Origin of the sequence: Bacillus sp. ok061, from assembly GCF_900108285.1 — a bacterium.
GTDB lineage: Bacteria > Bacillota > Bacilli > Bacillales > Bacillaceae_G > Bacillus_A > Bacillus_A thuringiensis_S.
In genome coordinates, this window is record NZ_FNUW01000037.1 from 1 (window position 1) to 47,401 (window position 47,401).

The following is a 47,401-nucleotide window of genomic DNA, read 5'->3' on the forward strand; positions in this document are numbered from 1 at the left end:
AAGCATGAAGCCCCCCTCAAGATGAGATTTCCCATAGCGTAAGCTAGTAAGATCCCTGAAAGATGATCAGGTTGATAGGTTCGAGGTGGAAGCATGGTGACATGTGGAGCTGACGAATACTAATAGATCGAGGACTTAACCATATAATATGTAGCAAATGTTATCTAGTTTTGAAGGAATATGCCTTCATAGTTTGGTGATGATGGCAGAGAGGTCACACCCGTTCCCATACCGAACACGGAAGTTAAGCTCTCTAGCGCCGATGGTAGTTGGGACCTTGTCCCTGTGAGAGTAGGACGTCGCCAAGCAACTAAAACACGAGTCATTTGACTCGTGTTTTTTCGTGTTTTCTTTTATAATCTATAGTAATTAAAAAATATGTTTAAATAATTACTATTTTGATTAAATGCAGGGGAATGTGGCTAGGATAGTGAATAAGCAAAAGTGTTGCAAATTTTATTAATACGTATATAATTAAAGTCAAAGATAGTCAAAGTCAATAAAGGTGGCGGATAAATGAGAAATATATCTGATATCATTGAGCAATATCTAAAGCAAGTTATTGACTTAAGCAATAATAATGTGATTGAAATCAAGAGAAATGAGATTGCGGATCGATTCGAGTGCGTACCATCTCAAATCAATTATGTAATCAATACCCGTTTTACGTTAGAAAGAGGATTTGTAGTAGAAAGTAAACGTGGTGGAGGAGGTTACATTCGCATTATAAAAGTCAAACTGCATGACGATATAGATATTATTGATCAAATGCTTCATATGATTGATCATAGCGTTGCGCAAGGGAATGCAGAAAGTATGATTATACGTTTAATAGAAGAGGGAATCATAACAAATCGTGAAGCGAAACTGATGCTAAGCGTAATAGATCGTTCTGTATTATCAATGGATGTTCCTTCTCGAGATGAACTTAGGGCTCGAATATTATGCGCAATGTTAAGAACACTGAAATATAAATAAATATAACTTTTGTAAAAGAACGATAACTAAGATAAAGCAGTTAAATATTGTAGAAGTTTTGAAAAAGAACATGCACTTTTATTTAAACGGATTCAGGAAAGCGAACAATCTAGTAATGTATGAAAAGTACCATGAGATAGAGCGTTCCTGTTGTAAAGGTGGGGATAGTGATGACTTGTCAAAACTGTAATATAAGACCAGCAACTTTACATTATACAAAAGTAATTAACGAGAAGAAGGCGGAAGTTCATCTTTGTGAGCAATGTGCAGAGCAAAGTGGCTATACGTCTTTCTTTCAATCATCGCAGTCTAACTTTTCATTTCATGATTTATTTGCTGGTTTATTACACGGTGAATCAACAATGTTTGAAGAAGGAAAAAATGGATTTTCAAATGCAGATATAGTAAGATGTCCAGATTGTAAGATGACATATGAACAATTTACAAAAGTCGGACGTTTTGGCTGTTATTCTTGTTACGATACATTTAAGGAGCATTTAAAGCCATTATTAAAACGCCTTCACGGTGGGCATACAGAACATTGTGGAAAAATTCCGGAACGTATAGAAGGAAATATCCACTTAAAGAAAGAATTAGATGAACTAAAACTTATTCTGAAACAATACGTACAGAAAGAGGAATTTGAGAAAGCTGCAGAGGTAAGAGATAAGATCCGAGGTCTTGAAATACAGCTTAGTGAGCATAGAGAGGGGGAATAGTTCTATGTCACTGGACAAAATTATGAACGAAGCAATTAGTCCATGGATGAAGGGGGATGGCCCTGATTCTGATATTGTTTTAAGTAGTCGAATTCGTTTGGCTCGTAATTTTAAACAATATCAATTTTCCACTATGCAAAACGAAGAAGAAGCTAAACAGATTCATGAATTATTCAAAAAGAAATTTATAAATAAAGCAGTAGGGCCCTTTGGGGAGTTTGGACTATTAAAGATGAATGAATTAACCCCTCTTCAAAGGAGAGTTTTAGTCGAAAAGCATTTAATTAGTCCCAATCTTGCAGGGACAGAATATGGAGCATGTCTACTATCAGAAAGTGAACATATTAGTGTTATGCTTAATGAAGAAGACCATATTCGGATTCAGTGCCTATTTTCAGGATTACAGTTATCAGAGGCACTTCAAAGTGCCAATCAAATAGATAATTGGATTGAGAAAGAAGTTGAATACGCTTTTGATGAATCACTTGGATATATTACGAGTTGTCCTACTAATGTTGGCACAGGGTTAAGAGCTTCTGTGATGATTCATTTACCGGGACTGGTTTTAACAAAAAGAATTAGCCGTATTATACAAGTAATTCAAAAATTAGGGTTAGTAGTAAGAGGAATATACGGTGAAGGTAGCGAAGCGTTAGGTAATATATTTCAAGTTTCAAATCAAATGACGCTAGGAAAGTCTGAAGAAGATATTATTGCAGATTTAAAGAGTGTCATTCAACAAATTATACAGCAAGAAAAAATGGCTAGAGAATTAATTGTACAAAATTCAAGTATTGAACTTGAAGATAAGGTTTATCGTTCTTACGGCATACTAGCAAACAGTCGTTTAATTCAATCTGCAGAAGCAGCCAATTGCTTATCAGATGTACGACTTGGTATTGATCTAGGATATATAAAAGGTATATCGAGAAATATTTTGACTGAGCTAATGGTTCTTACGCAACCAGGTATTTTACAACAATACGCAGGTGGACCTTTAGCGCCAGAAGAAAGAGATTATCGAAGAGCAACCTTAATCCGTGAGCGATTACGTATTGAAAAAAACTAAGCGCAAGTAGGAGGCGATTTCTATGATGTTTGGAAGATTTACAGAAAGAGCACAGAAAGTGTTAGCTTTATCTCAAGAGGAAGCAATTCGTATTGGGCATAATAATATTGGAACAGAACATATTTTACTTGGGCTTGTACGCGAAGGTGAAGGAATTGCAGCAAAAGCATTAATTGCTCTTGGATTAAGTCCAGAGAAAGTTCAAAAAGAAGTAGAAGCGTTAATTGGGCGAGGAACAGAAGCTTCTCAAACTGTACATTATACACCTCGTGCTAAAAAGGTTATTGAATTATCTATGGATGAAGCGCGTAAGCTAGGCCATTCTTACGTTGGAACAGAACACATTTTACTCGGTTTAATCCGTGAAGGTGAAGGTGTAGCCGCACGTGTTTTAAATAATTTAGGTGTAAGTCTAAATAAAGCAAGACAACAAGTGTTACAACTTCTTGGAAGTAATGAAGCTAGTTCAGGTCATCAAGGTGGTTCAGCAACAAATGCAAATACACCGACACTTGACAGTTTAGCAAGGGACTTAACAGTTGTTGCACGTGAAAATCGCTTAGACCCTGTTATTGGACGCGGTAAAGAAATTCAACGTGTAATTGAGGTATTAAGCCGTAGAACGAAAAATAACCCAGTATTAATTGGTGAGCCTGGTGTAGGTAAAACGGCAATTGCAGAAGGATTAGCACAGCAAATTGTAAATAATGAAGTTCCTGAAACTTTAAGAGATAAGCGTGTTATGACATTAGATATGGGTACAGTGGTAGCTGGAACGAAATATCGTGGTGAATTTGAAGATCGTTTAAAGAAAGTGATGGATGAAATTCGCCAAGCAGGCAATATTATTCTATTTATTGATGAGCTTCATACATTAATTGGTGCAGGTGGAGCAGAAGGTGCAATCGATGCATCGAATATTTTAAAACCATCTTTAGCACGAGGAGAGCTACAATGTATTGGGGCAACAACTTTAGATGAGTATCGTAAATATATTGAAAAAGACGCGGCTTTAGAAAGACGTTTTCAACCAATTCATGTTGATGAGCCAAGTTTAGAAGAATCGATTCAAATCTTGAAAGGTTTACGTGATCGTTATGAGGCGCATCACCGTGTATCTATTACAGATGACGCTATTGATGCAGCTGTAAAACTTTCAGATCGTTATATTACAGATCGCTTTTTACCGGATAAAGCAATTGATTTAATTGATGAAGCTGCTTCAAAAGTTCGCTTACGTTCTTATACAACACCACCAAACTTAAAAGAGCTTGAAGTGAAGCTTGAGGAGATTCGAAAAGAAAAAGATGCAGCTGTACAAAGTCAAGAATTTGAAAAGGCTGCATCCTTACGTGATATGGAGCAACGCTTACGTGAGAAGTTAGAAGATACAAAACGTCAATGGAAAGAGCAACAAGGAAAAGAAAATTCAGAGGTTACGGTAGAAGATATTGCAAATGTCGTTTCTACATGGACGCGTATCCCAGTTTCTAAACTTGCACAAACAGAGACTGATAAATTATTAAATTTAGAATCCATTCTTCATGATCGTTTGATTGGTCAAGATGAAGCAGTAGTAGCTGTAGCAAAAGCTGTTCGTCGTGCAAGAGCAGGATTAAAAGATCCGAAGCGCCCGATTGGTTCATTTATTTTCTTAGGACCAACAGGTGTAGGTAAAACAGAACTTGCAAGAGCACTAGCAGAATCTATGTTCGGTGATGAAGATGCAATGATTCGCATCGATATGTCAGAGTACATGGAGAAGCATTCTACTTCCCGTTTAGTTGGTTCTCCTCCAGGATATGTTGGATATGAAGAAGGTGGACAATTAACAGAGAAAGTTCGTCGCAAGCCATATTCAGTTGTATTATTAGATGAGGTAGAGAAAGCTCATCCGGATGTGTTTAATATTTTACTACAAGTATTAGAAGATGGTCGTTTAACAGATTCTAAAGGACGTACAGTTGATTTCCGTAATACAATTGTTATTATGACGTCTAACGTTGGTGCCGAGGCGTTAAAACGTAACAAACATCTTGGATTTAATGTCCAAGATGAAAGCCGTGATTATTCGGATATGAAAGGTAAAGTAATGGATGAGTTGAAAAAGGCATTTCGTCCAGAATTCTTAAACCGTATTGATGAAATTATCGTATTCCATATGCTTGAGAAAAAACATATTCAAGAGATTGTAACTCTTATGGTAAATCAGTTAGTAAATCGCTTAAAAGAACAAGAAATCGAATTGCACTTAACGGAAGGGGCAATTTCAGCTATTGCTGATAAAGGATTTGATCGTGAATACGGTGCTCGTCCACTTCGTAGAGCAATTCAGAAACATGTAGAAGATAGACTATCAGAAGAACTTTTAAAAGGTGCTATTGAGAAAGGACAAAAAGTTATCTTTGATGTAGAAGGAGAATCATTTGTCATTCATAGTGCGGAAAAGGTAAAATAAGTATAGACAAACAAAGAGGGCTACGCGATAGCCCTCTTTCTTGTACGAGAAGGATAAACGTTTATAGACGAAAGTGAAGTGAACTATAAAAAGATATGGCTAAAAAGAAAACGAAATTTATATGTCAAGAATGTGGTTATCAGTCACCAAAATATATGGGTAAATGTCCTGGATGTGGTCAATGGAATACACTTGTTGAAGAAATGGAGCCAGTTGTATCATCCAGGCGCCTTAATTACGCGAATGCAATTCAAACGGAAGTAACAAAACCAAGACGTCTTACCGAAGTAGAAACAAAGTCTGAGGCACGTATTGAAACGGAATTTCAAGAGTTTAATCGTGTGCTTGGTGGCGGAATTGTAGATGGGTCCTTAGTACTTATTGGTGGAGACCCTGGGATTGGGAAATCAACATTACTATTACAAATTTCATCACAATTAGCAGATTCTTCATATGATGTATTATACATATCGGGTGAGGAGTCGGCAAAGCAGATTAAACTTCGTGCAGATCGTTTGCATGTAAAGGGTAGCAATCTATTTGTTGTAGCAGAGACAGACCTGCAGCGTATTGCAGCACATATTGAAGAGATGAATCCAGCTTTTGTTGTTATTGATTCTATTCAAACAATACATTTACCTGAGGTGACGTCAGCACCAGGAAGTGTGGCACAAGTACGTGAATGTACAGCGGAATTAATGAAACTTGCAAAAACAAAAGGAATCCCTATTTTCATCGTCGGGCATGTGACAAAAGAAGGAGCAATTGCAGGACCTCGTATGTTAGAACATATGGTCGATGCAGTTCTTTACTTTGAAGGAGATCGACACCATACGTATCGTATTTTACGAGCTGTGAAGAACCGTTTTGGTTCCACGAATGAAATGGGTATCTTTGAAATGAAAGAGCTTGGTCTTGCGGAAGTTTTAAATCCTTCCGAAATCTTCCTTGAGGAAAGGCCGGTTGGTGTTGCAGGATCAACAGTAGTTGCTTCAATGGAAGGAACAAGACCTGTTTTAGTAGAAATACAAGCATTAATCTCCCCTACTAGTTTTGGAAATCCTCGAAGAATGGCGACGGGAATTGATCATAACCGTGTTTCGCTTATTATGGCAGTATTAGAAAAAAGAACAGGTTTACTATTGCAAAATCAAGATGCATATTTAAAAGTAGCTGGTGGTTTGAAATTAGACGAACCGGCAATTGATTTAGCAGTGGCTTTAAGTATAGCCTCAAGTTTTAGGGATAAATCTACGGCACCAACTGATGCAGTAATAGGAGAAGTAGGATTAACTGGAGAAATAAGAAGAGTATCAAGAATCGAACAACGTGTACAAGAAGCGGCTAAATTAGGATTTCAACGTGTTATTATTCCTAGAAAAAACTTAGGAGGATGGACAATTCCGGATGGGATTGAGGTTGTAGGTGTTTCTAATTTAGGAGAAGCGCTTCGTTTGACATTAGGAGGCTAGGCTATGGAAGAAAATAAGCAACGTGTCAAAAGTATGATTAATATTTTACAGCTCGTGGCCCCAGGAACACCACTGCGTGAAGGGATAGATAATGTACTTCGCGCACAAACAGGGGGGCTAATTGTTCTTGGATATAATGAGCAGATTAAAAGTATTGTTGATGGTGGTTTTCACATTAATTGTGCATTCTCTCCTGCTAGTTTATATGAATTAGCAAAAATGGACGGGGCACTTATTTTAAATGAAACGGGAAGTAAAATTTTAATAGCGAATGCACAGTTAGTTCCAGAGGCATCTATTGATTCTATTGAAACAGGTATGCGTCACCGAACAGCAGAACGTGTAGCGAAGCAGACGGGTAGTCTTGTTGTGGCCATTTCACAAAGACGTAACGTAATTACGCTATATCAAGGGAACTTACGTTATACACTAAAAGATATAGGGGTTATTTTAACAAAAGCAAATCAAGCTATTCAAACGTTAGAAAAATATAAGGCTGTATGGAATGATGGTATTACGAATTTGGGCATTCTAGAATTTGAAGAGGTCGTTACAATGTCTGAGGTAGTTCACGTTTTACATAGTGTTGAAATGGTACTGCGTATTAAAAATGAAATATTGAGCTATATTCATGAGTTAGGAACAGAAGGTAGGTTAATTCGTTTACAGCTTACAGAATTGCTAGCTGATTTAGAAGCAGAGGCAGCATTGTTAATTAAAGATTATCACCAGGAGAAAACACAAGACCATCATCAAATTTTGAAAAAGTTACAGGACCTTGCAAATACACAACTTTTAGAGGATAGTGATTTAGTTAAATTACTTGGCTATCCAGGGCAAACCAGTTTAGAAGAAAGTGTGACGCCAAGGGGATATCGAATTACAAGCAAAATCTCTCGTGTTCCGCCACTTATCATTGAAAATTTAATTAATCGATTCAAAACGTTGCAAGGAGTTTGTCGCGCGACTATTCATGAATTGGATGATGTGGAAGGAATTGGGGAAGTAAGGGCGAAGAAAATACGAGAAGGCCTAAAAAGAATTCAAGAGCATCTCTATATGAGTAGACACAATTAAGAATATTACATTGATTCCATAATATAACGACACTAGAACATTTTTGGTATATGATATGATATATTGGTAAATAAAACTATTTATAAAAAAACACGTCCGCTTTTGCATTCGGCGTTTTGATTAGCGAAACAATGGTTAATAATGAGTAGGAGGTGGTTGGATGTTAAAACGGATCGTACAGCTCTTCTTTCTAGTAATCGGGGGAGCGTTAGGGATTTACTTAATCCCAAAAGTTATTAATGTATTAGACATCGGTGCTGTTCCTTTATTGGAAGGATCGTATGTTCGTGCGATTATTGGTGCAATTATTTTATTTTTAACAACATTTTGGCTTGTAGATTATATTGTTCAACTTATTAAGCATATTGAAGAGGCTCTTGTAAAGGCGCCTGTAGCAGATGTTTTATTTGGTACATTAGGATTGATCTCTGGTCTTATTGTTGCATATTTAATTTTAATACCGATTCGTGAATTTACAATTCCGGTTATTAGTACGGTATTGCAAGTGTTCTTCACTCTTTTACTTGGATATTTAGGATTCCAAGTAGGATTTAAAAAGAGGAATGAATTGCTAGGATTATTTACATTACCCCAACGCGGAGGTAAGAAGAAAAATAATAGCGAGAACGAAGAGGTAGAAGCAGAAAAATCTACGACTCATTGGAAAATTCTCGATACGAGTGTAATTATCGATGGACGTATTGCTGATATTTGCCAAACGAAGTTTTTGGAAGGAACAATTGTGATTCCACAATTCGTATTAGAAGAGCTTCAGCATATTGCCGATTCTTCCGATGCTTTAAAGCGTAATCGTGGTCGCAGAGGACTAGACATTTTAAATCGTATTCAAAAAGAGATGCCGATTCCGGTAGAAATTTATGAAGGCGATTTCGAGGATATCCAAGAGGTGGATAGCAAACTTGTAAAGTTAGCAAAAGTCACCGGTGGAACTGTAGTAACGAATGATTTCAACTTAAATAAAGTTTCTGAATTACAAGGAGTAACGGTGTTAAACATTAATGATTTAGCTAATGCAATTAAACCAGTTGTACTCCCTGGCGAAGAATTAAATGTTTATGTTGTGAAAGATGGTAAAGAGCAAAACCAAGGTGTTGCGTACTTAGATGATGGTACGATGATTGTAGTAGAAGATGGTAGAGAGTATGTAGGTTCGCAACTTAATGTACTGGTTACTAGCGTATTACAAACATCAGCTGGTCGTATGATTTTCGCAAAACGTAAATTATTAGAAAAAGCATTATAGGTAGAGGATTATTAATATGTATACATTAATTATTCCGGCAGCCGGCCAAGGAAAGCGGATGGGTGCTGGCAAAAATAAGTTGTTCTTACTTATAAACGAAGTACCGATTATCGTTCATACATTACGTGCTTTTGAAAGAGATAAAGCGTGCAAAAGTATTGTTATGGCAATTAACGAAGAGGAACGCCCGTATTTTGAAGAATTAATGCAGAAGTATCCGATTGAAAAACAGGTACAATTTATTCAGGGTGGAGCCGAAAGACAAGATAGTGTATATAACGCGATTCAGCATGCGAGTGATGTTGAATACATTCTTGTACATGACGGAGCGCGCCCATTCGTAACGAATAAAGTGATTCAAGACGTATTAACAGCAGCAGAAAAATATGGAGCTTCCATTTGTGCAGTGCCAGTAAAGGATACAGTTAAGAAAGTAGAGCAAGGTGTTGTTGTCGAAACGGTAGAACGATCTCAGCTTAAGGCTGTACAAACACCGCAAGGGTTCTCTGTTTCTCTTTTGTTAGAAGCTCATAGAAGTGCAAAACAGAGCTGTTTTCTTGGTACAGATGATGCAAGTCTCGTGGAACGTATTGGTAAGCAAGTAGGTGTAGTAGAGGGGAGTTACTATAATATTAAAGTGACGACTCCAGAGGATTTACTAATTGCTGAAAGTTTCCTTCATGTTCAGAAAAAATAGCCGTGATGGTGTATAACAAAGGAAAGCTCGGCAATGGCCGGGCTTTTCTTTGTAGGGATATCAATATAATATAGAGTCATAAAGCTCAGTGGTTTAGCTCAAGGAGGATGTAAAGAATGTTTCGAATTGGACAAGGTTTTGATGTGCATGAATTTGCGGAAGGTAGACCGTTAATTATTGGCGGAATTACAATTCCACACGAGAAAGGATTAATCGGTCATTCAGATGCAGATGTATTGTTACATACGATTGCTGATGCATGTTTAGGTGCCATTGCAGCAGGAGATATTGGAAAGCATTTTCCTGATACAGACCCAGCTTTTAAAGATGCAGATTCAGCTGTATTGTTACAAAAAGTTTGGGAATTTGTGCGTGAACAAGGTTACGAGTTAGGGAACTTAGATTGTACAATTATTGCTCAAAAGCCAAAAATGGCACCGCATATTGAAAGTATGCGTAAACGTATTAGTGAACTGTTAGAAACATCTATAGATAACATTAATGTAAAGGCAACAACAACAGAAAAATTAGGATTTACAGGTAGGGAAGAAGGAATTGCTTCTCAAGCAGTGGTATTATTACAGAAAAAATAATGGTTTTTAATTCGTAAGATGGATAATCACATTTTTTTGTTGTACAATTATAGAATGTGTAGACATTAAGAATGGAAGGTGTACCAATTATGGAAAAGCAAGTGAGAGTGCGCTATGCGCCAAGTCCAACAGGACACTTACATATCGGAAATGCGCGTACGGCATTATTTAATTATTTATTTGCTCGTCATTTAGATGGCAAGTTTATTATTCGTATTGAAGATACTGATGTAAAACGTAACGTGGCTGGTGGAGAAGAAAGCCAATTAAAATACTTGAAATGGCTCGGTATGGACTGGGATGAAGGTGTTGATGTTGGTGGTGAATTTGGACCATATCGTCAAACAGAGCGTTTAGATATTTATAAAAAATTATATCTAGATTTATTAGAGCGTGGTTTAGCTTACAAATGTTATATGACAGAAGAAGAGCTAGAAGCAGAGCGTGAAGGACAAATTTCTCGTGGTGAAACACCTCGTTATGCAGGTAACCACCGTGATTTAACTGAAGAACAAATGAAAGAATTTGAAGCTGAGGGACGTATTCCAAGTATTCGTTTCCGTGTACCAGCTGATCGTGATTACACATTTAAAGATATCGTAAAAGATGAAGTAGCATTCCATTCAAATGATTTCGGTGATTTCGTTATCGTGAAAAAAGATGGAATTCCAACTTATAACTTTGCGGTAGCAGTAGATGATCACTTAATGGAAATTACACATGTACTTCGTGGTGATGACCATATTTCAAATACGCCAAAACAAATGATGATTTATGAAGCTTTCGGTTGGGATATCCCGCAATTTGGCCATATGACTTTAATTGTAAATGAAAGCCGTAAAAAATTAAGTAAGCGTGATGAATCTATTATTCAATTTATTGAGCAATATAAAGAGCTTGGATATCTTCCAGAAGCAATCTTTAACTTTATTGCACTACTAGGTTGGTCGCCGGTAGGAGAAGAAGAAATCTTCTCTCAAGAAGAGTTTATCAAAATGTTCGATGCAGCTCGTTTATCAAAATCACCTGCATTATTTGATTCTCAAAAATTAAAATGGATGAACAACCAATATATGAAAAAGCAAGATTTAGATACGGTGGTAGAATTAAGCTTACCGCATCTAGTGAAAGCTGGACGTATAGGTGAAACTTTAAGTGAACAAGAGCAAGCTTGGATTCGTGATGTAATTGCGTTATATCATGAACAAATGAGTTTTGGAGCTGAAATTGTAGAGCTTTCTGAAATGTTCTTCAAAGATCATGTTGATCATGAAGAAGAAGGACAAGAAGTATTAAAAGGTGAACAGGTACCAGAAGTACTTCGTGCATTTGCTGGTCAAGTAGAAGCACTAGAGGCGATGGAACCAGAAGCAATTAAGGCAGCTATTAAAGCAGTTCAAAAGGAAACAGGTCATAAAGGTAAAAACTTATTTATGCCAATCCGTGTTGCAACTACTGGTCAAACACATGGGCCAGAGCTTCCTAATGCTATTGCACTTCTTGGAAAAGAAAAAGTTTTAAATCGTCTTCAAAAAGTAATTGGTTAACATTTTCTAGGTTTAGAAATATAATAAGTATACTTAAAACCTAATAAGGAAAAGCGACGAGAAGGAGAAGTAGAAAATCAGGCTTTTTACAGAGAGAACCACCTTTAGGCTGGAAGTGGTTTATAAGCGGGTTTTTGAAATGCCCCTTCGAGTCTTCTGCTGAACAGCAAAATGTTTTGTGAAACATCTTAAGGCGTTAAAGTAAGCAGAAGCGGTGTACACCGTTATCAGAGATGAGTTTGAGGCTTTTTTAGCCTAAACAGAGTGGAACCGCGCTTAAAAGGCGTCTCTGTCAATATGACAGAGGCGTCTTTTTTTATACCGTAAAACTGGGTATGAGTATAAATTTTATCTACGTGTATAAAGATTTAGGGAGATAAGTAGGGAGTTAGTTCACTCGAAAAAGCAGCCCATAAAGGGGAGGGAACATCGATGTTTAAGAGGCTTCGGGAAGATATTGAAGTCGTTTTTGAACAGGATCCAGCGGCAAGAGGTTATTTCGAAGTCATTTTAACTTACTCTGGATTACATGCAGTTTGGGCTCATCGAATTGCACATGCTTTTTATAAAAGGGATTTTTTCTTTCTTGCACGTTTTGTTTCGCAAGTTAGTCGTTTTTTTACTGGCATTGAGATTCATCCAGGAGCAACTATTGGTCGACGCTTTTTCATAGACCATGGAATGGGAGTTGTAATTGGAGAAACTTGTGAAATTGGTGATAATGTAACAATTTATCAAGGGGTTACATTAGGTGGTACAGGAAAAGAAAAAGGCAAGAGGCATCCAACAATTCAGGATAATGTATTAATTGCGACGGGTGCTAAAGTCCTTGGTTCTATTACTGTGGGAGAGAATTCTAAAATCGGGGCAGGGTCTGTCGTATTAAAAGAAGTTCCTGCACATTCTACAGTTGTAGGTATACCTGGCCGAGTCGTTATTCAAAATGGAGTGAAGATTGGTCAAGAATTAAATCACTCTGACCTTCCGGATCCAATTTTTGATAAATTAAAGGCTATGGAAGTAGAACTTGATAAATTGAAGAAACAACTGGAAGTAAAGGTAGAAAGGAAGGATAAAAATGACTATTCACATTTATAATACGTTAACACGTCAAAAAGAAGAGTTTGTTCCATTAGAAGAAAATAAGGTAAAGATGTATGTATGCGGACCTACAGTTTATAATTACATTCATATTGGCAATGCAAGACCCCCTATGGTATTCGATACAGTACGTCGCTATCTAGAATATAAAGGGTACGATGTGCAATACGTATCGAACTTTACGGACGTAGATGATAAATTAATTAAAGCGGCAAATGAATTAGGTGAAGATGTACCGACAATTGCTGATCGTTTTGTTGAAGCGTACTTTGAAGATGTAACAGCGCTAGGTTGCAAACACGCAACAGTTCATCCTCGTGTAACAGAAAATATGGATATCATTATTGAATTTATTCAAGAACTTGTGAATAAAGGGTATGCATACGAATCAGAGGGTGATGTGTACTTTAAAACGAAGGAATTCGAAGGTTACGGTAAATTATCACATCAACCAATCGCAGATTTACGTCACGGTGCGCGTATTGAAGTAGGAGAAAAGAAACAAGACCCTCTTGATTTTGCTTTATGGAAAGATGCTAAAGAAGGAGAAATCTTCTGGGAAAGCCCTTGGGGGAAAGGTCGTCCAGGCTGGCATATTGAATGCTCGGCAATGGCACGTAAATACTTAGGAGATACAATCGATATTCATGCTGGTGGTCAAGACTTAGCATTTCCTCATCATGAGAATGAAATTGCGCAGTCTGAGGCGTTAACTGGAAAAACATTTGCACGTTATTGGATGCACAATGGATATATTAATATTAATAATGAGAAGATGTCTAAGTCATTGGGGAACTTTATTTTAGTTCACGATATCATTAAGCAATATAATCCGCAGTTAATTAGATTCTTTATGCTATCGGTACATTACCGTCATCCAATTAATTTCAGTGAAGAGTTATTACAAAGCACAAATAACGGACTGGAAAGAATTAAGACGGCTTATGGTAACTTAAAACATCGTATGGAAAGTAGTACCGATTTAACAGACCATAATGAGAAATGGTTAGCGGAACTGGAAAAATTCCAGACTGCATTTGAAGAAGCGATGAATGATGACTTCAACACTGCTAATGCAATCACTGAGTTATATAATGTGGCAAATCATGCGAATCAATATTTACTGGAAGAACATACGTCTACAGTGGTAATTGAAGTATACGTAAAACAACTTGAAACATTATTTGATATTTTAGGGTTAGAATTAGCGCAAGAAGAGTTGCTTGATGAAGAAATTGAGGCACTTATTCAAAAACGCATTGAAGCTCGTAAAAATCGTGATTTTGCATTATCAGATCAAATTCGCGATGACTTAAAAGACCGTAATATTATTTTAGAAGATACCGCTCAAGGTACAAGATGGAAAAGAGGATAAGAATGATTGATGCAAAGCAATTAAACAGCTTGGCGTTAGCGTATATGGGTGATGCGGTATATGAACAATATATCCGCTATCACCTCCTTGAAAAAGGAAAGGTTCGCCCTAATCAATTACATCGCTTAGGGACGAGCTTTGTTTCAGCAAAAGCACAGGCGAAAGTTGTTTATCATTTATTAGAGACGTCGTTTTTGACAGAGGAAGAAGAGGCGGTATTAAGAAGAGGACGTAATGCAAATTCAGGTACAGTTCCGAAAAATACGGATGTACAAACATATCGACATAGTACAGCCTTTGAAGCGCTAATTGGTTATCATCATTTATTAAATAACCGTGAAAGATTAGACGAAATTGTATATAAGGCAATTGCAGTTTTAGAAGAAAAGGAAGGGGGCACATCATCATGAGTAGTGAATATATTATCGGACGTAACCCTGTAATTGAAGCGTTACGATCAGGCAGAGATATTAATAAAATTTGGATCGCAGAAGGTGCTGCCAAAGGACAAGTGCAGATTGTACTAGCGTTAGCGAAAGAAAATAAGGTTATTTTACAACACGCACCAAAGAAAAAGTTAGATCAATTAGTTGAGGGTAATCATCAAGGTGTAATTGCTCAAGTAGCTGCATATCAGTATGCGGAGTTAGAAGATTTATTCAAAGTGGCAGAAAAACGTAATGAAGATCCATTCTTCTTAATTTTAGATGAGATTGAAGATCCGCATAACTTAGGTTCTATTATGCGTACTGCTGATGCGACAGGAGCTCATGGGATTATTATTCCAAAGAGAAGGGCTGTGGGGCTTACAGCGTCAGTTGCGAAAGCATCAACAGGAGCAATTGAATACATTCCTGTTGCACGCGTAACGAACTTATCCCGTACAATTGATGAATTAAAAGAACGTGGACTTTGGATTGCTGGTACAGATGCCAAAGGAAAAACGGATTATCGTAATTTAGATGGTAAAATGCCGATTGGGTTAGTAATTGGTAGCGAAGGAAAAGGTATGAGCCGTATTATTGGTGAAAAGTGTGATTTCCTAATCACTCTACCGATGGTTGGTAAAGTTACATCCTTAAATGCTTCCGTAGCCGCAAGTTTGTTAATGTATGAGGTATATCGTAAACGTCACGAAATTGGTAAATAAAAGATGAACGATATTTTAATCGTTGACGGTTACAACATTATCGGAGCTTGGGGAGATTTGAAGAAACTGCGGGATGTAGATTTACAATCATCAAGAGATGCACTTATTGATAAGATGGCGGATTATCAAGGTTATACAGGCACAAAAGTGATGATAGTCTTTGATGCCTATACAGTACATGGTATTGAAAAAAAGATGAAACAATCTCGTGTGGAAGTAATATTCACACGAAAGAATCAAACTGCAGATGAAAAGATAGAGCAACTTGCGATAGAGCTTAGAAATATAAATACACGAATATATGTTGCGACTTCTGATTACACGGAACAATGGGTTATATTTGCGCAAGGTGCCCTTCGGAAATCTGCCCGTGAATTAGAGTTGGAAGTACAGGCAATGGAGCAACAAGTAAGAAGGCGTACAAAAGACACGAAAGAACAGCAACCCGCCATGCGAAAGATATTCAGTAAAGATATTACAGAAAAATTAGAAAAATTAAGAAGAGGAGAGCGTTGAAGCATTGACGCTCTTTGTCTTTTTACTGTATAATATTGCTAAATAAATAGCGGTCGGAGGGATCAAGGTGGAAGCAGGCTTCGTAAGTGTAGGCGACGTTACATTTCGTGATTTAGAGGATGAGGCAATCGTTGAGTTAGTTCGAAAAGGTAATACTGACGCTCTAGAATATTTAATTCACAAATATAAGAACTTTGTTCGCGCGAAATCAAGATCTTACTTTTTAGTGGGTGCCGATCGAGAAGACATTGTTCAAGAAGGTATGATAGGGTTGTTTAAAGCAATTCGTGATTATAAAGAGGACAAGCTGTCTTCATTCAAAGCATTTGCTGAACTGTGTATCACTCGACAAATTATTACCGCTATTAAAACGGCAACAAGACAAAAACATATTCCCTTAAATTCATATGTGTCTTTAGATAAGCCGATTTACGATGAGGAATCTGATCGAACATTATTGGATGTTATTTCTGAAGCGAAGGTAACTGATCCTGAAGAGATGATTATTAGCCAAGAAGAATATACAGACATAGAATCAAAAATATCAGAATTATTAAGCGATTTAGAAAGAAAAGTACTTTCTTTATATCTAGATGGGCGTTCTTATCAAGAGATTTCAGAACAGTTAAACAGACATGTGAAATCTATTGATAACGCTTTACAGCGGGTGAAGAGGAAATTGGAACGATATATGGAAATGCGAGAAAGTACAACTTTAAATTCATAACAAATAACAAGTGCAACAGGTGTAAAATAAATCACCTGTTTTCTTTTGTAGAGCGTACAAAATGCATGTCATTGACATTGTCTTTTATTGTATGATACATTTTTAGGGACATAATGTTACAAGGTTGGTGTAACTAATGAGGAAAAAAGTTGTACTCTCATGTGAAGAGTGTAAAAATCGAAACTACTCTACTATGAAAGATACGAGCTCGATAGAGCGACTTGAAATAAAAAAGTTTTGTAAAACATGCAATCAGCATACAGTTCACAAGGAAACAAAATAAATAATTGAAATAATACACTGGAGGTCCCGCAGATGCGTTTAACGAACTTTTTCGGCGATGTAGGTCGTGAAATGAAAAAAGTAAGTTGGCCTAAAAAAGATGAATTACTCCGCTCAACAGCGACTGTTGTTGCTACAGTTGTGTTCTTTGCGATTTTCTTCGCAGTAGTTGATATGGGCATTTCTTCTTTAATTCGGTTAATTCTTGGTTAATTCTTGAATAAGAAGCACTTATCCATGATATAATGTTATTTATAAGAACTGTGTAAAAGCCCGGTGAACGGGTTTTTTCATTTGCGCAAAAAAATGTACGTCAGGGAGGGAAGGACGCTCGTCCTAAATGAATGGAAAAAAGTTGGTATGTTGTCCATACTTATTCTGGATATGAAAATAAAGTAAAAGCAAACCTAGAGAAGCGTGTAGAATCAATGGGTATGCAAGATAAAATTTTCCGTGTTGTTGTCCCGGAAGAAGTAGAAGTAGAAATGAAAAACGGAAAAGAAAAATTAATGAAAAGAAAAGTGTTCCCAGGTTATGTATTAGTAGAATTAATCATGACTGATGATTCTTGGTATGTTGTACGTAACACGCCGGGTGTAACTGGGTTCGTTGGTTCTTCTGGTTCTGGATCTAAACCATCACCTCTATTGGAAGAGGAAGTTGTTACCATTATGAAACATATGGGAATGGACAACGAAGTGGTTGATTTCGACTTTGAACTTCATGAGACAGTACGTGTAAATGAGGGGCCATTCGCAGATTATACAGGTGCTATTGAAGAAATTGATGTGGAGAAGAAAAAGGTTAGTGTACTTGTGGACATGTTTGGTCGCGAGACTCCAGTTGAACTTGACTTCCATCAAATTGAAAAATTATAAAATGAAACTTGAAATGAATTGTAAAAAGTGATAATATCTTTTAAGTCAGTACGTCTTCATTATCGGAGGCGTTTTTTGAAAGATTTTATCCTTACAGATAAAATATGACGTGGGAGGGCAAATCACTGTCCAATTGACCACATCACGGACTTAAGGAGGTGTGTCTCGTGGCTAAAAAGGTAATTAAAATGGTAAAGCTTCAAATTCCTGCAGGTAAAGCTAACCCAGCTCCACCAGTTGGTCCAGCATTAGGACAAGCAGGTGTTAACATCATGGGCTTCTGTAAAGAGTTTAACGCTCGTACAGCAGATCAAGCTGGTCTTATCATCCCTGTTGAAATTACGGTATTTGAGGACCGTTCATTCACTTTCATTACTAAAACTCCTCCTGCTGCTGTTCTTCTTAAGAAAGTAGCTGGTATTGAGTCTGGTTCTGGTGAACCAAATCGTAATAAAGTGGCAACTGTTAAGCGTGATAAAGTACGCGAAATCGCTGAAACTAAAATGCCTGACCTAAACGCTGCTAGCGTAGAAGCTGCAATGCGTATGGTTGAAGGTACTGCACGCAGTATGGGCATCGTTATCGAAGACTAATTCGATTTGTTTTTAAAAAAGGTTGCGGGTCTGGAATTCCAATTCGCAACCTTTATTATCGTAAATGATTATCGTTTTTAAATAAATGGATGGCGCTCATCCTCAGGTTATACCTGAAAACAGGCGTAAACGTGGGAGGTTATTCCGCTAAAACCACATTCGAGGAGGAAATAAAAATGGCTAAAAGAGGTAAAAAGTACGTAGAAGCTGCAAAGCTTGTTGACCGTGCAGCTGCTTACTCTGCAACAGAAGCAGTAGAATTAGTAAAGAAAACAAACACAGCTAAATTTGATGCAACTGTAGAAGCTGCATTCCGTTTAGGTGTTGACCCTAAGAAAGCTGACCAACAAATCCGTGGTGCAGTTGTTCTTCCGCACGGTACTGGTAAAGTACAACGTGTATTAGTGTTCGCTAAAGGTGAAAAAGCTAAAGAAGCTGAAGCTGCTGGAGCTGACTTCGTAGGCGATACTGATTACATCGGTAAAATCCAACAAGGTTGGTTCGATTTCGATGTAGTAGTAGCAACTCCTGACATGATGGGTGAAGTTGGTAAACTTGGTCGCGTATTAGGACCTAAAGGTTTAATGCCAAACCCTAAAACTGGAACAGTTACTTTCGATGTAACTAAAGCTGTTAACGAAATCAAAGCTGGTAAAGTTGAATACCGCGTTGATAAAGCTGGTAACATCCACGTTCCAATCGGTAAAGTATCTTTCGAAGATGCTAAATTAGTAGAAAACTTCAAAACAATTGCTGATACTTTATTAAAAGTTAAGCCATCTGCTGCAAAAGGTACTTACATGAAGAACGTAACAGTTGCTTCTACAATGGGACCTGGCGTACGTGTAGACGTTTCTACATTAGCGTAAAAATTGGAAGTTGACTTCATAAAGAAGATTTAATATAATCATTTATGTTGTGAATTTAAATAGTGTACCGTAGACAGTAGGTGTCAATAGACTTAATTTCCTACCTAGGTGTTAATATACGAAACGGAATTTTTTTCTGTGACTATATGCCTCCATGTCTACAAGTTGGGCATGGAGGTTTTTAGTGCACTTTCGGTACATCTTCTATATAATCTACAGGAGGTGTAATAACATGAGCAAAGTAATCGAAACTAAACAACAAGTTGTAACTGAAATCGCGGACAAACTTCGTGCTAGTAAATCTACAATCGTTGTTGACTACCGTGGTTTAACAGTTTCTGAAGCAACAGAATTACGTAAGCAATTACGTGAAGCTGGCGTTGAGTTCAAAGTTTACAAAAACTCTCTAACTCGTCGTGCTGCAGAATCTGCTGAAATGGCTGAGTTAAACGAATTCTTAACAGGACCAAACGCAATCGCGTTCAGTAACGAGGATGTAGTTGCTCCTGCGAAAGTATTAAACGACTTCGCTAAAAATCATGAAGCTTTAGAAATTAAAGCGGGCGTAATCGAAGGTAAACTTGTAACACTTGATGAGGTTAAAGCAATCGCTACTCTTCCATCACGTGAAGGCTTACTTTCTATGCTTCTTAGCGTTCTTCAAGCTCCAATCCGTAACCTTGCACTTGCTACTAAAGCAGTTGCAGAACAAAAGGAAGAGCAAGGCGCTTAATTTTTTAAAAGATAATTACGTATTATCGATAAAACAATACAAACCTATTTAAGGGAGGATATTTACAATGACTAAAGAACAAATCATTGAAGCAGTTAAATCTATGACTGTATTAGAACTTAACGACTTAGTAAAAGCTATCGAGGAAGAATTCGGCGTAACTGCTGCTGCTCCTGTAGCTGTTGCTGGTGGCGCTGGAGAAGCTGCTGCTGAGAAAACTGAATTTGATGTGGAACTAACTAGCGCTGGTGCACAAAAAATCAAAGTTATCAAAGTTGTTCGTGAAATCACTGGTCTTGGCTTAAAAGAAGCTAAAGAATTAGTTGACAACACTCCAAAAGTAATCAAAGAAGCTGCTGCTAAAGAAGAAGCTGAAGAAATCAAAGCTAAACTTGAAGAAGTTGGCGCTGCTGTAGAAGTTAAGTAATTAACTTTTGATGCTTTAAAAAAAGCTCGCTCTCATGCGAGCTTTTTTTTTAACTGTAAAGAAGAGAGGTGGCCATATGGCAGACCATTATTTTTCTAACGACCCTTCTAGTAAAAGTGATCGTAAGCGATGGGAATTTGCACTTCGTGGATCTCAATTTACTTTCTTATCCGACCGTGGGGTGTTCTCGAAAAACGAAGTGGACTTTGGTTCCCGTCTTTTAATTGAAGCGTTTCAAATGCCAGATATTAAAGGTAATATATTAGATGTAGGTTGCGGATACGGTCCTATTGGTTTGTCGCTAGCGAAAGAGTTCCAAGGTCGTGAAGTTCACATGGTGGATGTGAATGAAAGGGCGCTTGGGCTTGCGAAAGAAAACGCCGCTAATAACAAAATCGAGAATATACGTATTTTTCAAAGTAGCGTCTATGAAAATGTAGATGGCAAGTATGCTGCTATTCTATCTAACCCTCCAATTCGTGCGGGTAAAGATGTCGTACATGAGATTTTAGAAAAAGCTGTGGAGTATTTAGTTCCAGGTGGAGAACTTTGGATTGTTATTCAAAAGAAGCAAGGTGCACCATCTGCGCTGAAAAAACTAGAGGAAGTATTTTCTGAAGTTGAGGTTGTAGAAAAGAAAAAAGGATATTATATCATAAAATCAAAAAAACGTTGACGGTTATTTTTGGCTATGTTAACATTATACAATGCCAATATATGATTTTCTGCGTTGAGAAAGATGTATATTTTTGTTTCTCTTGGAAAAGATAGTAAAATCAGCAGATTATGAAACAGAATGATGGTTTTCTTATAGAAGCCATTTTTCTTTTTTGAGCAGGTAGAAAGACTCAACGTATTTATCTTTAAGAGAAAAAGACTACGCTAATAGCAGTAGTTGTATTTATTTGTGATTTTGCACAAATTTTTTTGTGCATTTATAATACTCATGATTTGAGGGGTGAAGCAGTTGACAGGTCAACTAGTTCAATACGGACGCCACCGCCAACGAAGAAGTTATGCCCGTATTAGTGAAGTATTAGAGTTACCAAATCTTATCGAAATTCAAACCTCTTCTTATCAGTGGTTTCTTGATGAGGGTTTGCGAGAAATGTTCCAAGACATTTCTCCGATTGAAGACTTTACGGGAAATCTATCGCTTGAATTTATCGACTACAGCTTAGGTGAACCTAAATACTCTGTAGACGAATGCAAAGAGCGTGATGTGACGTATGCAGCACCACTTCGTGTAAAAGTGCGTCTAATCAACAAGGAAACTGGTGAAGTAAAAGAACAAGATGTGTTCATGGGAGATTTCCCACTCATGACAGAGACTGGAACATTCGTAATTAACGGTGCAGAACGTGTTATCGTTTCCCAGTTAGTTCGCTCTCCAAGCGTATACTATAGTGGCAAAGTGGATAAAAACGGAAAACGTGGTTTTACTGCTACTGTAATTCCAAACCGCGGAGCTTGGTTAGAGTATGAGACAGATGCTAAGGATGTTGTATATGTGCGTATTGACCGTACGCGTAAACTTCCTGTAACTGTTTTGTTACGCGCATTAGGGTTTGGCTCTGATCAAGAAATCACCGAGCTTTTAGGTGATAACGAATACTTAAGCAACACATTAGAAAAAGACAACACAGATAGCACAGAAAAAGCATTGCTTGAAATTTATGAGCGTCTACGTCCTGGTGAACCACCAACAGTAGAAAATGCTAAGAGCTTACTTGTGTCTCGTTTCTTCGATCCAAAGCGCTACGATTTAGCAAATGTAGGTCGCTATAAGATCAACAAGAAGTTACACATTAAAAACAGATTGTTTAATCAACGTTTAGCTGAAACATTAGTGGATCCAGAAACTGGTGAAATTTTAGCGGCAGAAGGAACAATCTTAGATCGTCGTACACTTGATCGCATTTTACCTTACTTAGAGAAAAACATTGGATTCAAAACAGCGAAACCAATGGGTGGAGTGGTAGAAGGCGATGTTGAGCTGCAATCTATTAAGATTTATGCTCCTGAGTCAGAAGGCGAACGCGTAATTAATGTAATTGGTAATGCAAACATTACTCGTGATGTGAAACACATCACACCAGGTGATATCCTTGCTTCTATCAGTTACTTCTTCAACCTACTATACAAAGTAGGGGATACAGATGATATTGACCATTTAGGAAACCGTCGTCTGCGTTCTGTTGGAGAACTATTACAAAATCAATTCCGTATCGGTCTTTCTCGTATGGAACGTGTTGTTCGTGAGAGAATGTCGATCCAAGATACAAATGCAATTACACCACAGGCACTAATTAATATTCGTCCTGTTATTGCATCTATTAAAGAGTTCTTCGGAAGTTCTCAGTTATCTCAGTTCATGGACCAAACAAATCCATTAGCGGAGTTAACTCACAAACGAAGACTATCTGCATTAGGACCTGGTGGTTTAACGCGTGAGCGCGCAGGGTTTGAAGTACGTGACGTTCATTACTCCCATTATGGTCGTATGTGTCCGATTGAAACACCAGAGGGACCAAACATTGGTTTGATTAACTCATTATCTTCGTTCGCGAAAGTAAATGAGTTTGGTTTCATTGAAACACCATACCGTCGTGTTGACCCAGAAACTGGTCTTGTAACAGGGCATGTTGATTATTTAACAGCAGATGAAGAAGATAACTATGTTGTAGCCCAAGCGAATATGAAATTATCTGATGAAGGTGAATTCCTAAGTGAAGATATCGTAGCTCGTTTCCGTGGCGAAAATATTGTCACAAATAGAGAACGCATCGACTACATGGATGTATCTCCAAAACAAGTAGTGTCGGCAGCGACAGCTTGTATTCCGTTCTTAGAAAACGATGACTCTAACCGCGCACTTATGGGAGCGAACATGCAACGTCAGGCGGTTCCGTTAATGAATCCGGAATCTCCGATTGTAGGTACAGGTATGGAGTACGTATCAGCAAAAGACTCGGGTGCTGCAGTAATCTGTAAACATCCTGGTGTTGTTGAGCGCGTAGAAGCACGTGAAGTTTGGGTACGTCGCTATGTAGAAGTTGACGGTCAAACAGTAAAAGGCGACTTAGATCGCTACAAAATGCAAAAATTCATTCGTTCTAACCAAGGAACTTGTTACAACCAACGTCCAATCGTAAGTGTTGGAAATGAAGTTGTAAAAGGTGAAATCCTTGCGGATGGTCCTTCTATGGAATTAGGTGAACTAGCACTTGGACGTAACGTGCTTGTTGGCTTCATGACTTGGGACGGTTATAACTACGAGGATGCGATCATCATGAGTGAGCGCCTTGTAAAAGATGATGTGTACACTTCTATTCATATTGAAGAATATGAATCAGAAGCTCGTGATACGAAGCTTGGACCAGAAGAAATTACACGTGACATTCCAAACGTTGGGGAAGACGCATTACGTAACCTTGACGAGCGCGGTATTATTCGCGTTGGTGCTGAAGTAAAAGATGGAGATTTACTTGTTGGTAAAGTAACACCTAAAGGTGTAACAGAATTAACAGCTGAAGAACGTCTATTACATGCTATCTTTGGAGAAAAAGCGCGTGAAGTACGTGATACATCACTACGTGTACCACACGGTGGTGGCGGTATTATCTTAGACGTAAAAGTATTCAACCGTGAAGATGGCGATGAATTGCCACCAGGCGTGAATCAACTTGTACGTGCATATATCGTTCAAAAACGTAAAATTTCTGAAGGTGACAAGATGGCCGGACGTCACGGTAACAAAGGTGTTATTTCTCGTATTTTACCAGAAGAAGATATGCCTTACTTACCAGACGGTACGCCAATCGATATCATGTTAAACCCATTAGGGGTACCATCTCGTATGAATATCGGTCAGGTATTAGAGCTTCATCTTGGTATGGCAGCAAGATACCTGGGCATTCACATTGCAACACCAGTATTCGATGGTGCTCGTGAGGAAGATGTTTGGGGCACAATTGAAGAAGCTGGTATGGCAAATGACGCGAAAACAATCCTGTATGACGGACGTACTGGTGAACCATTCGATAACCGCGTATCTGTTGGTGTCATGTATATGATCAAACTTGCGCACATGGTTGACGATAAACTTCATGCTCGTTCTACTGGACCATACTCACTTGTAACGCAGCAACCTCTTGGAGGTAAAGCTCAGTTCGGTGGACAGCGTTTCGGTGAGATGGAGGTTTGGGCACTTGAAGCTTACGGTGCTGCTTATACTCTTCAAGAAATCTTAACAGTGAAGTCTGATGATGTTGTTGGACGTGTTAAGACTTATGAAGCAATTGTTAAAGGCGAAAATGTTCCAGAACCAGGCGTTCCTGAATCATTCAAAGTATTGATTAAAGAGCTGCAAAGTTTAGGTATGGACGTTAAAATGATGTCTAGCGACGATACAGAAATTGAAATGCGTGATACAGAAGATGACGATGATCATCAATCAGCAGATAAATTGAATGTCGAAGTTGAGACAACTAAGGAATAATTGGGATAACCTGTAGACTAAAAGGGAGGTAGGCCCCTTGATAGATGTAAATAACTTTGAATATATGAAGATTGGACTTGCTTCACCTGACAAGATTCGTTCTTGGTCATACGGTGAAGTTAAGAAACCAGAAACTATTAACTATCGTACGTTAAAGCCTGAAAAAGATGGCTTGTTCTGTGAGCGTATTTTCGGACCACAAAAGGACTGGGAATGTCATTGCGGAAAATACAAACGTGTACGTTATAAAGGTGTAGTTTGTGATCGATGTGGCGTTGAAGTAACGCGTGCAAAAGTACGTCGTGAACGCATGGGTCATATTGAATTAGCTGCTCCTGTATCTCATATTTGGTATTTCAAAGGTATCCCGAGCCGCATGGGACTTGTCTTAGACATGTCCCCTCGCGCGCTTGAAGAAGTAATTTATTTCGCTTCTTATGTTGTAACAGAAAGTGGAGATACACCACTTGATAAGAAGCAATTACTTTCTGAAAAAGAATACCGTGCATATCGTGATCGATATGGTAGCACATTCCAAGCTGCTATGGGTGCAGAAGCGATTAAAAAGCTACTACAAGACATCGATTTAGATAAAGAAGTAGACTTCTTAAAAGAAGAATTAAAAACAGCACAAGGACAACGCCGTACTCGTGCTATTAAACGTCTAGAAGTATTAGAAGCATTCCGTAACTCTGGAAATGAACCATCTTGGATGATCTTAGATGTGCTACCAGTAATCCCACCAGAACTACGCCCAATGGTACAGTTAGATGGTGGACGTTTTGCTACTTCTGACTTAAACGACTTATATCGTCGTGTAATTAACCGTAACAACCGTTTAAAACGTCTATTGGACCTAGGTGCTCCAAGCATCATCGTTCAAAACGAAAAACGTATGTTACAAGAAGCTGTAGACGCATTAATCGATAATGGTCGTCGTGGCCGTCCAGTTACTGGACCAGGTAACCGCCCATTAAAATCACTATCTCACATGCTTAAAGGTAAACAAGGACGTTTCCGTCAAAACTTATTAGGTAAACGTGTTGACTACTCTGGCCGTTCTGTAATCGTTGTAGGACCGAACTTAAAGATGTACCAGTGTGGATTACCGAAAGAAATGGCGCTTGAACTGTTCAAACCTTTCGTTATGAAAGAGTTAGTTGGAAAAGGGTTAGCACACAATATTAAGAGTGCGAAACGTAAAATTGAGCGTGTACACCCTGAAGTTTGGGACGTTTTAGAATCTGTGATTAAAGAGCATCCAGTACTTCTAAACCGTGCACCAACACTTCACCGTCTTGGTATCCAGGCGTTTGAACCTACATTAGTAGAAGGTCGCGCAATTCGTCTTCATCCACTTGTATGTACTGCATACAACGCGGACTTTGACGGTGACCAAATGGCGGTTCACGTTCCGTTATCATCAGAGGCACAAGCAGAAGCTCGTATTCTTATGTTAGCGGCACAAAACATCTTGAATCCAAAAGACGGAAAACCAGTTGTTACTCCATCTCAGGATATGGTATTAGGTAACTACTACTTAACACTTGAGCGTGAAGGCGCAATCGGTGAAGGTATGGTCTTCAAAGATGCAAACGAAGCAATACTTGCATACCAAAATGGATATGTACATCTGCACACACGTGTTGCAGTTGCTGCAAGTTCAGTAAATAACGTAACGTTTACTGAAGAGCAAAAGGGTAAGCTTCTATTAACAACAGTTGGTAAATTAATATTTAACGAAATCTTACCAGAGTCGTTCCCTTATATTAATGAACCGACAAACTCAAACCTTGAAAAAGAAACACCAGCGGAATATTTCGTTGAAAAAGGTGCGAACATTAAAGAAATTATTGCTAGTCGCGAAGAAGTGGCACCATTTAGCAAGAAGATCCTTGGTAACATCATTGCGGAAGTATTCAAACGTTTCCAAATTACGGAAACATCTCGCATGCTTGACCGTATGAAAAACTTAGGATTTAAGTACTCTACAAAAGCTGGTATTACAGTTGGGGTATCTGACATTCTTGTATTAGGTGAAAAAGATGAAATTCTCCATGAAGCACAGGCAAAAGTAGATAATGTAATTAAACAATTCCGTCGCGGTTTAATCACGGAAGAAGAACGTTACGATCGCGTTATCTCTATTTGGAGTAATGCAAAAGATGTTATCCAAGGAAAACTGATGAAATCCTTGAATAAACGCAACCCAATCTTCATGATGAGTGATTCCGGTGCCCGTGGTAACGCATCGAACTTTACTCAGCTTGCTGGTATGCGTGGTCTGATGGCCAATCCATCTGGTCGTATTATCGAACTTCCAATTAAATCAAGTTTCCGTGAAGGTTTAACAGTACTTGAGTACTTCATCTCTACGCATGGTGCGCGTAAAGGTCTTGCCGATACAGCACTTAAAACTGCCGATTCTGGTTACTTAACACGTCGTCTTGTAGACGTTGCACAAGATGTAATTGTCCGTGAAGATGATTGTGGAACAGATCGTGGTCTATTAATTGGTGCGATTAAAGAGGGTAATGAAGTAATTGAGTCACTATATGATCGTCTTGTTGGACGTTTTGCAAGAAAAACTGTAAAACATCCTGAAACAGGTGAAGTATTGGTTAGTGAAAACCAATTAATTACTGAAGATATCGCTCATATCGTTGAAAATTCGGGTGTTGAAACTGTAAACATTCGTTCAGCGTTCACGTGTAACACTCGCCATGGTGTATGTAAGAAGTGTTACGGTCGTAACTTAGCAACTGGTACAGACGTAGAAGTAGGAGAAGCGGTAGGTATTATCGCAGCTCAATCTATCGGTGAGCCAGGTACACAGTTAACGATGCGTACATTCCATACAGGTGGGGTTGCCGGAGATGATATCACTCAAGGTTTACCTCGTATCCAAGAGATCTTCGAAGCTCGTAATCCGAAAGGTCAGGCAGTTATCAGTGAAATCGACGGTGTTATCGCATCGATCAACGATGTTAAAGATCGCCAAGAAGTAGTTGTACAGGGTGAAGTTGAAGCTCGTACGTATGCTATTCCTTACGGTGCTCGTCTGAAAGTAACTCCAGGACAGCCAATTAGCCACGGTAAAGAGTTAACAGAAGGGTCTATTGATCCGAAAGAATTACTAAAAGTAACGGACATTACAGCAGTACAAGAATACTTATTACGTGAAGTTCAAAAAGTATACCGTATGCAAGGGGTAGAAATTGGTGACAAACACGTAGAAGTAATGGTACGCCAAATGCTACGTAAAGTTCGTGTAAGTGATGCAGGTGAAACAGATGTATTACCAGGAACATTACTAGATATCCATCAGTTTACTGATGCGAATGCGAAGGTGTTACTGAAAGGTAAACAACCAGCGACAGCTAGACCTGTTCTACTTGGTATTACAAAAGCTTCACTTGAAACAGATTCGTTCTTATCTGCAGCTTCGTTCCAAGAAACAACTCGTGTTCTAACGGATGCAGCAATTAAAGGTAAACGCGATGAGCTTCTAGGATTGAAAGAGAATGTTATTATCGGTAAGCTTGTTCCTGCTGGAACAGGTATGAATCGTTATCGTAAAGTGGATCTTGTAAAAACAACACAAGATAACATGAATGTAGAAAACGATGAAGTTTATGTGGAACAGTAAAATTTTCCGTCGTAAATTTTGTATAAAAACAGCTAATCCTAGTTGACATTATATGAGTCAAAATGTTACTATAATCAAGGTTGCTCCTGAACGATGCTTTGGAGGATATTTATATGTCTTATCAAAAAGTGTCAAATGCTGAAAATGTAGTCGTTGGTCATAAACGAACATTGGAAGCAATCAAAAATGGTATAGTTAAAGAAGTTGTTATTGCAGAAGATGCTGATGTGCGGTTAACCCATGTTATCATTCGCACTGCTTTGCAACATAACATACCCATAACAAAAGTTGAATCAGTTCGTAAGCTTGGAAAAGTTTCGGGGATTCAAGTGGGAGCTTCAGCAATAGGAATAATAAGTTAAAACTGTTTTTGTGAGGAGAGAGCATTTGCTCTTCCTTGCAAAAACTTTGTTTTCAACTAATAATGAACCACCTGGATATGTGGTCATACAAACATGCGAAGGGAGGATAATCAAATGCCTACTATTAACCAATTAGTGAGAAATGGTCGTACTGATAAAGTATGGAAATCTAAATCACCTGCGTTAAACAAAGGTTTTAACTCTTTAAAGAAAAAATCAACTGATATCTCTGCACCTCAAAAACGTGGTGTATGTACTCGTGTTGGTACAATGACTCCAAAGAAACCTAACTCAGCGTTACGTAAATACGCTCGTGTACGTTTAACAAACGGTATTGAAGTTACAGCTTACATCCCAGGTATCGGTCATAACTTACAAGAGCATAGCGTAGTATTAATTCGCGGTGGTCGAGTAAAGGATTTACCAGGGGTACGTTACCACATCGTTCGTGGAGCGCTTGATACAGCTGGTGTTGACAAACGTATGCAAGGACGTTCTAAATATGGTACTAAGCGACCAAAACCTGCTAAAAAATAATAAACTTATAATGAAAGGAGGAACTCAATATGCCTCGTAAAGGACCTGTTGCGAAACGTGACGTGTTACCAGATCCAATGTACAATTCTAAGCTAGTAACACGCCTTATCAACAAAATGATGGTTGACGGTAAAAAAGGTAAATCTCAAACAATTCTTTATAACGCTTTCGATATCGTTCGTGAACGTTCAGATAAAGAACCAATGGAAGTATTCGAGCAAGCTCTTAAGAACATCATGCCTGTTCTTGAAGTACGCGCTCGTCGTGTTGGTGGTGCTAACTACCAAGTTCCAGTTGAGGTTCGTCCAGAACGCCGTACAACTTTAGGTCTTCGCTGGTTAGTAAACTATGCTCGTCTTCGTGGTGAAAAAACTATGGAAGAGCGTCTAGCTTACGAAATCTTAGATGCAGCTAACAACGCTGGTGCATCTGTTAAGAAACGTGAAGACACTCATAAAATGGCAGAAGCTAACAAAGCATTTGCTCATTACCGTTGGTAGGATTCAACGTAAAATAAATGTAAGCATAAACCGCTTTATTTGTCGCTTATGGAAGTGTGGAGAGGGAGAATGCCTCTCCCTTTCGTTGGGCGCTCGTTTTACATAATGAGGGTACTGGACACTGGCATATGTAACAATATAAAGTGGCTTTTTTGCTACTTAAAATAAAAAATCCAATCCATATATGGAAGGAGCAAGACACCAAATGACAAGAGAGTTCTCTTTAGAAAACACTCGTAATATTGGTATCATGGCTCACATCGATGCTGGTAAAACAACAGCAACTGAGCGTATTCTGTATTACACAGGACGTATTCATAAAATCGGTGAAACTCATGAAGGTGCATCTCAGATGGACTGGATGGAGCAAGAGCAAGAGCGTGGTATCACAATTACTTCTGCTGCAACTACAGCTCAATGGAAAGGTCACCGTGTAAACATCATTGATACTCCAGGACACGTAGACTTCACAGTAGAAGTAGAACGTTCTTTACGCGTACTTGATGGTGCGGTAGCAGTACTTGATGCACAATCTGGTGTAGAACCACAAACAGAAACTGTTTGGCGTCAGGCTACTACTTACGGTGTACCTCGTATCGTATTCGTTAACAAAATGGATAAGATCGGTGCAGATTTCTTATACTCTGTAGGAACAATCCACGATCGTTTACAAGCAAACGCACATCCAATTCAGTTACCAATCGGTGCTGAAGATGAGTTCAATGGTATCATTGATCTTGTTGAAGAGTGTGCTTACATGTACGGTAACGATTTAGGAACAGACATCGAGCGTGTCGAAATTCCTGAAGAGCACAAAGAACTAGCTGAAGAATACCGTGGGAAGCTTATTGAAGCGGTAGCTGAGCTTGATGAAGAAATGATGATGAAGTACCTAGAAGGTGAAGAAATCACTGTAGAAGAGCTTAAAGCTGGTATCCGTAAGGCTACAACTTCTGTAGAATTCTTCCCAGTAATCTGTGGTTCTGCATTCAAAAACAAAGGTGTTCAAATCCTGTTAGACGCAGTTATCGACTACCTACCATCTCCATTAGATGTACCTGCTATTAAAGGTACTCTTCCGGATACAGATGAAGAAGTAGAACGTAAGTCTAGCGATGAAGAACCATTCGCAGCTTTAGCATTCAAAATCATGACTGACCCTTATGTTGGTAAGTTAACGTTCTTCCGTGTGTACTCTGGTGTGTTAAACTCTGGATCATACGTGAAAAACTCAACTAAAGGTAAGCGTGAGCGTGTAGGACGTATCCTACAAATGCACGCTAACAGCCGTGAAGAGATTTCAACAGTTTACGCTGGTGATATCGCTGCTGCTGTAGGTTTAAAAGATACTACTACTGGTGATACTCTTTGTGACGAGAAGAGCCTTGTTATCCTTGAGTCTATGGAATTCCCAGAGCCAGTTATCTCTGTAGCTATCGAACCAAAATCTAAAGCTGACCAAGATAAAATGGGTACAGCATTATCTAAGCTTTCTGAAGAAGATCCAACATTCCGTGCTCACACTGACCAAGAAACTGGCCAAACTATCATTGCTGGTATGGGTGAACTTCACCTTGATATCATCGTTGACCGTATGCGCCGTGAATTCAAAGTCGAAGCAAACGTTGGTGCTCCTCAGGTAGCATACCGTGAAACTTTCCGCGCTGCTGCGAAAGTTGAAGGTAAGTTTGCTCGTCAATCTGGTGGACGTGGACAATTCGGTCACGTTTGGATTGAGTTTGCACCTAACGAAGAAGGTAAAGGATTTGAATTCGAAAACAAAATCGTCGGCGGTGTAGTTCCACGTGAATACATCCCAGCTGTTGGAGCGGGTCTTGAAGACTCACTTAAAAATGGTGTACTAGCTGGTTACCCACTAGTTGACATTAAAGCAGCATTAGTTGACGGTTCTTACCATGATGTCGATTCATCTGAGATGGCGTTCAAAATCGCTGCATCTATGGCACTTAAAGCTGCGGTTTCTAAATGTAACCCAGTAATTCTTGAGCCAATGATGAAAGTTGAAGTTGTAATCCCTGAAGAATACATGGGAGACATCATGGGTGACGTAACATCTCGTCGTGGACGTGTAGAAGGTATGGAAGCTCGCGGTAACGCACAAGTTGTTCGCGCTATGGTTCCACTTTCTGAAATGTTCGGTTATGCGACAGCATTACGTTCTAACACTCAAGGACGCGGAACATTCTCAATGACATTTGATCATTATGAAGAAGTACCGAAGTCTGTTTCAGAAGAAATTATTAAAAAAAATAAAGGCGAATAATTGATTTTTATCAATTGTTCGAGTATAACTACTTATGTAAGCTTAGAAAGTGGGACGTAAGTTTCACTTTCTAGTCTAAATATAAAATAACCTATATAAACTAAGGAGGAATTTAGAATGGCTAAAGCTAAATTCGAACGTTCTAAACCCCATGTTAACATCGGTACAATCGGCCACGTTGACCATGGTAAAACTACATTAACTGCTGCGATCACTACAGTTCTTGCAAAAGCTGGTGGTGCTGAAGCACGCGGATACGATCAAATCGACGCTGCTCCAGAAGAAAGAGAGCGCGGAATCACAATCTCAACTGCACACGTTGAGTACGAAACTGAAACTCGTCACTATGCACACGTTGACTGCCCAGGTCACGCTGACTATGTTAAAAACATGATCACTGGTGCTGCTCAAATGGACGGCGGTATCTTAGTAGTATCTGCTGCTGATGGCCCAATGCCTCAAACACGTGAGCACATCCTTCTTTCTCGTCAAGTAGGTGTTCCTTACATCGTTGTATTCTTAAACAAATGCGACATGGTAGACGACGAAGAGTTATTAGAATTAGTAGAAATGGAAGTTCGTGACCTATTATCTGAATACGGATTCCCAGGCGACGACATTCCTGTAATCAAAGGTTCTGCTCTTAAAGCTCTTCAAGGAGAAGCTGATTGGGAAGCAAAAATCATTGAATTAATGACTGAAGTTGATGCTTACATCCCAACTCCAGAACGTGAAACTGACAAACCATTCTTAATGCCTATCGAGGATGTATTCTCTATCACAGGTCGTGGTACAGTTGCAACTGGTCGTGTAGAGCGCGGAATCGTTAAAGTTGGTGACGTAGTAGAAATCATCGGTCTTGCTGAAGAGAATGCTTCTACAACTGTAACTGGTGTAGAAATGTTCCGTAAACTTCTTGACCAAGCTCAAGCTGGAGACAACATCGGTGCTCTTCTTCGTGGGGTTGCTCGTGAAGACATCCAACGTGGACAAGTTCTTGCTAAAACTGGCTCTGTAAAAGCACACGCTAAATTCAAAGCTGAAGTTTTCGTATTATCTAAAGAAGAAGGTGGACGTCACACTCCATTCTTCGCTAACTACCGTCCTCAGTTCTACTTCCGTACAACTGACGTAACTGGTATCATCCAATTACCAGAAGGTACTGAAATGGTAATGCCTGGTGACAACATCGAAATGACTATCGAACTTATCGCTCCAATCGCTATCGAAGAGGGAACTAAATTCTCTATTCGTGAAGGTGGACGTACAGTAGGTTACGGTGTAGTTGCTACTATCGTTGAGTAATCTTAACTGATATAAAAACCCCCCAAGGGATTTCCCCTTGGGGGGTTTGTTTGTGTTTATATAATGAATAGGATGATATCTTTGTGTTTTGACGAGTTTCTTCTATAGTATATAAAAACATTAAAACGAAACCCAAAAACTGTAAAATGAATTCTAGTAGATGAAAACTTGAAATTCTTTAAAGTGCCATGTATAATAGCAAAAGTAGAGAAAAGCAGATGCAAACAAAAAGATGCTTGCATCTAGACGAATAACATTGTATAATAGACAATGTTGGTCTTTGACTGCGATGAAGTGGAAGGTTGCTGACACACCCGGCCGCTTTGCCATGGCATGGTGTGGGGAAATTTCCATGGAGAAGGTCTATTTTAGAAATAGGCGAACGAAGGAGGGAAAATAATGGCAAAAGAAAAAATTCGTATCCGTTTAAAAGCTTATGATCACCGTATTCTTGATCAATCAGCTGAGAAAATTGTAGAAACAGCTAAGCGTTCTGGGGCAACAGTTTCTGGTCCGATCCCATTACCAACTGAGAAGACTATTTACACAATTCTTCGTGCTGTTCATAAGTACAAAGATTCTCGTGAGCAATTCGAAATGCGCACACACAAGCGTTTAATCGATATCGTGAGTCCTACTCCACAAACAGTAGATTCATTAATGCGTTTAGACTTACCGTCTGGTGTAGATATCGAAATTAAACTATAAATTATATAACTTAAAAATGTAGGAGGTGTAACTCATGACCAAAGGAATCTTAGGAAGAAAGATCGGTATGACTCAAGTATTTGCTGAGAACGGTGAGTTAATCCCAGTAACAGTTATCGCTGCTAATCCAAACGTTGTTCTTCAAAAGAAAACAACTGAAACTGATGGCTACAATGCAATCCAGTTAGGATTTGAAGATAAACGTGAAAAGTTAACTAACAAACCTGAACAAGGCCACACTGCTAAAGCATCTACAACTCCTAAGCGCTTCATTCGCGAAATCCGCGATGCAGACGTGGACGGATTAGAGGTTGGTCAAGAGGTAAAAGTTGAAGTTTTCGCTGCAGGTGAAATCGTTGACGTAACAGGAATTTCTAAAGGTAAAGGTTTCCAAGGTGTTATCAAACGCCACGGACAATCTCGCGGACCTATGTCTCATGGTTCTCGCTATCACCGTCGTCCAGGTTCAATGGGCCCAGTTGCTCCGAACCGTGTATTCAAAGGCAAAAAACTTGCTGGACGTATGGGTGGAGACCAAGTTACTATCCAAAACTTAGAAATCGTTCAAGTTGACACTGAGCGCAACTTATTACTAGTAAAAGGTAACGTTCCAGGTGCTAAGAAATCTCTTGTAGTTGTTCAAGGCGCTGTGAAGGTTAGCAAATAATTCACAATAGGAAGGAGGAATTCCAATGCCAAAAGTTACTGTATATAACCAAACTGGTTCACAGGTTGGTGAAATCGAATTAGCTGAAGCTATTTTCGGTATCGAACCAAATGAAGCTGTACTTTTCGAAGCTGTAATGATGCAACGTGCATCTTTACGTCAAGGTACACACAAAGTAAAAACTCGTTCTGAAGTTCGCGGTGGTGGTCGTAAACCATGGCGTCAAAAAGGAACTGGACGTGCTCGTCAAGGGTCTATCCGTTCTCCTCAATGGCGTGGTGGTGGTACGGTATTCGGACCTACACCAAGAAGCTATGCGTACAAACTTCCTAAGAAGGTTCGTCGTTTAGCAATTAAATCTGCATTAGCTACTAAAGTAGTTGAGAACAACATTGTAGTTCTTGAAGACCTAGTATTAAATGCACCAAAAACAAAAGACATGCTAGCAGTACTTAAAGGATTAACTGTTGAGAAGAAAGCTCTTATCGTAACTGCTGATGCAAACGAATCTGTAGAGTTATCTGCTCGCAATATCCCTGGAGTAACAGTAATCACTGCTGATGGCGTAAACGTTTTAGACGTGCTTCATCATGATAAGCTAATCATGACAAAAGCGGCAGTGGAAAAAGTAGAGGAGGTGCTTGCATAATGAGAGATCCTCGTGATATCATTAAGCGCCCAGTTATCACTGAACGTTCTATGGAAATGATGGCTGAAAAAAAATACACGTTCGATGTGGACGTTAAATCTAATAAAACAGAAGTTAAAGATGCTCTTGAAGCGATCTTTGGTGTTAAAGTAGAAAAAGTGAACATCATGAACTACAAGCCGAAAGCAAAACGCGTTGGTCGTCACGCTGGTTTTACTAGCCGTCGTCGTAAAGCAATCGTTAAGCTAACTGCTGACAGCAAAGAAATCGAAATCTTCCAAGGCGTTTAATTCTTACTAAAGAAGGAGGGAAATTGAGATGGGAATTAAAAAGTATAATCCAACTACTAACGGTCGTCGTAATATGACTACGAATGATTTCGCTGAAATCACGACTGACAGACCCGAAAAGTCTTTACTTGCTCCTTTAAGCAAGAAGGCTGGTCGTAATAACCAAGGTAAAATTACTGTACGTCATCAAGGTGGCGGACATAAGCGTCAATACCGTATCATCGACTTTAAGCGTAACAAAGATGGAATTCCAGGACGCGTTGCTACGATCGAATACGATCCAAACCGCTCTGCGAATATCGCATTAATTAACTACGTTGACGGTGAAAAACGTTACATTCTTGCTCCTAAATCTTTAGAAGTAGGTATGGAAGTTATGTCTGGCCCAGAAGCTGACATCAAAATCGGTAACGCATTACCATTAATCAACATTCCAGTAGGTACTGTTGTTCATAACATCGAGCTTAAGCCTGGTCGTGGCGGACAATTAGTTCGTTCTGCTGGTACATCTGCTCAAGTACTTGGTAAAGAAGGTAAATACGTACTTGTACGTTTAACTTCTGGTGAAGTACGTCTTGTATTATCTGCTTGTCGCGCTTCAATCGGTCAAGTAGGTAACGAACAACATGAACTTATCAAAATCGGTAAAGCAGGTCGCTCTCGCTGGTTAGGTAAACGCCCAACAGTTCGTGGTTCTGTAATGAACCCGGTTGATCACCCACACGGTGGTGGTGAAGGTCGTTCTCCAATCGGACGTAAGTCTCCAATGTCTCCATGGGGTAAACCAACTCTTGGATTCAAGACTCGTAAGAAAAACAAAGCGTCTGACAAATTTATCGTTCGTCGTCGTAAAAAATAATGGGATTGTAGTACGGTTCATTTCTAGAACCGTACGCCAATCACGAAGGGAGGCACCAAAATGGCTCGTAGCTTAAAAAAAGGACCATTTGTCGATGATCACTTAATGAGCAAAATGGAAAAATTAGTTGCATCTGAGCAAAAACAAGTTGTTAAAACTTGGTCTCGCCGTTCAACAATCTTCCCTCAGTTCATCGGACACACAATCGCTGTATATGATGGTCGTAAACACGTACCTGTGTACATCACTGAGGATATGGTTGGCCATAAGTTAGGTGAATTCGCACCAACTCGTACGTATAAAGGTCACCTTGCTGACGATAAGAAAACTAGAAGATAATGAGAGGAGGCACTTCAATGCAAGCTAAAGCAGTAGCGAGAACAGTTCGTATTGCTCCTCGTAAAGTTCGTTTAGTAGTAGACTTAATCCGAGGTAAGCAAGTGGGTGAAGCGATTGCTATCCTTAACCACACACCAAAAACTGCTTCTCCAGTTGTAGAAAAAGTTTTAAAATCTGCAATCGCAAATGCAGAGCACAATTATGAGATGGACATTAACAACCTAGTTGTTGAAAAAGTCTTCGTTGACGAAGGTCCAACGTTGAAACGTTTCCGTCCACGTGCAATGGGTCGTGCAAGCCAAATTAACAAACGCACAAGCCACATCACAGTTGTGGTATCAGAAAAGAAGGAGGGATAATCGATGGGTCAAAAGGTTAATCCAATTGGTCTTCGTGTCGGTGTTATCCGTGACTGGGAATCTCGTTGGTTCGCTGAGAAAGATTACGCTACATTATTACATGAAGACATCAAAATCCGTGAGTACATTAATGTACGCTTAAAAGATTCTGCTGTTGCTAAAGTAGAAATCGAACGTGCAGCAAATCGTGTAAATGTTACAATTCACACTGCAAAACCTGGTATGGTAATTGGTAAAGGTGGTACTGAAGTTGAAGCACTTCGTAAAGCTCTTAACCAATTAACAGGCAAGCGTGTACACATCAACATTTTAGAAGTTAAGAGAGCTGATCTTAACGCTAAATTAGTAGGCGAAAACATCGCTCGTCAATTAGAAAACCGTGTATCATTCCGTCGTGCACAAAAGCAAGTTATTCAACGTGCTATGCGTGCAGGTGCTAAAGGTATTAAAACACAGGTTTCTGGTCGTCTTGGCGGAGCTGATATCGCTCGTGCAGAATCTTACAGTGAAGGAACTGTTCCACTTCATACACTTCGCGCTGATATTGACTATGCAGCAGTTGAAGCTGATACAACATACGGTAAATTAGGCGTAAAAGTATGGATCTACCGTGGAGAAGTCCTTCCTACAAAAAAGAAAGCTTCTGAGGAAGGAGGAAAATAATATGTTAATGCCAAAACGCGTAAAATATCGTAGAGAGCATCGTGGTAAAATGCGTGGTCGTGCTAAAGGTGGAACTGAAATTGCTTTCGGTGAATTCGGTTTACAAGCACAAGCTGCTTCATGGATTACAAACCGTCAAATCGAAGCTGCTCGTCGTGCAATGACTCGTTACATGAAACGTGGCGGTAAAGTATGGATTAAAATTTTCCCTTCTAAACCTTACACTGCAAAACCTCTAGAAGTACGTATGGGTTCCGGTAAAGGGGCACCAGAAGGCTGGGTAGCAGTAGTAAAACCTGGGAAAATTATGTTCGAAATCGCGGGTGTATCTGAAGAGGTAGCACGCGAAGCATTACGTCTTGCAGCTCACAAGTTACCTGTGAAATGTAAATTCGTAAAACGTGAAGAAAATGGTGGTGAATCTAATGAAAACTAATGATATTCGTGAATTAACCACTGCCGAAATCGAAACAAAAGTTAAAGCTTTAAAGGAAGAGTTGTTTAATCTTCGCTTCCAACTTGCTACAGGACAATTAGAGAATCCAACTCGCATTCGTGAAGTGCGTAAAGCAATTGCTCGTATGAAAACTGTAGTTCGTGAAAGAGAGATCGGAATTAATCGATAAATTGAGGGGAGGTTTGCATAGTGAGCGAACGTAACCAACGCAAAGTTTATACTGGTCGTGTAGTGTCTGACAAAATGGACAAAACGATTACAGTTTTAGTTGAAACTTACAAAACTCATTCCTTGTACGGAAAACGTGTTAAGTATTCTAAGAAGTACAAAGCCCATGATGAGCAAAACCAAGCGAAACTTGGCGATATCGTTAAAATCATGGAAACTCGCCCGCTTTCTGCTACTAAGCGTTTCCGTTTAGTTGAAATCGTTGAAGAAGCGGTTATTATCTAAATAGACGAATCGGAATTTTTAGTCCGAAGGGAGGTTTCATAACATGATCCAACAAGAATCTCGTTTGAAAGTTGCTGACAACTCTGGTGCACGTGAACTTTTAACAATTAAAGTATTAGGCGGCTCTGGTCGTAAATATGCTAACATTGGTGACATTATCGTTGCTACGGTAAAACAAGCAACACCAGGTGGCGTTGTTAAAAAAGGTGACGTTGTTAAAGCAGTAGTAGTACGTACGAAGAGCGGAGCTCGTCGTCCGGACGGTTCTTACATCAAATTTGATGAAAACGCAGCGGTTATCATTAAAGACGATAAGAGCCCACGTGGTACTCGTATCTTCGGACCAGTAGCTCGTGAATTACGTGATAGCAACTTCATGAAGATCGTTTCTTTAGCTCCAGAAGTTCTATAATTTAAGGTATTGCCTTGCTAAGGAGGTGCAGAATTAAGATGCATGTAAAAAAAGGTGATAAAGTACAGGTAATCACTGGTAAAGACAAAGGAAAACAAGGCGTTATCCTTGTGGCTTTCCCAAAGCAAAACCGTGTTATCGTTGAGGGTGTTAACATCGTTAAAAAACACTCTAAGCCATCTCAATTAAATCCACAAGGTGGAATTATTACTAAAGAAGCACCTATTCACGTTTCTAACGTTATGATTTTAGATCCGAAAACAGGTGAACCTACTCGCGTAGGCTTCAAAGTAGAAGATGGTAAAAAAGTTCGTATTGCAAAAAAATCTGGTGAATTATTAGATAAATAATTTTCTTAAGAAAGGAGGTCACTTCATTGAATCGCCTTAAAGAGAAGTTCCAAAAGGAAATTACTCCTGCTCTAGTGAGCAAGTTTAACTATAAATCTGTGATGGAAGTACCGAAAATCGAAAAGATCGTAATCAACACTGGTGTTGGTGACGCGGTATCTAACTCAAAAGCTTTAGACAATGCAGTAGAAGAATTAACACAAATCGCAGGTCAAAAACCTGTTGTAACTCGTGCTAAAAAATCAATCGCTGGTTTCCGTCTTCGTGAAGGTATGCCAATCGGTGCGAAAGTAACTTTACGCGGCGAGCAAATGTATGAGTTCTTCGACAAATTAGTATCGGTTTCTTTACCACGTGTACGTGATTTCCGTGGTGTTTCTAAGAAATCATTCGATGGTCGTGGGAACTACACATTAGGTGTTAAAGAGCAACTTATCTTCCCTGAGATTGATTATGATAAAGTAAGCAAAGTACGCGGTATGGACATCGTAATCGTTACTACAGCGAAAACTGATGAAGAAGCTCGTGAACTTTTAACACAATTCGGTATGCCATTCCAAAAATAATGGAAGCCAACGCTAAGTAGAGGAGGCGAAAACGTGGCTAAAAAATCTATGATAGCGAAACAAAAGCGTACTCCTAAGTTTAAAGTACAAGAGTATACACGTTGCGAACGCTGCGGTCGTCCGCATTCTGTATACCGCAAATTTAAACTTTGCCGTATTTGTTTCCGTGAACTTGCATATAAAGGTCAAATTCCTGGTGTTAAAAAAGCTAGTTGGTAAAACCCACAAATGGGAAGGAGGTAAAACACATGGTGATGACAGATCCAATTGCAGACATGCTTACTCGCATCCGTAATGCGAACATGGTACGTCATGAGAAATTAGAGGTTCCTGCTTCTAAAATCAAAAAAGAGATCGCTGAACTTTTAAAACGTGAAGGTTTCATTCGTGATGTAGAATACATCGAGGATAACAAACAAGGTATCCTTCGTATTTTCCTGAAATATGGTGCAAACAATGAACGTGTAATCACTGGATTAAAACGTATCAGTAAACCTGGCTTACGCGTTTACGCTAAAGCTGACGAAGTACCACGTGTACTTAACGGATTAGGTATCGCTCTTGTTTCTACATCTAAGGGAGTAATGACAGACAAAGACGCTCGTCAATTACAAACTGGTGGAGAAGTAGTAGCATACGTTTGGTAATATATATTTAAAACGAACGGAGGTGTGACCACATGTCTCGTATTGGTAAAAAGATTCTTGAAATCCCTGCAGGTGTTACTATTACAATTGCAGAAGACAATACTGTAACAGTAAAAGGCCCTAAAGGTGAATTAACTCGTAAATTCAATGCTGATATGTCTATCAAAATTGAAGAAAATACACTAACAGTTGAGCGTCCATCTGAACAGAAGGAACACCGTGCATTACACGGTACAACTCGTGCTTTAATCGGAAACATGGTTGAAGGTGTAACTGCAGGTTTCGCACGCGGACTTGAATTAGTCGGTGTTGGTTACCGTGCTCAAAAACAAGGAGATAAACTTGTTTTAAGCGTAGGTTATTCTCATCCAGTAGAAATGACTCCGGAAGCAGGTCTTGAAGTTGAAGTACCTGCACCAACTAAAATCGTAATTAAAGGTATCGACAAGCAACGTGTTGGCGAATTTGCTGCTAACATCCGTGCTGTACGTGCTCCTGAGCCTTACAAAGGTAAAGGTATTCGTTACGAAGGCGAAGTTGTTCGTCGTAAAGAAGGTAAAACTGCTAAGTAAACCCGTTAGGTGAGAGAAAGGAGTGACAAGAAAATGATCACTAAAGCTGATAAAAATGCGACTCGTAAGAAAAGACATGCACGTGTACGTGCTAAACTTACTGGTACTGCAGAGCGTCCACGTTTAAACGTGTTCCGTTCTAACCAACATATTTACGCTCAAGTTATTGATGATGTGAATGGTGTAACGTTAGTAAGTGCATCTACTCTTGATAAAGACCTTGCTCTTAACGGTACTAGCAATACTGAAGCTGCTACGAAAGTTGGAGAATCAGTTGCTAAGCGTGCTGTAGAGAAAGGCGTTAAAGAAGTAGTATTTGATCGCGGTGGTTACTTATACCATGGCCGTGTTAAAGCTCTAGCTGAAGCTGCTCGTGAGGCTGGATTACAATTTTAATGGTCAAAGGAGGGAAAATTGATGCATCGCATTGACCCAAGTAAATTAGAACTTGAAGAACGTGTAGTTACGATAAATCGTGTCGCGAAAGTTGTTAAGGGTGGTCGTCGTTTCCGCTTTGCTGCACTAGTTGTAGTTGGCGATAAAAACGGTCATGTTGGATTCGGTACTGGTAAAGCACAAGAGGTACCAGACGCAATTCGCAAAGCTATCGAAGACGCTAAGAAAAATTTAATCGCTGTACCATTAGTTGGTACAACAATTCCACACACAATCAACGGTCACTTTGGAGCTGGTGAAGTATTCTTAAAACCTGCTGCTGAGGGTACTGGTGTTATTGCTGGTGGACCTGTTCGTGCGGTTCTTGAATTAGCTGGTGTACAAGACATTCTTTCGAAATCTCTTGGTTCTAACACACCAATCAACATGATTCGCGCTACTGTGAACGGATTAAGCGAACTTAAGCGCGCTGAAGATGTTGCAAAATTACGCGGTAAATCTGTAGAAGAGCTACTAGGTTAAGGAGGGAAAACAAATGGCGAAAAAGTTAGAAATTACCCTCACTCGTAGTGTAATTGGTCGTCCACAAGATCAACGTGCGACGGTAGAAGCTTTAGGTCTTAAAAAGTTGAATTCAACTGTAGTTAAGGAAGAAACTCCTGCTATTCTTGGTATGATCAACAAAGTTTCTCACCTTTTAACTGTAAAAGAAGCTTAAGGATAACTCATTAATATAAGGAGGTGCCTGGGAATGAAACTTCATGAATTAAAACCTGCAGAAGGTTCTCGTAAAGTACGTAACCGTGTCGGTCGTGGTATCGGTTCTGGTAACGGTAAAACTGCTGGTAAAGGTCATAAAGGACAAAACGCACGTTCTGGTGGCGGTGTTCGTCTTGGCTTCGAAGGTGGTCAAACTCCATTATTCCGTCGTTTACCAAAACGCGGCTTCACAAACATTAACCGTAAAGAGTTTACTATTGTAAACTTATCAACGTTAAATCGTTTTGAAGATGGTACAGAAGTAACACCTGAATTATTGCTGGAAACTGGCGTTATCAGCAAGTTAAACGACGGTGTTAAAATTCTTGCAAGCGGAGCAGTAGAGAAAAAACTAACTGTTAAAGCGCACAAGTTCTCTTCAAGTGCTAAAGAAGCAATTGAAGCAGCTGGCGGATCAGTTGAGGTGATCTAATGTTTCGTACAATCTCCAACTTTATGCGCGTTGCTGAGATAAGACGTAAAATATTATTCACTTTAGCGATGTTAATCGTATTCAGGATTGGCACGTTTATCCCAGTGCCATTTACAAATGGAGACGTACTGAAAGCACAAGACCAATTAAATGCTTTAGGTATTCTAAATACATTTGGCGGTGGCGCCTTGAAAAACTTCTCCATCTTTGCGATGGGAATCATGCCGTATATTACAGCATCCATCATCGTGCAATTATTGCAGATGGATGTTGTTCCTAAATTTTCGGAATGGTCGAAGCAAGGTGAAATGGGCCGTCGTAAACTAACGCAATTCACGCGTTACTTTACAATTGTTCTTGCGTTTATTCAGGGGTTTGGTATGTCAATCGGTTTTAACGGTATGGTAGGTGGGCAATTAATTTTGAATCCTGGTTGGAGCACTTATTTATACATTGCTACGGTACTGACTGCTGGTACTGCATTTTTAATGTGGTTAGGCGAACAGATTACAGCTAAAGGTGTAGGTAATGGTATTTCCATCCTTATCTTTGGCGGTATTGCTGCAGCGATCCCAAGTGTTATATCTCAAGTGTATCAACAACAGTTTCAAAATATCGGAGATCAATTGTTCATGAGTATCGTTAAAGTTGCATTGATTTTACTAGCTGTGCTAGCAGTTATTGTTGGTGTTATTTTCATTCAACAAGCTGTTAGAAAGATCCCAATTCAATATGCGAAGCGTGTAACAGGAGGGAATGGGAATCATGCTGGAGCACAAAACACACATTTACCGCTTAAGGTAAATAGTGCGGGTGTTATTCCAGTCATTTTTGCTGTTTCATTCTTAATTACGCCTCCAACTATTGCACAGTTCTTCCCGAAACATGATGTATCGCAGTGGATTATTGCAAACTTTAACTATTCTCACCCAGTGGGAATGATCATATATGTTGCGCTCATTGTAGCCTTCACATATTTCTATGCATTTGTTCAGGTTAATCCAGAGCAAATGTCAGAGAATCTAAACAAGCAAGGTGGATATGTTCCAGGTATTCGTCCGGGTAAGAATACAGAACAATATCTAACAAAAATCTTGTATCGTTTGACCTTTGTAGGATCAATTTTCCTAGCAGCGATTGCAATCTTACCAGTTATCTTTACGAAATTGGGAAATCTTCCTCCATCTGCACAGATTGGTGGAACGAGTATGTTAATCGTTGTCGGCGTTGCTTTAGAAACAATGAAGCAGCTAGAAAGCCAACTGGTAAAACGCCATTACAAAGGGTTTATCAAGCAGTGAGTAAGTGGGAAGAACTATCTTCCCTACATGCTCATGTACTGAGGGGGAACAAGGATGAACTTAATTTTAATGGGGCTTCCTGGTGCTGGTAAAGGTACACAAGCCGAACAGATTGTAGCCAAGTATAACATCCCTCACATTTCAACAGGAGATATGTTCCGTGCAGCTATGAAGGCTGAAACTGAAATGGGTCTACAAGCAAAATCTTTTATTGATAAAGGTGCACTTGTTCCAGATGAAGTTACAATCGGAATTGTTCGTGAACGTTTAAGTCAAGAAGACTGCGTAAGAGGTTTCTTACTAGACGGTTTCCCACGAACTGTTGCACAAGCATCAGCTCTTGAAGAGATTATGAAAGATCTTGGCAAAAAAATCGACTATGTTTTAAACATTAATGTGGATTCAGGATTGTTATTAAAACGCCTTACAGGCCGTCGCATTTGTAAAGAGTGCGGTGCGACTTACCACTTAGAATTCAATCCACCAGCAAAAGCTGATGTGTGCGATAAATGTGGTGGCGAATTATACCAACGCTCTGATGACAATGAAGAAACTGTAGCAAATCGTTTAGATGTAAATATTAAGCAAACAAAACCTTTGCTTGATTTCTACGACGAGCTTGGTTACTTAAAAAGCATTAATGGTGAGCAAGATATCAATAAAGTATTTGCTGATATCGATGTTCTCATCGGAGGCTTAGCGTAATGATCATCTGCAAAACTCCTCGCGAGATAGAAATCATGCGAGAAGCTGGCAGAATCGTTGCTTTAACTCATCAAGAGTTGAAACAGCACATTACTCCAGGAATTACAACGAAAGAGCTCGATCAAATAGCGGAAAAGACGATTCAAAAATATGGTGCTACGCCATCTTTTAAAGGATACAACGGATTTCCGGGGAGCATATGTGCTTCTGTAAATGAAGAGCTTGTACACGGAATTCCAGGAAAGCGCAAGCTCAAAGAGGGCGATATCATCAGTATCGATATTGGTGCGAAATACAATGGGTACCATGGAGATTCTGCATGGACGTATCCAGTTGGAAACATTTCTGAATCTGTTCAAAAGCTACTTGATGTCACAGAAAAATCGTTGTATCTTGGTCTAGAACAAGTAAAACCAGGCGAGAGATTATCAAATATCTCACATGCGGTTCAAACCCATGCTGAAGAGAATGGATTCTCGATCGTTAGGGAGTATGTTGGTCACGGAATCGGGCAAGACTTACATGAGGACCCTCAAATCCCGCACTATGGTCCACCAAATAGAGGCCCTAGATTAAAGCCGGGAATGGTCATCTGTGTTGAGCCGATGGTGAATCAAGGAAGACGATATGTAAAAACACTATCTGATGACTGGACAGTGGTAACGGTAGATGGTAAATGGTGTGCCCATTTTGAGCACACGATTGCTCTTACAGAAGCAGGATACGAAATCCTTACCACTTTATAAGTAGCTGGCTCTCCGGGATTTCAGAGCAGTGTAAAATGTTACTGATTTGAAGAAGGGAGAACTATTGAATGGCTAAAGATGATGTAATTGAAGTCGAAGGTACCGTTCTTGAAACGTTGCCAAATGCTATGTTCAAAGTAGAATTAGAGAATGGGCATGTCGTATTGGCTCACGTTTCTGGTAAAATCCGTATGAACTTCATTCGTATTTTACCAGGAGACAAAGTTACGGTAGAATTATCTCCGTACGATTTAAATCGTGGTCGTATTACGTACCGTTTTAAATAATATAGCACTCCGTAATCTTTAAGGAGGTTCGAGACATGAAAGTAAGACCGTCAGTTAAACCAATCTGCGAAAAATGTAAAGTTATTCGTAGACGTGGAAAAGTAATGGTTATTTGTGAAAACCCTAAACATAAACAAAAACAAGGTTAATCAGAAGGAGGTGCATTCAGAATGGCACGTATCGCAGGTGTAGATATTCCTCGAGACAAACGCGTTGTTATTTCTTTAACTTACGTATTCGGCATTGGTCGCACAACTGCTGAAAAAATTCTTACTGAAGCTGGTATTTCTTCAGAAACACGAGTTCGTGATTTAACGGAAGACGAATTAGGACGTATCCGTGATGTTATCGATCGTATTAAAGTTGAGGGAGACCTTCGTCGTGAAGTATCTCTTAACATTAAACGTCTAATGGAGATCGGTTCTTACCGTGGTCTTCGTCACCGTCGTGGTTTACCAGTTCGTGGTCAAAATTCTAAAAACAATGCTCGTACACGTAAAGGTCCACGTCGTACAGTAGCAAATAAAAAGAAATAATAAGTAAAGGAGGTTGAACTAACAATGGCACGTAAAACAAACACTCGTAAAAAACGTGTGAAAAAGAATATCGAAGCTGGTATAGCTCATATTCGTTCTACTTTCAACAACACAATCGTAACACTTACAGATACTCACGGTAACGCACTTTCTTGGTCTAGTGCTGGTGCACTTGGTTTCCGTGGATCTCGTAAATCTACTCCATTCGCTGCGCAAATGGCTGCTGAAGCTGCTGCTAAAGTTGCAATGGAGCACGGTTTAAAAACTTTAGAGGTTACTGTTAAAGGTCCTGGTGCTGGTCGTGAAGCTGCAATTCGTGCTCTTCAAGCTGCAGGTCTAGAAGTAACAGCAATTAGAGATGTTACTCCAGTTCCTCATAATGGATGTCGTCCGCCAAAACGTCGTCGTGTGTAATTTTTCTGTATAGAATTTTCCCTTTTGTCTATAATGGATATGATGCATTATCGAGAAATTTCGTACAGAAACATCGCTTGTTGTGCACAATCGGGAACTGCCTAAGGGGGACTTTCGGTTAGACAGGGGTTATACCTTTGTTTAACCGGGGTTTCGACGTTTTGAAGGAG

59 protein-coding genes, 2 rRNA genes and 2 other annotated features are annotated in these 47,401 nt (G+C 39.2%); all 61 genes read left to right on the plus strand.

The annotated features are described in order from the left end of the window. A 23S ribosomal RNA gene (locus C4S65_RS29655) occupies positions 1-143 on the plus strand; the annotation flags it as partial. Between the two features lie 49 nt (positions 144-192). Next, a 5S ribosomal RNA gene (gene rrf, locus C4S65_RS29660) occupies positions 193-308 on the plus strand. Between the two features lie 208 nt (positions 309-516). Continuing rightward, complete coding sequence (gene ctsR / locus C4S65_RS29665; protein WP_001244560.1) at positions 517-978, plus strand: transcriptional regulator CtsR; 462 nt, start codon at positions 517-519, stop codon at positions 976-978. Between the two features lie 170 nt (positions 979-1,148). Beyond that, a complete protein-coding gene (locus tag C4S65_RS29670) occupies positions 1,149-1,697 on the plus strand; it encodes a UvrB/UvrC motif-containing protein (protein WP_000128386.1) in 549 nt (182 codons plus the stop codon). A gap of 4 nt (positions 1,698-1,701) precedes the next feature. Then, on the plus strand, positions 1,702-2,766 hold the full coding sequence (locus C4S65_RS29675; RefSeq protein ID WP_098838555.1) for a protein arginine kinase: 1,065 nt from the start codon (positions 1,702-1,704) through the stop codon (positions 2,764-2,766). A gap of 22 nt (positions 2,767-2,788) precedes the next feature. Continuing rightward, entirely contained in the window at positions 2,789-5,224 is a 2,436-nt protein-coding gene (gene clpC, locus C4S65_RS29680) for an ATP-dependent protease ATP-binding subunit ClpC (protein WP_000971173.1), read from the plus strand. Between the two features lie 95 nt (positions 5,225-5,319). Then, positions 5,320-6,696 carry a DNA repair protein RadA gene (gene radA, locus C4S65_RS29685; protein ID WP_001085199.1) on the plus strand — a complete coding sequence of 459 codons (1,377 nt, stop codon included), beginning with the start codon at positions 5,320-5,322 and terminating at the stop codon, positions 6,694-6,696. Positions 6,697-6,699: 3 nt separating this feature from the next. Then, a complete protein-coding gene (disA, locus tag C4S65_RS29690; RefSeq protein ID WP_000392164.1) occupies positions 6,700-7,773 on the plus strand; it encodes a DNA integrity scanning diadenylate cyclase DisA in 1,074 nt (357 codons plus the stop codon). A 160-nt stretch (positions 7,774-7,933) separates the two neighbouring features. Further along, positions 7,934-9,037 carry a PIN/TRAM domain-containing protein gene (locus C4S65_RS29695; RefSeq protein WP_103945737.1) on the plus strand — a complete coding sequence of 368 codons (1,104 nt, stop codon included), beginning with the start codon at positions 7,934-7,936 and terminating at the stop codon, positions 9,035-9,037. Between the two features lie 16 nt (positions 9,038-9,053). Continuing rightward, complete coding sequence (gene ispD, locus C4S65_RS29700; RefSeq protein ID WP_098838554.1) at positions 9,054-9,734, plus strand: 2-C-methyl-D-erythritol 4-phosphate cytidylyltransferase; 681 nt, start codon at positions 9,054-9,056, stop codon at positions 9,732-9,734. Between the two features lie 116 nt (positions 9,735-9,850). Then, on the plus strand, positions 9,851-10,327 hold the full coding sequence (gene ispF, locus C4S65_RS29705) for a 2-C-methyl-D-erythritol 2,4-cyclodiphosphate synthase (RefSeq protein WP_000488386.1): 477 nt from the start codon (positions 9,851-9,853) through the stop codon (positions 10,325-10,327). Positions 10,328-10,416: 89 nt separating this feature from the next. After that, a complete protein-coding gene (gene gltX / locus C4S65_RS29710; protein ID WP_103945738.1) occupies positions 10,417-11,874 on the plus strand; it encodes a glutamate--tRNA ligase in 1,458 nt (485 codons plus the stop codon). A gap of 47 nt (positions 11,875-11,921) precedes the next feature. After that, positions 11,922-12,168 (plus strand) — a binding site (T-box leader). Positions 12,169-12,306: 138 nt separating this feature from the next. Continuing rightward, a complete protein-coding gene (gene cysE / locus C4S65_RS29715) occupies positions 12,307-12,972 on the plus strand; it encodes a serine O-acetyltransferase (protein WP_000476495.1) in 666 nt (221 codons plus the stop codon). Beyond that, on the plus strand, positions 12,953-14,350 hold the full coding sequence (gene cysS, locus C4S65_RS29720) for a cysteine--tRNA ligase (protein WP_103945739.1): 1,398 nt from the start codon (positions 12,953-12,955) through the stop codon (positions 14,348-14,350). Before cysE ends, cysS begins: the two co-directional genes overlap by 20 nt. A gap of 2 nt (positions 14,351-14,352) precedes the next feature. Beyond that, complete coding sequence (locus C4S65_RS29725; RefSeq protein WP_086405935.1) at positions 14,353-14,760, plus strand: Mini-ribonuclease 3; 408 nt, start codon at positions 14,353-14,355, stop codon at positions 14,758-14,760. Further along, the gene (gene rlmB, locus C4S65_RS29730; protein WP_000093762.1) at positions 14,757-15,500 is read left to right on the plus strand and encodes a 23S rRNA (guanosine(2251)-2'-O)-methyltransferase RlmB; all 744 of its coding nucleotides are present in this window, start codon (positions 14,757-14,759) and stop codon (positions 15,498-15,500) included. The genes C4S65_RS29725 and rlmB overlap by 4 nt, the downstream gene beginning before the upstream one ends. Positions 15,501-15,503: 3 nt before the next feature. Then, complete coding sequence (locus tag C4S65_RS29735; protein WP_000997887.1) at positions 15,504-16,016, plus strand: NYN domain-containing protein; 513 nt, start codon at positions 15,504-15,506, stop codon at positions 16,014-16,016. A gap of 67 nt (positions 16,017-16,083) precedes the next feature. Further along, on the plus strand, positions 16,084-16,743 hold the full coding sequence (locus C4S65_RS29740; protein WP_000387198.1) for an RNA polymerase sporulation sigma factor SigH: 660 nt from the start codon (positions 16,084-16,086) through the stop codon (positions 16,741-16,743). A 136-nt stretch (positions 16,744-16,879) separates the two neighbouring features. Continuing rightward, positions 16,880-17,026 (plus strand): 50S ribosomal protein L33, encoded by a 147-nt coding sequence (rpmG, locus tag C4S65_RS29745; protein WP_014481927.1) that lies wholly within the window; start codon positions 16,880-16,882, stop codon positions 17,024-17,026. 32 nt (positions 17,027-17,058) lie between these two features. Beyond that, entirely contained in the window at positions 17,059-17,238 is a 180-nt protein-coding gene (secE, locus tag C4S65_RS29750; RefSeq protein WP_001241323.1) for a preprotein translocase subunit SecE, read from the plus strand. A gap of 131 nt (positions 17,239-17,369) precedes the next feature. Continuing rightward, positions 17,370-17,903, plus strand: a complete 534-nt coding sequence (gene nusG / locus C4S65_RS29755; RefSeq protein ID WP_000415794.1) for a transcription termination/antitermination protein NusG — start codon at positions 17,370-17,372, stop codon at positions 17,901-17,903. Between the two features lie 167 nt (positions 17,904-18,070). After that, positions 18,071-18,496: a 50S ribosomal protein L11 gene (gene rplK / locus C4S65_RS29760; RefSeq protein ID WP_001085872.1), complete on the plus strand. Its 426-nt coding sequence runs from the start codon at positions 18,071-18,073 to the stop codon at positions 18,494-18,496. Between the two features lie 176 nt (positions 18,497-18,672). Then, positions 18,673-19,365: a 50S ribosomal protein L1 gene (gene rplA / locus C4S65_RS29765; RefSeq protein WP_002084079.1), complete on the plus strand. Its 693-nt coding sequence runs from the start codon at positions 18,673-18,675 to the stop codon at positions 19,363-19,365. Positions 19,366-19,414: 49 nt separating this feature from the next. Next, positions 19,415-19,558 (plus strand) — a sequence feature (ribosomal protein L10 leader region). A gap of 39 nt (positions 19,559-19,597) precedes the next feature. Next, positions 19,598-20,098, plus strand: coding sequence for a 50S ribosomal protein L10 (gene rplJ, locus C4S65_RS29770; protein ID WP_000048717.1), 501 nt, complete (start codon positions 19,598-19,600; stop codon positions 20,096-20,098). A gap of 67 nt (positions 20,099-20,165) precedes the next feature. Next, positions 20,166-20,525, plus strand: a complete 360-nt coding sequence (rplL, locus tag C4S65_RS29775) for a 50S ribosomal protein L7/L12 (RefSeq protein ID WP_000159736.1) — start codon at positions 20,166-20,168, stop codon at positions 20,523-20,525. Between the two features lie 76 nt (positions 20,526-20,601). Continuing rightward, positions 20,602-21,201: a class I SAM-dependent methyltransferase gene (locus C4S65_RS29780; RefSeq protein WP_000763260.1), complete on the plus strand. Its 600-nt coding sequence runs from the start codon at positions 20,602-20,604 to the stop codon at positions 21,199-21,201. A 291-nt stretch (positions 21,202-21,492) separates the two neighbouring features. After that, the gene (rpoB, locus tag C4S65_RS29785) at positions 21,493-25,026 is read left to right on the plus strand and encodes a DNA-directed RNA polymerase subunit beta (RefSeq protein ID WP_000147553.1); all 3,534 of its coding nucleotides are present in this window, start codon (positions 21,493-21,495) and stop codon (positions 25,024-25,026) included. Positions 25,027-25,063: 37 nt separating this feature from the next. Further along, positions 25,064-28,675: a DNA-directed RNA polymerase subunit beta' gene (rpoC, locus tag C4S65_RS29790; protein WP_103945740.1), complete on the plus strand. Its 3,612-nt coding sequence runs from the start codon at positions 25,064-25,066 to the stop codon at positions 28,673-28,675. 113 nt (positions 28,676-28,788) lie between these two features. Next, complete coding sequence (locus tag C4S65_RS29795; RefSeq protein WP_000121833.1) at positions 28,789-29,037, plus strand: 50S ribosomal protein L7ae-like protein; 249 nt, start codon at positions 28,789-28,791, stop codon at positions 29,035-29,037. A gap of 114 nt (positions 29,038-29,151) precedes the next feature. Beyond that, positions 29,152-29,574, plus strand: a complete 423-nt coding sequence (gene rpsL, locus C4S65_RS29800) for a 30S ribosomal protein S12 (protein ID WP_001142341.1) — start codon at positions 29,152-29,154, stop codon at positions 29,572-29,574. Positions 29,575-29,603: 29 nt separating this feature from the next. Then, positions 29,604-30,074, plus strand: a complete 471-nt coding sequence (gene rpsG, locus C4S65_RS29805; RefSeq protein ID WP_001137492.1) for a 30S ribosomal protein S7 — start codon at positions 29,604-29,606, stop codon at positions 30,072-30,074. Between the two features lie 205 nt (positions 30,075-30,279). Further along, on the plus strand, positions 30,280-32,358 hold the full coding sequence (gene fusA, locus C4S65_RS29810) for an elongation factor G (protein ID WP_000196384.1): 2,079 nt from the start codon (positions 30,280-30,282) through the stop codon (positions 32,356-32,358). A gap of 117 nt (positions 32,359-32,475) precedes the next feature. After that, entirely contained in the window at positions 32,476-33,663 is a 1,188-nt protein-coding gene (gene tuf, locus C4S65_RS29815) for an elongation factor Tu (RefSeq protein ID WP_001029617.1), read from the plus strand. Between the two features lie 399 nt (positions 33,664-34,062). Further along, positions 34,063-34,371: a 30S ribosomal protein S10 gene (gene rpsJ, locus C4S65_RS29825; protein ID WP_001040595.1), complete on the plus strand. Its 309-nt coding sequence runs from the start codon at positions 34,063-34,065 to the stop codon at positions 34,369-34,371. 34 nt (positions 34,372-34,405) lie between these two features. Beyond that, entirely contained in the window at positions 34,406-35,038 is a 633-nt protein-coding gene (rplC, locus tag C4S65_RS29830; protein WP_000160209.1) for a 50S ribosomal protein L3, read from the plus strand. 25 nt (positions 35,039-35,063) lie between these two features. After that, positions 35,064-35,687, plus strand: coding sequence for a 50S ribosomal protein L4 (rplD, locus tag C4S65_RS29835; protein WP_001127258.1), 624 nt, complete (start codon positions 35,064-35,066; stop codon positions 35,685-35,687). After that, on the plus strand, positions 35,687-35,977 hold the full coding sequence (gene rplW, locus C4S65_RS29840) for a 50S ribosomal protein L23 (RefSeq protein ID WP_001205558.1): 291 nt from the start codon (positions 35,687-35,689) through the stop codon (positions 35,975-35,977). Before rplD ends, rplW begins: the two co-directional genes overlap by 1 nt. Before the next feature lie 28 nt (positions 35,978-36,005). Continuing rightward, a complete protein-coding gene (gene rplB / locus C4S65_RS29845; protein WP_000511583.1) occupies positions 36,006-36,836 on the plus strand; it encodes a 50S ribosomal protein L2 in 831 nt (276 codons plus the stop codon). 60 nt (positions 36,837-36,896) lie between these two features. After that, complete coding sequence (rpsS, locus tag C4S65_RS29850; protein ID WP_000124454.1) at positions 36,897-37,175, plus strand: 30S ribosomal protein S19; 279 nt, start codon at positions 36,897-36,899, stop codon at positions 37,173-37,175. Positions 37,176-37,192: 17 nt separating this feature from the next. Beyond that, entirely contained in the window at positions 37,193-37,534 is a 342-nt protein-coding gene (gene rplV, locus C4S65_RS29855; protein ID WP_001148024.1) for a 50S ribosomal protein L22, read from the plus strand. 3 nt (positions 37,535-37,537) lie between these two features. Beyond that, complete coding sequence (gene rpsC, locus C4S65_RS29860) at positions 37,538-38,197, plus strand: 30S ribosomal protein S3 (RefSeq protein ID WP_000529956.1); 660 nt, start codon at positions 37,538-37,540, stop codon at positions 38,195-38,197. 1 nt (position 38,198) lies between these two features. Next, positions 38,199-38,633, plus strand: coding sequence for a 50S ribosomal protein L16 (gene rplP, locus C4S65_RS29865; protein ID WP_000928969.1), 435 nt, complete (start codon positions 38,199-38,201; stop codon positions 38,631-38,633). Beyond that, positions 38,623-38,823 carry a 50S ribosomal protein L29 gene (rpmC, locus tag C4S65_RS29870; protein WP_000855718.1) on the plus strand — a complete coding sequence of 67 codons (201 nt, stop codon included), beginning with the start codon at positions 38,623-38,625 and terminating at the stop codon, positions 38,821-38,823. Before rplP ends, rpmC begins: the two co-directional genes overlap by 11 nt. Before the next feature lie 20 nt (positions 38,824-38,843). Beyond that, positions 38,844-39,107 (plus strand): 30S ribosomal protein S17, encoded by a 264-nt coding sequence (rpsQ, locus tag C4S65_RS29875; protein ID WP_000004106.1) that lies wholly within the window; start codon positions 38,844-38,846, stop codon positions 39,105-39,107. A gap of 43 nt (positions 39,108-39,150) precedes the next feature. Next, positions 39,151-39,519, plus strand: coding sequence for a 50S ribosomal protein L14 (gene rplN, locus C4S65_RS29880; RefSeq protein ID WP_000615912.1), 369 nt, complete (start codon positions 39,151-39,153; stop codon positions 39,517-39,519). A gap of 38 nt (positions 39,520-39,557) precedes the next feature. After that, the gene (gene rplX / locus C4S65_RS29885; protein ID WP_000558200.1) at positions 39,558-39,869 is read left to right on the plus strand and encodes a 50S ribosomal protein L24; all 312 of its coding nucleotides are present in this window, start codon (positions 39,558-39,560) and stop codon (positions 39,867-39,869) included. 26 nt (positions 39,870-39,895) lie between these two features. Beyond that, the gene (gene rplE, locus C4S65_RS29890) at positions 39,896-40,435 is read left to right on the plus strand and encodes a 50S ribosomal protein L5 (protein WP_001080829.1); all 540 of its coding nucleotides are present in this window, start codon (positions 39,896-39,898) and stop codon (positions 40,433-40,435) included. A gap of 33 nt (positions 40,436-40,468) precedes the next feature. Beyond that, positions 40,469-40,654: a 30S ribosomal protein S14 gene (gene rpsN, locus C4S65_RS29895; protein ID WP_001085700.1), complete on the plus strand. Its 186-nt coding sequence runs from the start codon at positions 40,469-40,471 to the stop codon at positions 40,652-40,654. A 29-nt stretch (positions 40,655-40,683) separates the two neighbouring features. Beyond that, positions 40,684-41,082, plus strand: a complete 399-nt coding sequence (rpsH, locus tag C4S65_RS29900) for a 30S ribosomal protein S8 (RefSeq protein WP_000245511.1) — start codon at positions 40,684-40,686, stop codon at positions 41,080-41,082. 32 nt (positions 41,083-41,114) lie between these two features. After that, positions 41,115-41,654: a 50S ribosomal protein L6 gene (rplF, locus tag C4S65_RS29905; protein WP_000086551.1), complete on the plus strand. Its 540-nt coding sequence runs from the start codon at positions 41,115-41,117 to the stop codon at positions 41,652-41,654. Positions 41,655-41,687: 33 nt separating this feature from the next. Next, entirely contained in the window at positions 41,688-42,050 is a 363-nt protein-coding gene (rplR, locus tag C4S65_RS29910) for a 50S ribosomal protein L18 (protein WP_000628818.1), read from the plus strand. 21 nt (positions 42,051-42,071) lie between these two features. Beyond that, positions 42,072-42,572 (plus strand): 30S ribosomal protein S5, encoded by a 501-nt coding sequence (gene rpsE / locus C4S65_RS29915; RefSeq protein ID WP_000554646.1) that lies wholly within the window; start codon positions 42,072-42,074, stop codon positions 42,570-42,572. A 13-nt stretch (positions 42,573-42,585) separates the two neighbouring features. Continuing rightward, positions 42,586-42,768 carry a 50S ribosomal protein L30 gene (rpmD, locus tag C4S65_RS29920; RefSeq protein ID WP_001085233.1) on the plus strand — a complete coding sequence of 61 codons (183 nt, stop codon included), beginning with the start codon at positions 42,586-42,588 and terminating at the stop codon, positions 42,766-42,768. 33 nt (positions 42,769-42,801) lie between these two features. Continuing rightward, positions 42,802-43,242: a 50S ribosomal protein L15 gene (gene rplO / locus C4S65_RS29925; protein WP_000766083.1), complete on the plus strand. Its 441-nt coding sequence runs from the start codon at positions 42,802-42,804 to the stop codon at positions 43,240-43,242. Further along, positions 43,242-44,543, plus strand: a complete 1,302-nt coding sequence (gene secY / locus C4S65_RS29930; protein ID WP_000490118.1) for a preprotein translocase subunit SecY — start codon at positions 43,242-43,244, stop codon at positions 44,541-44,543. Before rplO ends, secY begins: the two co-directional genes overlap by 1 nt. Before the next feature lie 54 nt (positions 44,544-44,597). Further along, positions 44,598-45,248 (plus strand): adenylate kinase, encoded by a 651-nt coding sequence (locus C4S65_RS29935; protein ID WP_001048995.1) that lies wholly within the window; start codon positions 44,598-44,600, stop codon positions 45,246-45,248. Further along, on the plus strand, positions 45,248-45,994 hold the full coding sequence (gene map, locus C4S65_RS29940) for a type I methionyl aminopeptidase (RefSeq protein WP_000582539.1): 747 nt from the start codon (positions 45,248-45,250) through the stop codon (positions 45,992-45,994). Before C4S65_RS29935 ends, map begins: the two co-directional genes overlap by 1 nt. Before the next feature lie 68 nt (positions 45,995-46,062). After that, positions 46,063-46,281, plus strand: coding sequence for a translation initiation factor IF-1 (gene infA, locus C4S65_RS29945; protein WP_001029884.1), 219 nt, complete (start codon positions 46,063-46,065; stop codon positions 46,279-46,281). A gap of 35 nt (positions 46,282-46,316) precedes the next feature. Then, positions 46,317-46,430 (plus strand): 50S ribosomal protein L36, encoded by a 114-nt coding sequence (gene rpmJ / locus C4S65_RS29950; RefSeq protein WP_000868344.1) that lies wholly within the window; start codon positions 46,317-46,319, stop codon positions 46,428-46,430. Between the two features lie 21 nt (positions 46,431-46,451). Beyond that, positions 46,452-46,817 carry a 30S ribosomal protein S13 gene (gene rpsM, locus C4S65_RS29955; protein ID WP_000090792.1) on the plus strand — a complete coding sequence of 122 codons (366 nt, stop codon included), beginning with the start codon at positions 46,452-46,454 and terminating at the stop codon, positions 46,815-46,817. A 24-nt stretch (positions 46,818-46,841) separates the two neighbouring features. Further along, on the plus strand, positions 46,842-47,231 hold the full coding sequence (gene rpsK, locus C4S65_RS29960) for a 30S ribosomal protein S11 (RefSeq protein WP_000101797.1): 390 nt from the start codon (positions 46,842-46,844) through the stop codon (positions 47,229-47,231). Positions 47,232-47,401: the final 170 nt, after the last annotated feature.

Bases quoted from the DNA above. Each gene is read 5' to 3' on its own strand.
- rplO (WP_000766083.1), top strand. From the start codon at position 42,802: ATGAAACTTCATGAATTAAAACCTGCAGAAGGTTCTCGTAAAGTACGT.
- rplX (WP_000558200.1), top strand. From the start codon at position 39,558: ATGCATGTAAAAAAAGGTGATAAAGTACAGGTAATCACTGGTAAAGAC.
- rpsH (WP_000245511.1), top strand. From the start codon at position 40,684: ATGGTGATGACAGATCCAATTGCAGACATGCTTACTCGCATCCGTAAT.
- rpsS (WP_000124454.1), top strand. From the start codon at position 36,897: ATGGCTCGTAGCTTAAAAAAAGGACCATTTGTCGATGATCACTTAATG.
- rplJ (WP_000048717.1), top strand. From the start codon at position 19,598: ATGAGCAAAGTAATCGAAACTAAACAACAAGTTGTAACTGAAATCGCG.
- rplW (WP_001205558.1), top strand. From the start codon at position 35,687: ATGAGAGATCCTCGTGATATCATTAAGCGCCCAGTTATCACTGAACGT.
- ispF (WP_000488386.1), top strand. From the start codon at position 9,851: ATGTTTCGAATTGGACAAGGTTTTGATGTGCATGAATTTGCGGAAGGT.
- rplN (WP_000615912.1), top strand. From the start codon at position 39,151: ATGATCCAACAAGAATCTCGTTTGAAAGTTGCTGACAACTCTGGTGCA.
- secY (WP_000490118.1), top strand. From the start codon at position 43,242: ATGTTTCGTACAATCTCCAACTTTATGCGCGTTGCTGAGATAAGACGT.
- rpsC (WP_000529956.1), top strand. From the start codon at position 37,538: ATGGGTCAAAAGGTTAATCCAATTGGTCTTCGTGTCGGTGTTATCCGT.
- ispD (WP_098838554.1), top strand. From the start codon at position 9,054: ATGTATACATTAATTATTCCGGCAGCCGGCCAAGGAAAGCGGATGGGT.
- cysE (WP_000476495.1), top strand. From the start codon at position 12,307: ATGTTTAAGAGGCTTCGGGAAGATATTGAAGTCGTTTTTGAACAGGAT.
- rplC (WP_000160209.1), top strand. From the start codon at position 34,406: ATGACCAAAGGAATCTTAGGAAGAAAGATCGGTATGACTCAAGTATTT.
- rplF (WP_000086551.1), top strand. From the start codon at position 41,115: ATGTCTCGTATTGGTAAAAAGATTCTTGAAATCCCTGCAGGTGTTACT.
- C4S65_RS29670 (WP_000128386.1), top strand. From the start codon at position 1,149: ATGACTTGTCAAAACTGTAATATAAGACCAGCAACTTTACATTATACA.
- disA (WP_000392164.1), top strand. From the start codon at position 6,700: ATGGAAGAAAATAAGCAACGTGTCAAAAGTATGATTAATATTTTACAG.
- radA (WP_001085199.1), top strand. From the start codon at position 5,320: ATGGCTAAAAAGAAAACGAAATTTATATGTCAAGAATGTGGTTATCAG.
- rplV (WP_001148024.1), top strand. From the start codon at position 37,193: ATGCAAGCTAAAGCAGTAGCGAGAACAGTTCGTATTGCTCCTCGTAAA.
- rpmJ (WP_000868344.1), top strand. From the start codon at position 46,317: ATGAAAGTAAGACCGTCAGTTAAACCAATCTGCGAAAAATGTAAAGTT.
- rpsM (WP_000090792.1), top strand. From the start codon at position 46,452: ATGGCACGTATCGCAGGTGTAGATATTCCTCGAGACAAACGCGTTGTT.
- rpsG (WP_001137492.1), top strand. From the start codon at position 29,604: ATGCCTCGTAAAGGACCTGTTGCGAAACGTGACGTGTTACCAGATCCA.
- rplB (WP_000511583.1), top strand. From the start codon at position 36,006: ATGGGAATTAAAAAGTATAATCCAACTACTAACGGTCGTCGTAATATG.
- rpsE (WP_000554646.1), top strand. From the start codon at position 42,072: ATGCATCGCATTGACCCAAGTAAATTAGAACTTGAAGAACGTGTAGTT.
- rplP (WP_000928969.1), top strand. From the start codon at position 38,199: ATGTTAATGCCAAAACGCGTAAAATATCGTAGAGAGCATCGTGGTAAA.
- rpmD (WP_001085233.1), top strand. From the start codon at position 42,586: ATGGCGAAAAAGTTAGAAATTACCCTCACTCGTAGTGTAATTGGTCGT.
- rpsK (WP_000101797.1), top strand. From the start codon at position 46,842: ATGGCACGTAAAACAAACACTCGTAAAAAACGTGTGAAAAAGAATATC.
- fusA (WP_000196384.1), top strand. From the start codon at position 30,280: ATGACAAGAGAGTTCTCTTTAGAAAACACTCGTAATATTGGTATCATG.
- rpmC (WP_000855718.1), top strand. From the start codon at position 38,623: ATGAAAACTAATGATATTCGTGAATTAACCACTGCCGAAATCGAAACA.
- rplD (WP_001127258.1), top strand. From the start codon at position 35,064: ATGCCAAAAGTTACTGTATATAACCAAACTGGTTCACAGGTTGGTGAA.
- C4S65_RS29675 (WP_098838555.1), top strand. From the start codon at position 1,702: ATGTCACTGGACAAAATTATGAACGAAGCAATTAGTCCATGGATGAAG.
- rplA (WP_002084079.1), top strand. From the start codon at position 18,673: ATGGCTAAAAGAGGTAAAAAGTACGTAGAAGCTGCAAAGCTTGTTGAC.
- cysS (WP_103945739.1), top strand. From the start codon at position 12,953: ATGACTATTCACATTTATAATACGTTAACACGTCAAAAAGAAGAGTTT.
- rpmG (WP_014481927.1), top strand. From the start codon at position 16,880: ATGAGGAAAAAAGTTGTACTCTCATGTGAAGAGTGTAAAAATCGAAAC.
- C4S65_RS29735 (WP_000997887.1), top strand. From the start codon at position 15,504: ATGAACGATATTTTAATCGTTGACGGTTACAACATTATCGGAGCTTGG.
- C4S65_RS29725 (WP_086405935.1), top strand. From the start codon at position 14,353: ATGATTGATGCAAAGCAATTAAACAGCTTGGCGTTAGCGTATATGGGT.
- ctsR (WP_001244560.1), top strand. From the start codon at position 517: ATGAGAAATATATCTGATATCATTGAGCAATATCTAAAGCAAGTTATT.
- C4S65_RS29780 (WP_000763260.1), top strand. From the start codon at position 20,602: ATGGCAGACCATTATTTTTCTAACGACCCTTCTAGTAAAAGTGATCGT.
- tuf (WP_001029617.1), top strand. From the start codon at position 32,476: ATGGCTAAAGCTAAATTCGAACGTTCTAAACCCCATGTTAACATCGGT.
- rplL (WP_000159736.1), top strand. From the start codon at position 20,166: ATGACTAAAGAACAAATCATTGAAGCAGTTAAATCTATGACTGTATTA.
- map (WP_000582539.1), top strand. From the start codon at position 45,248: ATGATCATCTGCAAAACTCCTCGCGAGATAGAAATCATGCGAGAAGCT.
- C4S65_RS29935 (WP_001048995.1), top strand. From the start codon at position 44,598: ATGAACTTAATTTTAATGGGGCTTCCTGGTGCTGGTAAAGGTACACAA.
- C4S65_RS29695 (WP_103945737.1), top strand. From the start codon at position 7,934: ATGTTAAAACGGATCGTACAGCTCTTCTTTCTAGTAATCGGGGGAGCG.
- nusG (WP_000415794.1), top strand. From the start codon at position 17,370: ATGGAAAAAAGTTGGTATGTTGTCCATACTTATTCTGGATATGAAAAT.
- rplR (WP_000628818.1), top strand. From the start codon at position 41,688: ATGATCACTAAAGCTGATAAAAATGCGACTCGTAAGAAAAGACATGCA.
- C4S65_RS29795 (WP_000121833.1), top strand. From the start codon at position 28,789: ATGTCTTATCAAAAAGTGTCAAATGCTGAAAATGTAGTCGTTGGTCAT.
- rpsJ (WP_001040595.1), top strand. From the start codon at position 34,063: ATGGCAAAAGAAAAAATTCGTATCCGTTTAAAAGCTTATGATCACCGT.
- infA (WP_001029884.1), top strand. From the start codon at position 46,063: ATGGCTAAAGATGATGTAATTGAAGTCGAAGGTACCGTTCTTGAAACG.
- rpsL (WP_001142341.1), top strand. From the start codon at position 29,152: ATGCCTACTATTAACCAATTAGTGAGAAATGGTCGTACTGATAAAGTA.
- clpC (WP_000971173.1), top strand. From the start codon at position 2,789: ATGATGTTTGGAAGATTTACAGAAAGAGCACAGAAAGTGTTAGCTTTA.
- secE (WP_001241323.1), top strand. From the start codon at position 17,059: ATGCGTTTAACGAACTTTTTCGGCGATGTAGGTCGTGAAATGAAAAAA.
- rlmB (WP_000093762.1), top strand. From the start codon at position 14,757: ATGAGTAGTGAATATATTATCGGACGTAACCCTGTAATTGAAGCGTTA.
- gltX (WP_103945738.1), top strand. From the start codon at position 10,417: ATGGAAAAGCAAGTGAGAGTGCGCTATGCGCCAAGTCCAACAGGACAC.